The 57,671-nt window shown below is 47.5% G+C and carries 51 protein-coding genes and 2 tRNA genes; 20 read left to right on the plus strand and 33 right to left on the minus strand.

The window, feature by feature from the left end:
- Positions 1-141: 141 nt before the first annotated feature.
- From C9I98_RS14455 to C9I98_RS14470, 4 genes are all read right to left on the minus strand, one after another.
- A complete protein-coding gene (locus C9I98_RS14455) occupies positions 142-789 on the minus strand; it encodes an ATP synthase subunit B family protein (protein WP_036826765.1) in 648 nt (215 codons plus the stop codon).
- Between the two features lie 33 nt (positions 790-822).
- A complete protein-coding gene (locus C9I98_RS14460) occupies positions 823-1,260 on the minus strand; it encodes a hypothetical protein (protein ID WP_036826767.1) in 438 nt (145 codons plus the stop codon).
- Between the two features lie 438 nt (positions 1,261-1,698).
- On the minus strand, positions 1,699-3,078 hold the full coding sequence (locus tag C9I98_RS14465) for a site-specific integrase (protein WP_245907166.1): 1,380 nt from the start codon (positions 3,076-3,078) through the stop codon (positions 1,699-1,701).
- A gap of 64 nt (positions 3,079-3,142) precedes the next feature.
- Positions 3,143-3,230 (minus strand) — tRNA-Ser (locus tag C9I98_RS14470).
- 212 nt (positions 3,231-3,442) lie between these two features.
- Here C9I98_RS14470 and mscM point away from each other — a divergent pair.
- A complete protein-coding gene (gene mscM / locus C9I98_RS14475; protein ID WP_107272141.1) occupies positions 3,443-6,736 on the plus strand; it encodes a miniconductance mechanosensitive channel MscM in 3,294 nt (1,097 codons plus the stop codon).
- 84 nt (positions 6,737-6,820) lie between these two features.
- Here the strand turns inward: mscM and C9I98_RS14480 are convergent, their stop codons facing one another.
- The 6 genes from C9I98_RS14480 to C9I98_RS14510 all read right to left on the minus strand — a co-directional run bounded on the left by C9I98_RS14480 (position 6,821) and on the right by C9I98_RS14510 (position 14,582).
- Positions 6,821-7,105: a hypothetical protein gene (locus tag C9I98_RS14480; RefSeq protein WP_107272142.1), complete on the minus strand. Its 285-nt coding sequence runs from the start codon at positions 7,103-7,105 to the stop codon at positions 6,821-6,823.
- Positions 7,106-7,629: 524 nt separating this feature from the next.
- Entirely contained in the window at positions 7,630-8,079 is a 450-nt protein-coding gene (locus C9I98_RS14485) for an L-alanine exporter AlaE (RefSeq protein ID WP_107272143.1), read from the minus strand.
- A gap of 811 nt (positions 8,080-8,890) precedes the next feature.
- The gene (locus C9I98_RS14495) at positions 8,891-9,457 is read right to left on the minus strand and encodes a condensin complex protein MksE (protein ID WP_036816413.1); all 567 of its coding nucleotides are present in this window, start codon (positions 9,455-9,457) and stop codon (positions 8,891-8,893) included.
- The gene (locus C9I98_RS14500; protein ID WP_036816411.1) at positions 9,457-10,866 is read right to left on the minus strand and encodes a hypothetical protein; all 1,410 of its coding nucleotides are present in this window, start codon (positions 10,864-10,866) and stop codon (positions 9,457-9,459) included. Before C9I98_RS14500 ends, C9I98_RS14495 begins: the two co-directional genes overlap by 1 nt.
- A 1-nt stretch (position 10,867) precedes the next feature.
- Positions 10,868-13,798 carry a coiled-coil domain-containing protein gene (locus C9I98_RS14505; protein ID WP_036816409.1) on the minus strand — a complete coding sequence of 977 codons (2,931 nt, stop codon included), beginning with the start codon at positions 13,796-13,798 and terminating at the stop codon, positions 10,868-10,870.
- Entirely contained in the window at positions 13,788-14,582 is a 795-nt protein-coding gene (locus C9I98_RS14510) for a hypothetical protein (protein ID WP_036816407.1), read from the minus strand. The genes C9I98_RS14505 and C9I98_RS14510 overlap by 11 nt, the downstream gene beginning before the upstream one ends.
- A gap of 211 nt (positions 14,583-14,793) precedes the next feature.
- Here C9I98_RS14510 and C9I98_RS14515 point away from each other — a divergent pair, with 211 nt between their 5' ends.
- Positions 14,794-15,654, plus strand: a complete 861-nt coding sequence (locus C9I98_RS14515) for a helix-turn-helix transcriptional regulator (protein WP_036816405.1) — start codon at positions 14,794-14,796, stop codon at positions 15,652-15,654.
- A gap of 285 nt (positions 15,655-15,939) precedes the next feature.
- On the opposite strand, the gene C9I98_RS14520 is transcribed toward C9I98_RS14515, so the two are convergent.
- Positions 15,940-16,027: transfer RNA gene (locus C9I98_RS14520), tRNA-Ser, on the minus strand.
- A gap of 274 nt (positions 16,028-16,301) precedes the next feature.
- Between C9I98_RS14520 and C9I98_RS14525 the strand changes: the two genes are divergently transcribed.
- On the plus strand, positions 16,302-16,877 hold the full coding sequence (locus C9I98_RS14525; protein WP_036816403.1) for a UPF0149 family protein: 576 nt from the start codon (positions 16,302-16,304) through the stop codon (positions 16,875-16,877).
- A 109-nt stretch (positions 16,878-16,986) separates the two neighbouring features.
- Here C9I98_RS14525 and nadA read toward each other — a convergent pair whose 3' ends face one another.
- From nadA to aspS, 18 genes are all read right to left on the minus strand, one after another.
- A complete protein-coding gene (nadA, locus tag C9I98_RS14530; RefSeq protein ID WP_036819758.1) occupies positions 16,987-18,036 on the minus strand; it encodes a quinolinate synthase NadA in 1,050 nt (349 codons plus the stop codon).
- A gap of 151 nt (positions 18,037-18,187) precedes the next feature.
- Positions 18,188-18,934 carry a tol-pal system protein YbgF gene (gene ybgF, locus C9I98_RS14535; protein WP_036819756.1) on the minus strand — a complete coding sequence of 249 codons (747 nt, stop codon included), beginning with the start codon at positions 18,932-18,934 and terminating at the stop codon, positions 18,188-18,190.
- An 18-nt stretch (positions 18,935-18,952) separates the two neighbouring features.
- The gene (gene pal / locus C9I98_RS14540) at positions 18,953-19,483 is read right to left on the minus strand and encodes a peptidoglycan-associated lipoprotein Pal (RefSeq protein WP_036819753.1); all 531 of its coding nucleotides are present in this window, start codon (positions 19,481-19,483) and stop codon (positions 18,953-18,955) included.
- A 35-nt stretch (positions 19,484-19,518) separates the two neighbouring features.
- Positions 19,519-20,865: a Tol-Pal system beta propeller repeat protein TolB gene (gene tolB / locus C9I98_RS14545; protein WP_036819750.1), complete on the minus strand. Its 1,347-nt coding sequence runs from the start codon at positions 20,863-20,865 to the stop codon at positions 19,519-19,521.
- Positions 20,866-20,878: 13 nt separating this feature from the next.
- Positions 20,879-21,922, minus strand: coding sequence for a cell envelope integrity protein TolA (gene tolA / locus C9I98_RS14550; RefSeq protein ID WP_036819748.1), 1,044 nt, complete (start codon positions 21,920-21,922; stop codon positions 20,879-20,881).
- 15 nt (positions 21,923-21,937) lie between these two features.
- Positions 21,938-22,384 carry an ExbD/TolR family protein gene (locus C9I98_RS14555; protein ID WP_036819765.1) on the minus strand — a complete coding sequence of 149 codons (447 nt, stop codon included), beginning with the start codon at positions 22,382-22,384 and terminating at the stop codon, positions 21,938-21,940.
- A 5-nt stretch (positions 22,385-22,389) separates the two neighbouring features.
- Complete coding sequence (tolQ, locus tag C9I98_RS14560; RefSeq protein ID WP_036819746.1) at positions 22,390-23,076, minus strand: protein TolQ; 687 nt, start codon at positions 23,074-23,076, stop codon at positions 22,390-22,392.
- A complete protein-coding gene (gene ybgC, locus C9I98_RS14565) occupies positions 23,073-23,480 on the minus strand; it encodes a tol-pal system-associated acyl-CoA thioesterase (protein ID WP_036819745.1) in 408 nt (135 codons plus the stop codon). Before ybgC ends, tolQ begins: the two co-directional genes overlap by 4 nt.
- 294 nt (positions 23,481-23,774) lie before the next feature.
- Positions 23,775-24,077 carry a cyd operon protein YbgE gene (gene ybgE / locus C9I98_RS14570; protein ID WP_036822154.1) on the minus strand — a complete coding sequence of 101 codons (303 nt, stop codon included), beginning with the start codon at positions 24,075-24,077 and terminating at the stop codon, positions 23,775-23,777.
- Complete coding sequence (gene cydX / locus C9I98_RS14575) at positions 24,070-24,180, minus strand: cytochrome bd-I oxidase subunit CydX (protein WP_036822157.1); 111 nt, start codon at positions 24,178-24,180, stop codon at positions 24,070-24,072. Before cydX ends, ybgE begins: the two co-directional genes overlap by 8 nt.
- 11 nt (positions 24,181-24,191) lie before the next feature.
- Entirely contained in the window at positions 24,192-25,328 is a 1,137-nt protein-coding gene (gene cydB / locus C9I98_RS14580; RefSeq protein ID WP_036822159.1) for a cytochrome d ubiquinol oxidase subunit II, read from the minus strand.
- A gap of 17 nt (positions 25,329-25,345) precedes the next feature.
- On the minus strand, positions 25,346-26,932 hold the full coding sequence (cydA, locus tag C9I98_RS14585; protein WP_036822162.1) for a cytochrome ubiquinol oxidase subunit I: 1,587 nt from the start codon (positions 26,930-26,932) through the stop codon (positions 25,346-25,348).
- A gap of 1,015 nt (positions 26,933-27,947) precedes the next feature.
- A complete protein-coding gene (gene ruvB / locus C9I98_RS14590) occupies positions 27,948-28,964 on the minus strand; it encodes a Holliday junction branch migration DNA helicase RuvB (protein ID WP_036825045.1) in 1,017 nt (338 codons plus the stop codon).
- A gap of 12 nt (positions 28,965-28,976) precedes the next feature.
- A complete protein-coding gene (gene ruvA, locus C9I98_RS14595) occupies positions 28,977-29,600 on the minus strand; it encodes a Holliday junction branch migration protein RuvA (RefSeq protein WP_036825043.1) in 624 nt (207 codons plus the stop codon).
- 96 nt (positions 29,601-29,696) lie between these two features.
- Positions 29,697-31,148, minus strand: a complete 1,452-nt coding sequence (locus C9I98_RS14600) for a methyl-accepting chemotaxis protein (protein ID WP_107272145.1) — start codon at positions 31,146-31,148, stop codon at positions 29,697-29,699.
- Between the two features lie 159 nt (positions 31,149-31,307).
- Entirely contained in the window at positions 31,308-31,829 is a 522-nt protein-coding gene (gene ruvC, locus C9I98_RS14605) for a crossover junction endodeoxyribonuclease RuvC (protein WP_036830659.1), read from the minus strand.
- A 35-nt stretch (positions 31,830-31,864) separates the two neighbouring features.
- On the minus strand, positions 31,865-32,608 hold the full coding sequence (locus C9I98_RS14610; RefSeq protein ID WP_107272146.1) for a YebC/PmpR family DNA-binding transcriptional regulator: 744 nt from the start codon (positions 32,606-32,608) through the stop codon (positions 31,865-31,867).
- A gap of 122 nt (positions 32,609-32,730) precedes the next feature.
- Positions 32,731-34,515, minus strand: a complete 1,785-nt coding sequence (gene aspS, locus C9I98_RS14615) for an aspartate--tRNA ligase (RefSeq protein ID WP_036832176.1) — start codon at positions 34,513-34,515, stop codon at positions 32,731-32,733.
- A 312-nt stretch (positions 34,516-34,827) separates the two neighbouring features.
- Between aspS and C9I98_RS14620 the strand changes: the two genes are divergently transcribed.
- Together C9I98_RS14620 and C9I98_RS14625 are read left to right on the plus strand one after the other, a co-directional pair.
- Positions 34,828-35,097 carry a hypothetical protein gene (locus C9I98_RS14620; RefSeq protein ID WP_036832173.1) on the plus strand — a complete coding sequence of 90 codons (270 nt, stop codon included), beginning with the start codon at positions 34,828-34,830 and terminating at the stop codon, positions 35,095-35,097.
- A gap of 22 nt (positions 35,098-35,119) precedes the next feature.
- Positions 35,120-36,001, plus strand: coding sequence for a DUF72 domain-containing protein (locus tag C9I98_RS14625; RefSeq protein ID WP_036832170.1), 882 nt, complete (start codon positions 35,120-35,122; stop codon positions 35,999-36,001).
- A 77-nt stretch (positions 36,002-36,078) separates the two neighbouring features.
- On the opposite strand, the gene C9I98_RS14630 is transcribed toward C9I98_RS14625, so the two are convergent.
- Positions 36,079-37,473 (minus strand): cytochrome c peroxidase, encoded by a 1,395-nt coding sequence (locus C9I98_RS14630; protein ID WP_036832168.1) that lies wholly within the window; start codon positions 37,471-37,473, stop codon positions 36,079-36,081.
- 428 nt (positions 37,474-37,901) lie between these two features.
- On the opposite strand from C9I98_RS14630, the gene cmoA reads away from it, so the two are divergent.
- From cmoA to C9I98_RS14670, 8 genes are all read left to right on the plus strand, one after another.
- On the plus strand, positions 37,902-38,630 hold the full coding sequence (gene cmoA / locus C9I98_RS14635; RefSeq protein WP_036832165.1) for a carboxy-S-adenosyl-L-methionine synthase CmoA: 729 nt from the start codon (positions 37,902-37,904) through the stop codon (positions 38,628-38,630).
- A 15-nt stretch (positions 38,631-38,645) separates the two neighbouring features.
- Entirely contained in the window at positions 38,646-39,620 is a 975-nt protein-coding gene (gene cmoB / locus C9I98_RS14640) for a tRNA 5-methoxyuridine(34)/uridine 5-oxyacetic acid(34) synthase CmoB (RefSeq protein ID WP_036832163.1), read from the plus strand.
- 87 nt (positions 39,621-39,707) lie between these two features.
- Positions 39,708-40,472: an ATP-dependent zinc protease family protein gene (locus C9I98_RS14645; protein WP_036832161.1), complete on the plus strand. Its 765-nt coding sequence runs from the start codon at positions 39,708-39,710 to the stop codon at positions 40,470-40,472.
- A gap of 21 nt (positions 40,473-40,493) precedes the next feature.
- Complete coding sequence (locus C9I98_RS14650) at positions 40,494-41,999, plus strand: inactive transglutaminase family protein (protein ID WP_036832159.1); 1,506 nt, start codon at positions 40,494-40,496, stop codon at positions 41,997-41,999.
- Between the two features lie 3 nt (positions 42,000-42,002).
- Positions 42,003-42,977 carry an alpha-L-glutamate ligase-like protein gene (locus C9I98_RS14655; RefSeq protein WP_036832158.1) on the plus strand — a complete coding sequence of 325 codons (975 nt, stop codon included), beginning with the start codon at positions 42,003-42,005 and terminating at the stop codon, positions 42,975-42,977.
- 141 nt (positions 42,978-43,118) lie between these two features.
- Complete coding sequence (locus C9I98_RS14660) at positions 43,119-44,270, plus strand: MalY/PatB family protein (RefSeq protein WP_107272147.1); 1,152 nt, start codon at positions 43,119-43,121, stop codon at positions 44,268-44,270.
- A 112-nt stretch (positions 44,271-44,382) separates the two neighbouring features.
- Entirely contained in the window at positions 44,383-44,889 is a 507-nt protein-coding gene (locus C9I98_RS14665) for a VC2046/SO_2500 family protein (protein WP_036816815.1), read from the plus strand.
- A 368-nt stretch (positions 44,890-45,257) separates the two neighbouring features.
- Positions 45,258-45,950 (plus strand): SDR family oxidoreductase, encoded by a 693-nt coding sequence (locus C9I98_RS14670; RefSeq protein ID WP_036816813.1) that lies wholly within the window; start codon positions 45,258-45,260, stop codon positions 45,948-45,950.
- A 179-nt stretch (positions 45,951-46,129) separates the two neighbouring features.
- Here C9I98_RS14670 and adhE read toward each other — a convergent pair whose 3' ends face one another.
- Positions 46,130-48,820 carry a bifunctional acetaldehyde-CoA/alcohol dehydrogenase gene (adhE, locus tag C9I98_RS14675; protein ID WP_036816811.1) on the minus strand — a complete coding sequence of 897 codons (2,691 nt, stop codon included), beginning with the start codon at positions 48,818-48,820 and terminating at the stop codon, positions 46,130-46,132.
- 710 nt (positions 48,821-49,530) lie between these two features.
- Between adhE and C9I98_RS14680 the strand changes: the two genes are divergently transcribed.
- Both C9I98_RS14680 and C9I98_RS14685 read left to right on the plus strand, forming a co-directional pair.
- Positions 49,531-50,169, plus strand: coding sequence for a YchE family NAAT transporter (locus C9I98_RS14680; RefSeq protein ID WP_036816809.1), 639 nt, complete (start codon positions 49,531-49,533; stop codon positions 50,167-50,169).
- A gap of 145 nt (positions 50,170-50,314) precedes the next feature.
- The gene (locus C9I98_RS14685) at positions 50,315-51,133 is read left to right on the plus strand and encodes an ion transporter (protein ID WP_036816806.1); all 819 of its coding nucleotides are present in this window, start codon (positions 50,315-50,317) and stop codon (positions 51,131-51,133) included.
- 88 nt (positions 51,134-51,221) lie between these two features.
- Here C9I98_RS14685 and cysS read toward each other — a convergent pair whose 3' ends face one another.
- The gene (gene cysS, locus C9I98_RS14690) at positions 51,222-52,604 is read right to left on the minus strand and encodes a cysteine--tRNA ligase (RefSeq protein ID WP_036816804.1); all 1,383 of its coding nucleotides are present in this window, start codon (positions 52,602-52,604) and stop codon (positions 51,222-51,224) included.
- A gap of 318 nt (positions 52,605-52,922) precedes the next feature.
- On the opposite strand from cysS, the gene C9I98_RS14695 reads away from it, so the two are divergent.
- Both C9I98_RS14695 and lpxH read left to right on the plus strand, forming a co-directional pair.
- Positions 52,923-53,420 carry a peptidylprolyl isomerase gene (locus C9I98_RS14695; protein ID WP_036816801.1) on the plus strand — a complete coding sequence of 166 codons (498 nt, stop codon included), beginning with the start codon at positions 52,923-52,925 and terminating at the stop codon, positions 53,418-53,420.
- Positions 53,421-53,460: 40 nt separating this feature from the next.
- Positions 53,461-54,198, plus strand: a complete 738-nt coding sequence (lpxH, locus tag C9I98_RS14700) for a UDP-2,3-diacylglucosamine diphosphatase (protein WP_036816799.1) — start codon at positions 53,461-53,463, stop codon at positions 54,196-54,198.
- Positions 54,199-54,295: 97 nt separating this feature from the next.
- Here the strand turns inward: lpxH and C9I98_RS14705 are convergent, their stop codons facing one another.
- Positions 54,296-55,189, minus strand: coding sequence for a sulfite exporter TauE/SafE family protein (locus C9I98_RS14705; RefSeq protein WP_036816797.1), 894 nt, complete (start codon positions 55,187-55,189; stop codon positions 54,296-54,298).
- Between the two features lie 234 nt (positions 55,190-55,423).
- Here C9I98_RS14705 and C9I98_RS14710 point away from each other — a divergent pair, with 234 nt between their 5' ends.
- The 3 genes from C9I98_RS14710 (at position 55,424) to C9I98_RS14720 (ending at position 57,570) form a co-directional block, all read left to right on the plus strand.
- Positions 55,424-56,644, plus strand: a complete 1,221-nt coding sequence (locus tag C9I98_RS14710; protein ID WP_107272148.1) for an EAL and HDOD domain-containing protein — start codon at positions 55,424-55,426, stop codon at positions 56,642-56,644.
- Positions 56,645-56,647: 3 nt separating this feature from the next.
- Positions 56,648-57,175 (plus strand): YchJ family metal-binding protein, encoded by a 528-nt coding sequence (locus C9I98_RS14715; protein WP_036826298.1) that lies wholly within the window; start codon positions 56,648-56,650, stop codon positions 57,173-57,175.
- Between the two features lie 212 nt (positions 57,176-57,387).
- Positions 57,388-57,570: a hypothetical protein gene (locus C9I98_RS14720; protein WP_036826300.1), complete on the plus strand. Its 183-nt coding sequence runs from the start codon at positions 57,388-57,390 to the stop codon at positions 57,568-57,570.
- Positions 57,571-57,671: the final 101 nt, after the last annotated feature.

The following is a 57,671-nucleotide window of genomic DNA, read 5'->3' on the forward strand; positions in this document are numbered from 1 at the left end:
CCAGTTTAAGGGCTTCTGCTTTAAATTCAGGAGAATGGATAATACGTTTCTTCTTGTTTGTCATGATTCACCTCGTTAGTGATTGTACTCACTTAACTCGGTGTCCAAAACTGCTGGTGCGGATCATCTTTATTATTCCCATCACTCCCTCCATTGATACCTGTTAGAAGAAGTATTGTATTCAAAAGTAATAACTTTATAGTGCTCTACCTCATACACATCCTTATATATGTAGTCAGCTAAACATAACACCATATCTCCATACATAGGCTGCCAATGTCTTAAGCCTTTATACTGAACAGGATAGTCCTGAGCAAAGTCCTTAGCTACATGCTCACATTGACCTTTCACAGCAGCTTGCTTCCTCTCTTGCTCAGCAGCTTTTCTTTCTTGCTCTTTAGCATGAGCTACACCCTCTGGAGACTTAAGCCACTCTTCATGCTCCTTAGCCTTTCTAGCCTTTTCCTGCTCAAGAAGCTCTTGCTCTCTGGCTCTTATCTTTGCCTCATAATCCCTATCAGCCCTAGCCTCCATCAGTGCAATGCAGCTCATTACCTTCTGATTGTTTTTACATTCAGGGTATCTCTCCAGCCTCGCTTTATCTTCATCTGACCAGAACATAGTAGAGCTAAACGATGCATCTTCAGTGACCTCATGAACTACAGAGCACCCACTCATTACAGCAATACTCATCAAACCCATAAGCGTAGCTTTAAGAGGAACAGCCTTATTACTTGTTTTATTGTTTGCCTTACTGCTAATACCGTTATTACTCTCACTGCCTTTCATTTACTCATCTACCGTAATTTTGATGAAAGCTTCTTATATGATTGAAGCTTCTTGGTTTCTGTTACCCTGTACAGACTCAAAGCTACTTCTCATTAGCTGAGCCACATTAGCTTCATCCATATTCTTTAAAGCCCCATCTAATGATGTAAGCTCTTTCACATACATATGGTCTATGTACATAGCTAGGTCTTTAGCAAATGCTGGAGCTACTAACAGGTACAAGGTGTTAGCATCCTCTCCATATGGGGTCATTGGCTTAATGCCACTCCAGTCTTCCTTCCCATCAATGGAAACAATTGGAGCTAGCTCAATGACAGATACATCCTTCCCATTAGAGTCATTAGCCTCATGCACACCTAACACTCGTAACTGAGCATCCTTAGCATTGGCTGTGATAACTAGAAGGTCTGCTACTGCCTTACATAGAGCTTCTTTCATCAGAACATCTTTAAGACTTAGTGTGTTGCTCATTGCTTATTCCTCACATGTATTCATCCATTCATGCATCTAACCTATGTCGTGCTGGCACATTGAGGAGATGCTTTTCCCCCTACAACTAAGGGCTCTACGTTCAAGGAAGTCAGCCTCATTAGAGGCTTGCTTTCCTGCATCTCCTCAGCCAGCACACATAGCATTCTCATGAACATGAAGGAGCCAAAGAGAAATGAACAAAGAGCTAGGGACGTTAAAGGTCTAGGAGTCCCGTTTCCTTTGCTCACCTCCTTTTCAGGCACACACTGTATCTATGTTGTATCTATGTTGTATCTATGCTGAATAAAGCTTCCACCAAGAAGGGCAACACAAGTGACTTTAATCATTACAATGAAGTAATTACATTCGTTTTATATATCTTTTATATAGTTTCAGATGAGCCTCTTTAACCCACTGTTTAACAAACACCTAGTTAATCTACAACACCAACCCCACAGATAACTTACGAATAGCCTCAAGCTTGTTCATGTAAGTAAAGCCACTCATATACACCTTCCCTGTTGTTAGCTTACCTATGCTATGTCCCATCAATGAACCTATAAGCTCTTCACTAACTGCCTCATTGAATAGCTTTGTAATTGCATAATGTCTAAATGAGTGAAAGCTAACACCTTGAAGCTTGAGCTTCTCTCTACACAAGACACTAAACCACTTACTAGGCTTACTGTTGTATCCGTTGTCTTTGGAGTATGTTAATGAAGGAAAGAGCCTTTCATCTTTAGCTCTTTGATGGACAAGAGGCTCAAGCAAGGCTTTAAGGTCTGGAGCGACAGGTACAGTCCTTTTGCTTGAATCATTCTTAAGTGTTTTATCTTCATGATCATCATTAATATCAAGATGAGGCTGAGCAGATACAAGGTCTACATCACCTACCCTCATTTGAGCTAGCTCATTAAGGCGACAGCCTGTAAGAATAGCCATTCTAGGCAAGTAATATCTCCAGCCATTACCTACATACCCATCAGCTTTAAACTCATAAGTGAGCTTCAATAGCTCTTTGAGCTCTTTCTCAGAGAAAGCCCTCTTAGCCTTTGTAGAGGATGCTTTAGATGTAGCTCTAGCCTCATTCTTAGACAATTGAAACCATTCAGCCTCACAAGGCACTGATGCTCTATTGAAGCAGCTAGATAGCAGCCTTAGCTTCTTCTTGAGTGTTGTAGGGCTGACTGTCTTACCCTTACTCTTCACTGAGATAGACTGAGATAACTTCCACTGTTCAATATGAGCAGCCTTAATCTCATGAGTACAAATGGATGGATATAACCTTAAGAAGCTCTCCCAGCAGGCTCTATAGTCCCTTCTACTCTTGAAAGCTAGGTCTTCTAAGGCTTTATCAATATCTACAGATGAAAGGAAAACAGCCTCTTTCTTTGCAAAGACTGAGCTAACAAAGCTATTGAATGTAGCTTTAATCTGCTCAATGGACGGATTGTGGAATGAAGATATTTCTCTGTAGAGATACAGAGCATAGGAAGCAGCATGCAGACGCTGCCTTGTTCTGAGGCTAACTTTTAACTGCTTATACTTGTATGGTTTACTAGATGAAGCTAGAGGATTGTATGACGGGTTATCAACACGTACATTCCACCTAAAGGAATAGATACCGCTCTTAGAGCGCACTAAATATGTATTAGCACTATTGGCATTAGAGGAGCTTAAAGCTTGAGATGCTGGAGGAACATCTTGAAGCGGGGAATCTTCTAGAGGAGAATCTGAATGAGGTGAGTCTAAAGTAGCTAAGCTAGCTTTAGTTAACTCAGATTTATGAGGCTCAGATAGCAAAAAATTCAATGACACTGCTTGTACCTTTGTTTGTACCTTTAGGTAACAAACGACAAGAGTAAATCATTGAATTTGAAGATGGCGGTGAGGGAGGGATTCGAACCCTCGATACGTTGCCGTATACACACTTTCCAGGCGTGCTCCTTCAGCCACTCGGACACCTCACCAAATTGTTGTAGGACGCTGTGCGTCTCAACGGCGGCTAATGTAATGATTTAGCGTACTTGGGTCAAGGGCTTTTCATAAAATAAAGCGCAAGTGATGCGAATTAGATCAAACTGTTCCATTCGCCGCCAATCTTTTGTATTTATTCGCTGCTAGACTAACACCTAAGGTATCGTAAGCTATCATTTTGTATTTTGGTTATTTTTGGAGCGTTATGAGTTATTGGCTAAGACCCCTACTGGCTCTGCTTTTTCTTACCTTCAGTCTCAGTCTTCATGCTGCTGAAGAAGCGTACAGTGAGCGAGAAGCCGAGCTGACCAACAAAATAGAAGCATTGCATGCCAAGGGTAATACACCAGAAATTATCAAAGAGCTGGATACCCTACTCAAGGCCGAGAACCAGCTGGAAAAAACCCGCGATTTTGAGCAGCAAACCCAAGACTACCGCCAGTTAGTTGCGGAGTTTCCAAAGCGTACCAAAGAGCTTCAAGCGCAGATCAACTCTTTCTCGATGACGGAGTTCCCCGACTTTACCCAACTCGACCAAGAAGAGCTCAACGATGAGATCAGCCTGCAAGACAACAGCCTCAAGCAGTTGGAACAGATACGTAGTAACAGTAAAAATGAACTGCAGGTTATTGAAAAAGGCATCGACGACTTTTCTTTTAATTCAGAGCAACTGCGCAAGCAAATCCAGAAAGAAGAACAAACCCTCAAGCAGATCCAAAATCAGCCCAATACCGAGCAGCTGGCACTCATTCACCAAATCGCTCACCAATACTACGTGAGCCACTTATACCTGATTGAAGCACAGCAACTCAGTGCCGGTAATCGTCGCACGCTGGTCAAACAACATATTCGTCTTACCAACCTCGAAATTGATGCTCGGCAGGCTTATCGCAATAACCTGCAAAGGGAGTTGTCCCGCCGTCTACGCGAAGAAGCCGAAAGCTCCAGCGATGAGAATGATCGGTTCCAAAATGACGACATTAATCAGCCAGCGCAGATCAGGCAGCTAACCAATAACAACAAGCGCTACCTCAGTGCGCTTTCTTCTATTTCCACCAAAAACGAGCAAGTACAGCAACAACTGCAGAACACCTCGGAACAAATTAAGGTGGTGGAAAAAACCGCTGATGATCTCGATACCATGGCGGAGTGGTTAAAACTGAGCCCGGCATTTAGCGAAAACCTTCGTACCCGTATCAACCGGCTGCCAGCCAACCCGCCGATCACTTCGCTAGATAAAGATATTGCCCAAAACCAAATCAACAAATACGAGTACCAGCAACGCAGCGATCTTTTAAAAGAACGGGTTAACCTGCCCAGCTCGGCAGAGCTAACGCCAGAGCAGCAAAATCAAGAAAAGGCCTTAATGGAAGCCAACCTGATTTTGCTCGACAAGCTTATCGATAATACCGACACCCTGATCTACCAGCAGGCAACATTGAAAGTCTCTTATGAAAAACTTAACGGGATCTTAAATGAGCTAAAAAGCCAAGCCAGCAAACAACTGTTTTGGGCGCCTGATACCAACCCGCTGAGTGTTAACCTCATGGTGGCAACATGGGAAAAGCTCAAGTGGTTCTTCTCGCCCTTCCAGTGGGTTAGCTTTCTAAAATTTCCGAGCTCCATAGAAAAAACGCCACTCATCGTTGCCTTATCTGTTATTGGCTTGATTATTTTCGGCCTGAGCTGGTTCCGTCGCCACTGGAAGAAATACCTTGAAGAAACCAGCAAGAAAATCGGCAAAGTTACCCAGGATAAATTCCGCTTTAGCTACAACAATGTGTTTTTCTCATTTTGCCTAGCCTGGCCAATTCCTATGATTGTTGGGTTAGTGGGCCTCATTCTAAGTGCAGCATGGCAATTTCCGTTCGTACACCACTTTGGCCAAGCCTTATCAATCCCAATGTCGCTCGTTATGTACTGCTTCATGCGCGAGCTGGTTCGTGACAACGGCTTGCTCATCGGGCATTTTGGCTGGTCTTCCGATTTGGTATCACGCTCATTCCACCACTACCAGCGCCTACTTTGGATCTACCTACCCATGATGGTGATCCAGAATTTCGCCCACTTATATAGCGATATAGACGTCAATGCGACACTAGGCCGGCTTGCCTTTATTATAAGTAACATTTCGGTAAGCTACTTCCTCTGGCGTTTATGCCAAGAGAAGCTACCAATGACTTATGGCGACTTACCGGAAGGCAAGGCGCATATCGGCCACCACTTATTCTGGTGGACACTCATTCTGATCCCGCAGGGACTCAATTACACCGCGCTCAAGGGTTACCTCAGCTCATCACAATCTGTGATGGATAAACTGGAAGTGTCTGCCGTTATTGGTGTTGTCACCCTATTAATTTATTACCTGATCAAACGCCTGATGCTGATCCAAAAACGCCGCCTCGCGTTTGAGCGAGCCAAGGCAAAACGTCAGGAAATTATTGCTCAGCGTATTGCCGAGCTTGAAGAAGAGAAAGACGAGAATTACAGCAGTAGCGAAATGCAGATCGATGTCGAAGAGCCTGAAGTCGACCTCGATAAAATCAGCGCCCAATCACTGCGTCTACTACGTTCATTGCTATTGCTTATCTACCTATCGTGTTTGTCTGTTGTATGGGCTGATTTTTACCAAGCCATCTCTTACCTTGGCGACATCACGATATGGGATGTCACCAATACCATCGACGGTATCGACGAGCTAAGTTCGATCTCTTTGAAAAATGTGCTGCTGGCCTTCCTGGCATTCTGGCTAACCATGATCCTCGCCCGAGACTTACCCGGTGCGATGGAACTCCTGATCCTACAACATTTGGCCCTGTCACCCGGTACCGGCTACGCCATTACCTCTTTGACTCGCTATGTCGCCATCTTCTTGGGGATTATTATTGGCTCAGGCTTAATTGGCTTCGATTGGTCAAAAATGCAATGGCTGGTCGCCGCATTGGGTGTTGGCTTGGGCTTTGGCCTACAAGAAATTTTCGCCAACTTCATTTCCGGCCTGATCATCTTGTTTGAAAAGCCAATTCGAATTGGTGATACCGTGACAATCCGCAACCTCACGGGTGTGATTGCTAAAATTCAAACCCGCGCCACCACCATTGTCGATTGGGATAGAAAAGAAGTTATCGTGCCAAACAAGGCTTTTGTGACTGAGCAGTTCATTAACTGGTCGCTATCGGACCCGATCACCCGGGTAACCCTATCGATCAGCGTCAAGTATGTTGCAGACAGCGAGCTGGTCACCAAGCTGCTGTTTGAAGCCGCCGATGAATGTGAGCTGGTGCTCGACAATCCGGCGCCGGAGGTTTTCTTCCTTACCCTGACAGCAGACAGCCAGAATTTTGAAGTACGCGCCTATGCGGCAGAGACCGCACATCGACTAACGCTGACCCATGATCTCCACCAGCGCATTAAGCAAAAGTTTAACCACCATGGTATTGAAATTGCCCATCCGCAATTAGAGATCCAAATGAAGCGACGCCAGCGTGCTCCTCGCTAGTTCGCCACTGACTATGCGACAAAAACGACAAAGCCCTCAATGATGAGGGCTTTGCTAAATCTTGGTTCAGAACGGTCTTAGTTGTTACTTTTTCACTCGCTCTTCAGCCATCTTATTTTGCATTTGGATGTAGCTACCCAAATGCATCGACGCTGGCTTGCCACGTAAAATATAAGGCAGCTCAGTTTGAGTACGGGCATGGCTGACCGGGCGTAGGCGCACATAAATCGTACCTAATAAGTTTTTTGCTAACGCTTGGCACATACGATCGACCCATGAAAAAAAGCGACCGAAAACACCAATTTTGATCCACAAAACAAACTGGCTTAAAGCAAACATTGTTGCCACTGTCCAATGTACTTCTATCATTTTTCTTTCCTTTCAGGTTTCTCGTCTGCGCGAGTTGGTTGACTGACTGAACAAGAAGAAATATGCCAATAAAAGTATGTAGATTAAACCGACGCCTGTAACTGAATTTAACGTAAGCTTAATGCTTCCACCGCACAAAACTCATTTATGAAATCAAAGATCCACCATTTGAAAAAAGAAAAAGCACATACAAATTAATAACATGCATTTTTTAACTTGCTCGCAAGCCATTGTTATAGCGAAAAAAGACAAAACCTGCAGCATAATCAACTAAACAACCATTCAACAACTCTGAGTCGAAGCTAAACAGGCAACCAATAAACAGTAATTATTAGTTATAAACAAACATCACAATAAGATATGAGAAGTTACAAACAGTCATAGATTGAATTTTCTGTTAAACCTTATTTTCATGCCTTTTCAGCGCTATACCATGCAATTTTCTGCATTTTAGATGCAAAAAGCCCCAGCTAAGTTAATAGCTGGGGCCAAGTAGTATTCGACTGCTAACGCTGTTATTAGTGTTACGCCTGCTGGTAGTAGCCCGGTACGCGGAACATACGGCGGCACATTTCAAGGAACTGACCGTAAACAACACCTAGCGCACCTGAAACAACGGCGTTACTGGCAACTGCTGTCATGATCTGGTCAACATCTGCCCCCACCACAAACAAGATTGCCGCATATACTGGTGACTGGAACATAACATAAGCAACCATATCTGAAGCTGCTTTCATCCAGCCATTGCCAGAAAGACGCATACCCTGTCGGATCACCAAATCACGGAAGACACCGTAAGGCCATGCAATAGCAATATTCACTGGAATAGACAGCGTACGCGAAGCCAATGACTGCTCAAATGTCATACCCGAAACGAATATTTCTATCATCATGCCTGTAATAAAACTAAAAATTACCATTGCAAAAGTGTCAGCAGCAGCACTTCTTACGTTAAATTGCCCTTTAACAGACATTACGCGACCTCAATATTCAGTAAATAAAACCATATAAATTAAATTGTTTAGCCTGATTAACTACATTAATCATGACCAAGCAGTTGATGCGCGTATTAAAACAGAGTTTTTGCAGAATTACCCACCAAATATCCAATTTGTTTGTAAGTTTACCACTATTTTGAAGCCAGACCTTGGCATGATCCGCTACGCTGGCACCCTTGACGTGCTACAAAAGCATTTTGTCGAATTAAAGCAGCCAAAACCACACCTAAACTTCATGTATAGCAGGGTTAAAACCAGAGTTAAGCTTTATTTTTAAACATCAGGTATGAGATTAGCCAGATAACCCAAGCAAATTACAGTTTCATTTCAGCCTACTAAGACTGAGTGAACACTCATTTAAACAGTTTAAAATCAACAATTTAAATAGATAAAAACTCAGAAAATAGGAAGAAGACAGAAAACAAGGCTAACGAGCAAAACAAAAAGGTGGATTTGCCATAAATAACACAGGAAATGTGTATATTTTATCAATCACGAAAAGAATGGTTGATGCAGGCTGCCAAATGAACAATAAAATTCCATAGCGACATATTCATGCAGATAAAAGATCAGACAGGATAATCGAGGCAATCTTTAGGCAGGAAGATAAGAAGATAAGAAGATAAGAAGATAAGAAGACTAACAACTAAATAGCAAAAAACCGCCCATTAGGCGGTTTTTCTTAATATGGCAGTGAGGGAGAGACACCACGACTGTCTCGACTTTCAGTTTATAAACCATTAATAACTTTGGGCCGACTTATACTCATCGGTAGCTACAAACTCAACTACTCTTGCTCTTGTGAGTACTTTTCAACATGTAGATTAAGGAAATGCATACCTGCTGAGCTCAAAATGTAATGCTTATCACCGCATTGATAGAGAAAGTTTCTGTCTGCGAGGTAGTTTAAGGCTTTATCCCAAGTTTCTATTCCAAGTGCTTGACGGATATCATCATAAATCGTTTGCTCTGCAATTTCTTCCAGTGCCTTACGACCGAGGCCAATGACTGGCGTCATTAAATCATCGAGGTCATACCCTTTGTCTACCCAATAGCGGGCGATAATTAACAACATTGCCTGAATTTTGGTGGCATTAGTGTCGGCGTCTTCTTCAGCTTCACTTCGGCTAATATAGAAGAACTCCCCCTCGACATTGAAATTAAGCGTGTAACCTATATGAAGGTAGAGTTGAGTAAAGTGCTCAAGATTGTTGTAAAGCTCGGTATAGAGTGGACTCTCTAGAAAACTCTGCTGATAAAGGTCATAAACCTGTTTGGTGATCACCTTGCCATTGACGAAGGTGGCGTATATCTGCTGGCTTTTCGGCATGTTGATTTGAGAAAAGGGGCTCATTACTGAATTACTCGCTCTGTTCGAATTTTACGGTATAAATAAATATTGTCGCCCAGGGAGAGTCGCTGACGAAAGTTGGTCATTTTGAGTGTATGTCCATCAAGCATTGCCTCACTTCGCAATATGAAGTTAAGACCTTCCAATAGGTCAACAAAGTGATAGTCAGAGAAGTAATCTTTAAGGCGACGATGTAGTGAGAGAGTGAGATCTTGATACTCCGCCATTTTCATATTTTTAACTAGCTCAAAGATTTGCTCTGCGCGCGCGAGCCTCTGCTCGGTGGAATCATCTTTTACGCTGACTAAATCCACATAACGGCTCTGCTCTAGCAAACTCCTATCCACAACTCGCGCTTCAATATCACTGACTACGTTGTTTAGGTAGGCTTCTGAACTACTGATACGCAGCACTTTGGGCCTAGCTTGCTGCATTAATCCCATAAAGCTTCCATTATCACGAGCAAATTGCCCATCAATCTGGCTGCGCTTGAGATTTTGTTTTGTGGCATCTAATGCATTCACTAACTCACTAAATGCACCTTCAATTGCATTAAACTGTTGAAGGCGTTTTTTGGAACGCGCCAAAAACTGATCCACCGATTGAGAAACATTGCTGATCTGTTTGTGAAAGCTGTTAAAACTCACCTCATACCTTAGCATCGCATTAGCCCGATGATGGTCTTGATGGAGGTCGAACTGACTGCGTAAGCTTTGCAGACATTCAAACAAGTTCGGGCCATCTTTCAAACGGCTTTTTTCATCCAAAAACTGCCTAGTTGGCAATATGTGGCGAGACAGCAGTAAAGATATTTTTTCTATCGACTCTTGCTGAAGAGCAGAAAACACTTGTGGATTATGAGACTTAGCGGCAAGTTCACTCGCATCGCAGAGCTCTTGGTTGATGGTCTGCATTTTGACCAAGTTCAGGCGGATGCTGTTAAGCAGTTCACTCAATTGATGAAATAGCTCGTCAATCAACTCCTTGAAATCTAGGTCACTATCGCTATACAGCATCGAACCCGATTGGAGCTTTTCTAGGAGTATACGTATACCCCCGAGCTGGATCTTAAGTGCAACATCGGTAAGGTCTTGAAATAGACTGCGATCAAACAGACGGAATACCCCTATCACCGCTCGATCAAAGATCAAGCGACTCTCGCCCCCGAACTCATCTTTATCCACCAAAATATGGGAAGCTAATAAGTTGTCTGTAGAAAAGGCAGTACGTAATTGTTTCTGCTTCTCTTTGCTTTGACCCTGTATGTAACGGTGTAATCTAGAGATAAAGGACGCTTCTCTTACATATGGCTCACCGCTCTCATCCATGGTACGGATCACATCTCTCATGATGGTGTGATGTTCAAGCATGATGGCAAACGTAGGGATGGTTAGAAGTCGTTGATCACTCATATTACTCTCCAAACATATCGAGCTGCTCTCTATCCAGCGTACTTCCTTTTGTCACAAAGCTTTCTGGCATGCCAGTAAAAGCAATGTTTCTTGCCTTGCTATAAGGTGTTGCTGTACGCATGGCATCTAATCGAAAATGCTGCCCAAACTTGAAGATAATCTCACTAGATGCAGAGTTAGTCGATGCGCTTAATACTCTAAATCCTGCTTGTTTCATATTGGGCAACAGCCAATCAAATTGAGAGCTATCAACCGAAGCACCTTCGTCAATAACCAACGGAAACTGAGTAGAACAAGCGCTGTTTCTCAATCTACCAAGTAAAATTTCAACCAGTTTGATGTTGATAAGCATAATGGTCGAAGTAGATTGTGACTTACTCTCCCAACCTTCTTGTCCCTGCTTTTTCACTCTATATGAAATACCAGATACTACCTGCTCCATCGTTAACAATGCGGCTCTGCCTTCTGGGAAGAATTTTTTGCTAAAGGCCTTAAGACGCTCAATAAATTGTTCGGAGGCTTTTTGATCAGAATGCGTATCAAAAAACTCGATTTCATTCACCAAGTCATCAAACCTGGCTTCCACTTTGATTTTGGCCTCGACCTCCGACAAATCATTAATCACTAATCCCTCAAACGCACGATTAATACTTTGCTCAAATTGGCGAACCATTTCTCGATTGTTTTTTAGCTCATTGATAATGGCGTGAACAGAGTGCTTATGTTCAATAAAGTGTTTGCGCAGAATATCAAACTCCTCATCTAAGCCTTGATAGCGCGTTTGAAGCTGGTGAAATGCATGTTCTAGAAGTTCATCATCTAGGTGAGACAGCATCAACTTATCGTCATTTTCTAGCACTTGTTCTCTAACGAAATCTTGAAGCCTCTCTGTAACATCTGTCTTTGCTTGACGCTTACTGTTTAAACTCTCAATTCGCTTGTGCAATGTTTCTTCCGACAAGTCCACTGTTTGGGCGGGTAAAACTGAAAAATCACTTACTGGCAGATGATGCGCCTGAAGTTCCGCTTTGACCCTAACGCTGCATCTGGTTAATTTTTCTATCTGTCCTTTATTCTCATTTAGTTTGACAGTTAGCGCGTCAAACAATTGCTTCTCTTGTGCCCACAGATCATTTTGTGCATCTAACTGTTTTTGCAAAGATTGACTCGTTTGTTCGGCCTGATCTAGTTGCTTGTTGGCATCTCTAAGCTGCTCTGTATTGTTTGTATATGCTTGTAGCAAGTTTATTTCATTTACAGTACGTTTAATTTCTGTTTTCAGCGCCGTAATTTCTTTAATTCGTTCAATACGGGATTGACTACCCATCACACTGAGTTCTGCGACTCGCTTGCGTTTTTGCTCTAAGGTCTCTTGTACTTTAGATAACCTCGTTTGATCGGACTCTCGATTTGTGGGTTGGATAAACTCTAACGTTAAGTCCCAAAGTGCGTAGTGCTGTTGTTTTTCTTCTAATAAATCGGTAATTGACTCAATTGCCTGCCGCTCTGATGAGGATAATACTCTTGCAGGGTTTGACTCCGCCAACTCCTCATTAATCGCTGCTAACTTCATCCAAACACTTTCGGGTAACTGGTTAAACAGCTTGTATTGTTGAGCGTTAACCGAGGCTTGATAGCGAGCTTCCGTCTCGTTAAGGTTGGAAATTTCCTGTTTGAGCGTTTCCAGTTCAGTTTGTAGAGCTTCTGCATCCTCCTTTAATCTTAACGCTTCCTTTCTATCATCTAGGTGTTCACGGTGGCCTAAAATAATGTCGTCTATTGTGTCACTTTCATCGTACATATTGATGATAAGATCCGTTTTTTCAACGACCTCATTGAGTTTTTTTTGTTGATGAGACAGTACGTTTATTTCACCTTTCAGTGTCTTTTGTTTATCCGTGATACCATCACACGCTTTCTTCGCCGAGTTAACTTTTCCTTTCTGTAAAGTTAACTGTTTCTCTTCTTGCTCAAGGATTTGCTTTTCTTGTGTGATTCGACTGTCAAGCATCATGGCATACTGCATCAACGCATCTTCAGCATTTTTATTGCTCATTAATTGTTGATGACTAAGGGCAAGCTTTTCATACTGAGGCCTTAGGCTTTCAATCTTTTTGAGTATTAGCTCGCGGCGTGACAACATCTCGTTATGATTAATAAAGGCATCAATATCGAAATTAAGCTCGTCTTTACGTTCTTTTTTTCTGGACTCAATGATGTTGGCAACGGCTAAACGAACCGTATCCGAGCCTGTTTTCATATCGAATAACAAACGAACGAGCGCACGAAAGGCATCAACATCTGCATCTTTAGTTGAATTGAGAGGAAACAAGCAAAAACGCATCGCATCGATATCGAGCAGTTGATTAGCGTAAATAGTCTCTCTAATTGCAGAGGAACGTACCAATGGTTTGAAATGCTTATCATGACTCTTAAGATAAGCCTGCACTTTACTGAGAGATAGATCATTGACTCGTCCACCAATTCCATCATCTCCAGTATTGTCATCCCAAAAAAGGTGGCGTATTTGCTCATATCTTAGAGAGGTAAACAGGCGGCGATAATCGAGTTTTTCTGAACTACCGCGATAAAGTATCTGACAGTGAGGGATAGGTCCGCCTAAATAGTTATCGCACTCTAAAATCAAAAAGCTGGTGCTGCTCGGAAAGTAGTGTTCAAAACACTCATCATTAGAGTAAAAGTTGCCTTCTTTATCTGAAAAGCCGAACTTGTTTTTCGAGTCTTTGAAGTTTTCTTCTGGTAATAAAAATAATCGAATCGCATTGAGGATCGACGTTTTACCAATATTCCCGCCACCAATAAGAATCCCCCCTTCTCGCAAGTCTATTTCTGCAATCGCAACGCCCGCAGAATCAACGGCAACCAAGCGCGATATACTGATCGAAAGGTTATCTATTGCATTATTTAGCATCGGAGGAATCCTGTTGTATTTCGGGTAGAAAAGCTTCTTGCTCTAGGAACAAGCGCGTTTGGTTCATAAGTTCAGCTTCTGAGTTTAAGCCAAGATCTCTAGCTAGCTCTATCGCCTTAGCCAAGTGAGCACCACTTTTAGGTTTGAGTTTAAATTTGCTACTGAATAAGTCCCAATCTACTGGAGCCAGCCATTCACATGTAGGAAAAACATTTTTGAGCGTTTTGTAAGTTGTTAGCCCACCTAATTCAACGTCTTGTGCACAATAAATTTCATCATAAGTAGATAGAAATGGCCTGTTCAGGTAATGGCATATTTGATTACCGGAACTAAAAATGATGTCTGAACTTTCAGCTAATAATGAATGGCCAATTAACTCTAAAAACTCTTGATATCGATAGAAATTCTCAACATTTTCTATAAGAACTGCCCGCTTACCAATGAGTTTTCCTTGCGTTTTGTAACCATTAACATCAGATACAACCACAAAAGGAACCTGTGATTTTGTAGTGCTGTTCAAAACTAATACATGAGCGAAATTACTTGGAAAATCATGCGAACGTCCCAAGTGTGATGCCCCTACTCTATCGTTTACCTCTGGCCCAAAAAGCGAGCTATGTCGCTCTGCATCAAGTATCTTCATTTGATGACCACCTCGTACACGAATCGCGCTATAGATTTTTCGCCATTCATTCATGTCAGAGAATGGTAAGCACTTGATAAAGCGATCTAGGTTGATCGAGTCTCCCTGCGAAATCTTGGTGAGATATTGATTAAGTTTCATTTCACTAAGTCCAAATTAATCAGATGGATAACATTACATACTCCATGAATTCAATATCTATACTTCGGGCGAATCGACTATTTTTGAGAGTATGTTCACTTGAATCTTTACACTGTTGACTAATATATGCCCCCAGAATAATATGACGTCATTGACGACAGGTAAATACTGATTACATATACACGTAGCATAATTAGACAGGATTCAAACTATGAGTAAATGGCCCGTTAGGTGGGATCTGCTTTTTCGATACAGAATGATTGAAATTATTGCGCTATGGGAAGGGCGATTAACCACAAACCATCTGATTAAAAGTTTTGGTATTGGTAGACAACAAGCATCGAAAGATATTAACACTTATCTTGCAGAGATTGCCCCTGGTAACCTTGTCTATGACAAACAGTTAAAAGGCTACAAACCCAGTGATAGCTTTATCCCACAACTAACGTCAGGTCATGCTGATGAATATTTGCACATTCTTTCAAGACGTGAAGATATGACCATCACATTTGAAGATCTCGATATGGGATTTGACAACACAACCATAGTCCGACCAATCGCACGTAACATCGCACCTGAAATACTTCGCCCTCTCGTCCAAGCCATCAGGGAAAAAAAACGTGTCGACATAAGCTACACATCGATTAAAGATGGCGTCGAAGTTGAGCGAATTATTTCTCCACACACCCTTGTTTGTACGCCATTACGTTGGCACGTTCGTGCCTATTGCGAGCACTCTAAAGGCTATCGAGACTTTGTGTTGAGTCGAATAAGAGGTATTCCAAGCCTTGAAGGTAAGAAAGTGATGGGAAAAGAGCACGATGACTTATGGAATACTTCACTCACTATCGAGTTGATACCAGACCCAAGATTAACCGATACTCAGGCCGCTATCGTTGCCCATGACTACGATATGGAAAAAGGCATCCTCTCTATACCAGTTAACGCAGCTTTGATCCGATATGTTCTGGACGCTTATAACATCGATATTAGTGTCCTGGATCTAAACCCGAAAAGTCAGCAGATTATTGTGAAGAATTTTGAAGAGCTGAAGCCATATTTGTTTTTCTAGGTTGACATGAATAGTTCAAAAGGTTTCCTGCAAACCATTCTTAGAACACACCAGGTATGTACTGACATTGCACTCAGCATCAACACAAAATGACAAGAAAGCTAGTTGGGGTAGGGACATTTCAGCTAAAGAGTTTCCAGCTAGAGTTGCTGGTGGAACATCTGATGAAGATGTTAAACATGAAGGTTTTGAAACCTGATAAGCAAAAAATTCAATGACACCACTTGTACCTTTGTTTGTATCTTTAGGTAACAAACGACAAGAGTTAATCATTGAATTTGAAGATGGCGGTGAGGGAGGGATTCGAACCCTCGATACGTTGCCGTATACACACTTTCCAGGCGTGCTCCTTCAGCCACTCGGACACCTCACCAAATTGTGTGTTGAAACAGGTAATTTCAACAAGGCGGCTAATATAAGGCGCTACCGCAATTCAGTCAATAGAAATCAGGCTGTTTCCTATCAAGTGCTCAATTTTTACCACCCTTTCCAACCCAAACGGCTGATAACACTATAAATGGCTAAGAATATTCATCAGTTTGGTATAACACCGACAATACCAGCCTGTTACAATAGCAACATATTTCCACTGCAATAATCCGCAATGTGCCATTATTGAGTGATCCTGTTTATTTAGAGAGAGCCTTATGTCTTCATCTTTACGTGAGCTGCTAAACAACCCACAGCTAGCCGATCAGTTACTTTCTGAAGCCCAGACCCGTGGTTTTGTTGTTGCTATGGCGGCAGCACCCCATTTGATCAATCCAACCGAGTGGCTGGCATTTCTATGGGGCGGTGAAGAAAACTCGCCATTTGCTAGCCAGGAAGAGCTAGAAGCCTATGCCAATGAAATCGTGAACCTTTGGAACGAAAGCCGTGAAGCGTTGCTATCGGGTATATGGCAGTGGCCTGAAGGCTGCGCACTGGACGATAAAGAACTGGTGACCGCTAAAACGCGCGAGTTCTCTGAAGGCTTGCTTCAGGGCTGGCAGCTGGCACGCGACGACTGGGAAACAGTGATGCCTGAAGATAGCGAAGACAATGCCCTGCTTGGCGGTGTGCTATTGTGCTTCAGCTTGCTATACGATCCAGAAAACGCGATGGAAGCCCTTTCTCAAGAAGGTGCTGACGGCTTAGCGCAGTTCGAAGAGATCTTTGCGTCTGTGCCGAATATGCTAAGCGGCCTAACACTGCGTGCCTACTCTCTGGTTGAAGGCGCCTAAGCCAACAGCGAGCAAGCCGGTATATGCTTTACCGGAAACCGAATAGCAAAAGGCGACCATCATGATGGTCGCCGTTTCTTATGCTGCTATTAAGCGCTTAGCTTTGGAATTACTTCGTCGCTTGTAGTGTTGCCGCGAAATCTAGCATGCGGTTCAGCGGGATCAGTGACTTCTCGCGCAAGGCTTCATCAACGAAGATCTCATGCTGCTCGCCACCTTCTCGCAAGCCCTGCTCGATGGCTTTCAGGCCGTTCATCGCCATCCAAGGGCAATGGGCACAGCTGCGACAGGTTGCACCGGCACCGGCGGTTGGTGCTTCAATCAATTCTTTGCCCGGTACCATCTGCTGCATCTTAAAGAAGATGCCCTTATCGGTTGCCACAATAAGTTGCTGGTTAGGCAGTTCTTTCGCTGCTTTAATCAGCTGGCTGGTAGAGCCGACTGCATCAGCCAAGGCAACCACGCTGGCTGGTGATTCAGGGTGAACCAAGATAGCCGCATCCGGGTAGACATGCTTCATGTCGCGCAGCGCTTTGGCCGAAAACTCGTCATGAACAACACACTCACCTTGCCACAATAGCATTTCTGCGCCAGTTTGCTTCTGGATATAAGAGCCTAGATGGCGGTCAGGGCCCCAGATTATATCCTTACCCTCGGTTTCAAGGTGCTCAACAATCTCAAGCGCAATGCTAGATGTCACCACCCAGTCAGCCCGTGCTTTAACTGCCGCAGAGGTATTGGCATAGACCACAACAATGTGATCAGGGTGAGCATCACAAAACTCGGTAAACTTATCGGCCGGGCAGCCAAGATCAAGCGAACACTCCGCTTCGAGCGTCGGCATCAATACGCGCTTTTCAGGGGTTAAGATTTTTGCTGACTCCCCCATGAAGCGAACACCGCAGATCACCAGCGTTTGTGCTGGGTGCTGGTTACCAAACTTCGCCATTTCCAGCGAGTCACCGACAAAACCACCGGTCTCTTCTGCAAGAGCCTGAATTTCAGGGTCGGTGTAGTAGTGGGCAACAAGCACTGCGTTCTTTTCCTCTAGCAATGCTTTGATCTTTGCCTTGTACGCTTGCTGTTCGTCGACAGTCAAAGGTGCTGGCTTAGGTGGAAACGGGTAAACCATTTCTGAAGGGTCAAATGTTAGGCTCATGGCTCGATTGCTCTGTGTGCTGTCCTTATAACAATCCGGGCATTATACACTGCAATCAAACCAAGATACACGGGATCAAAAAAGGCCAGCAAGCTGGCCTTTTGTCTATCAAGTTAAAACCTCAGTGCTTCAAGCTATTAGCGCTGAGCTCTTAAAGGTTTTTAAGGTTGTTTTCCGCCTGGCGTGCGCTTGTTGAACCCGGGTAGCTAGAAATAACATCTTGGTAGTATTTCTTCGCTTCATCGGCTTTCTTGCTGCGCTCGGCAATGATGCCCAGCTTCAGCAATGCATCTGCTCGCTTGTTGGAATCCTTGAAGCTTGCAACCGCATTAAACTGCTCGCCTGCTTCAGACAACTGGCTTTGGGTGAAATAAAGCTGTCCTAACCAGTAGTGAGCATTCGGCTTATAAGCGGATTCTGGATAAGTGGTAAGGAAGCCTTTGAATGCCGCAATGGCCCCAGTGTAATCTTTCTCTTTCAAGATCAGGTTCACTGCCGACTCGTATGCTTCATTCTCGCTGACATTACCGGTATAGGTTTCAGTGGACTTGCTCTCTTCCGCTGGTTTCTCGGCAGCCTTTGCCGGCGCCTGACGGCTAAGTGCATCCACCTCGCGGTAAAGCTCTCGCTGACGCTCAAGCATCTGACTCAAGTCATAGCTGTTGCGCTCGACAATGCCTCGAAGTTCATCCATTTCGGTTGCCAGCTGATCCAGTTGCCGCTGCATATCCAGCTGCACCTGGTTGCGAGCCTCAATCATCCTTTCCAGACGTTCTAGGCTATCGCCCTGCGCACTGCTACCACTTAACTCAGTAACAGGAGCAGGTGCGGCGACCACCTGGGTCGCCGCACCAACCAGCAACGTTAATGCGAGACAACGCATTTTGTTACTGTTCATAATGTTAACCTTTATGGCTTAGTATACTAGAACCGAACGACGGTTCTTAGCGTAGTCAGCTTCAGTGTGGCCAAGCACTAGTGGCTTCTCTTCACCGTAGCTAACAATTGAGATTTGGCTTGAAGATACGCCTAGCGCCTGTAGGTACTTAGCAACTGCGTTTGCACGACGCTCGCCTAGTGCGATGTTGTACTCTGGCGTACCGCGCTCATCAGCGTGGCCTTCAACGATAACTTTAACATCGCTGTTGTCACGTAGGTACTCAGCGTGCGCTGTTAGCATGTCCTGGTAGTCAGGCTGGATTTCAGCGTTATCAAACTTGAAGTAAACAGTTTGCTCTTGACGTAGCTCCTGGTTACGGATTTCTTGCTCAGAAAGCGCAGCAGAACCAGACTCAACAGGTGTTGCAACTGTAGTTTGCTCAGTAGTGGTACCTGTGTTGGTTTCAGAAGCTGCAGAGCTATCCGTGCTTTCGCTTGAGCTACATGCCGCTAGAGTGAACATTGGCAGCGCAATTGCCAGTCCCTTTAGTACTTTATTCAGTTGCATTATTTTTTTCCTTTTTTATATCTAAATGCTCGAATTTACAGGAAAGGTCCCCAAGAAGGTGCCCTTACCCGACCGTTCGTTGCAGGTAATCGTGCTTTAAAACGCCCGTCGATCGACACCAAAGACAGCTCATTGGATTTATTATTCACTGAGCTATAAATCACCATACCGCCGTTTGGCGCAATGCTTGGCGACTCGTCCAAGAATGTCTTCGTTAAAATCTGTACCGCGCCGGTCTTCAGGTCTTGCTTCGCAATGTTGTAGCCAGCATCAGACTTATGAACCATCACCAGGAATCGTCCATCCGGTGTCAATTGTCCGCCGAGGTTCTGACTTCCCTGCCACGTCAGGCGCTGAGTCGAACCGTCAGCTAAATTTACTCGATATATCTGTGGTTTACCACCTCTGTCTGAGGTAAAGATCATCGACTCGCCGCTTGGATCCCAAAATGCCTCAGTATTGTTCGAACGACCGCGGGTGATCTGGGTCAGCTTTTTAGTTTCAAGATCTTTAATGTAGATATGCAAGCTGCCGCTCTTAGACAACACCATCGCCAATTTCTTGCCATCTGGCGAGAAGCGCGGGTTACCGTTGTGACGCGGGTAAGAGGCAATCATCTCACGGGTACCTTTATAGATATCCATGATAAACAGCTGAGCTTGTTGGTTTTCGAAGCTTACGTAAGCCAGCTTGCTACCGTCAGGCGACCAAGATGGAGACATTAGCGGTTGCTGCGACTTCAATACCAGACGCTCGTTGAAGCCGTCGTAGTCGGCCACGCGTAGCTGGTATGGGTATTTCGCCTTGTCATCAATAACCACGTAGGCGATACGAGTCAGGAAGGCACCCTTCTCGCCCGTCAGCTTCTCGTACACCACATCGGAGATACGGTGCGCATACTGGCGCAAGCGGTTTTCTTTCACCGTCGCACGGTTGTTGATAAGCAAATGATCTTTCGTCAGTACCAGCTCGCCATCGGTGAGGCCGCGGCTTTCACCGCTAGTTAACTGGCCGCGCACCACATCAACCAGTTGGTAGTGGATAACATAATTGCCCTCGGCATTGAGGCTGACTTTACCCGTTACCAGGGCATCAACACCCAAAGAGGTCCAAGCGTTGTAATCCACTTGCTCTTCGCTGTACGGGGTTTGTGGCATCTTGCTGGTTGCCACCGGCGAGAATTTACCACTACGGCGTAAGTCCGAGGCGATCACCGCCGAAATATCGGTTGGCATACTACCCTCGCCTTCCCACTGGAAAGGCACCACACCGATAGGTCGAGCAGAGTCGACACCTTCAGTGATCACCAGCTCTAGTTCTGCTTGTGCAACTTGGCTAAAACTCAGAAGAGCAATACACAAGCCCATTAACCAACGTTTCATAAAAACTCCTTTATCATTGTGGGCTTACAATCAGCCTGATACCGCGCAACCTTTCAATAACGGCAGGATCTTCTGGCATCGGGAATTGGCTCACTTTTACCACCGCCGCTTTCGCTGCGCGGCATAAGCTTCTATCGCCACCTTCTTCGGAGGCATCGAGCACCAACCCATTGGCTGATAAACGCATTCGGATCACACACTCCCTGCCGATAAAGCTCTGCTCTACCAGTAGGTTTTGTTGGATCATCTGAGTATAGATAGCACCATAGCGCTGCGTTTCGTCAGCGATAAACTGACCTCTCGCACCACCACGTTGTTCTGTTTCGGCTTCAAGCCCGGCAAACATGTCGCTCAGGGCCGCTTCTTGCTGGCGCTGAACTTCACGCGCTTCTGCGGCCTTGCGCTCCGCTTCTTGGCGGGCAGCTTCGGCTACTCTCGCCTCTTCTTCCGCTTTTTTCTTCGCCGCTATTTGTGCCTGACGCTCTTGTTCGGCACGCTTCGCTTCGGCTTCCGCCTGACGCTTGGCTTCTTCTGCCTTGCGCTGCTCGGCGATCTGGCGTTGACGCTCAGCTTCGGCCTTACGGGCAGCCTCTTGCTTAGCCTGACGCTCCGCTTCTGCTTTAGCCGCTTGTTCACGGGCAACACGCGCTGCCTCATCGGCTTTGCGCTTCTCTTCCGCGGCTTTGGCACGCTCTGCGGCTACACGCTTACGCTCTTGCTCGGCTTCGCGCGCTTCTTTCTCCGCCTTGAGCTTATCTGCCTTTAGCTGGCGCAAGCGTTGCTCTTCTGCCTGGCGCTGCTTCTCAAGCGCTTCGGCTTGTTGCTCCAAGCGACGGAGACGATCTTGCTCAGCTTGCTTGGCTGCTTCGCGCTGTTCGCGAATACGCTGCGCTTGCTGGTTCACCAAATTTGGATCAACCACCACCGCCTTAATCGTATTGCCCGCAGGCTTCGGCTCATTCATGGCGAAATCCGTTCCCCATAACAGTGCTGCGACCAATAAACCGTGTAATACCAACGAGATAATGATTGCAGTACTGTAATTATTATTTTTCATCCTGTACCGCCTTAATTACTGCTCCAAAGGCTCTGTCATCAAACCTACCGAGTCGACACCTGCCTGGTTCAATGCATCCAGGGTTTCGATAATAAACGAGTATGGTGCACGGGCATCACCGCCAACCAACACGGCAGAGCTCGGGTTCAATTGCAGCTCGGCACGCACACGGGTTAGCAGCTCGTTCAGCCCCAAGCCGCGAACCATGTCTTGGTTATCGACACTCAGGCCAAGGTGGCCGTCTTGGCTCACCTCAACGATGATAGGCGCACGTTCGTTATTATCCCCTGCCAACTCTGCGGCTGTTTTCGCCGTCGTTGTGGCCGGTAGATCAACATCCACCCCTTGGGTAATAAACGGTGCAGTTGCCATAAAAATAATCAGCAGTACAAACATGACATCAATGTAGGGCACCACATTGATCTCAGCCGTCATCTTGCGCTTCTTAGGTTGATAAGCCATACCCATTACTCCTGGTTAGAAGCGAACGCCTGACGGTGCAAAATGCTTGAGAACTCTTCCATAAAGGTGGCGTAGCTGTGCTCAAGCTTAGATACCTGGTTAGTTAGCTTGTTGTAGAACATCACCGCTGGGATCGCAGCAAATAGGCCCATTGCCGTTGCCACCAAGGCTTCTGCAATGCCCGGTGCAACCATCTGCAAGGTCGCTTGCTTAACAGCACCCAGCGCAATAAAGGCGTGCATAATACCCCATACCGTACCGAACAGGCCGATATAAGGCGAGATTGAGCCAACCGTCGCCAGGAAAGGTAGGTTGGTTTCCATTTCTTCTACTTCACGTGACAAAGCCACACGCATCGCACGGCCAGTGCCTTCCATTACCGCTTCCGGCGCCTTGCCGTTATTGCGGTGCAGGCGGGCAAACTCTTTAAAGCCCGCGTGGAAGATTTGTTCGGTACCAGTCAGGCTATCTTTGCGCGCTTCCACTTCTTGGTATAGCTGCGACAGGTCAACACCCGACCAAAAGCGGTCTTCAAAACGCTCAGCCTTGCCTCTGGCGTATGACAGAACTTGCGAGCGCTTAATGATCATCGCCCATGAAATGACGGACATAGCAAGTAGAATTAACATCACGATCTTCACCAGCAGGCTCGCCTGCAAGAACAGATCTAAAATCGAAAGTTCAGCTGTCACTTAGATATCTCCGACATAATTTTTTCTGGGATCTTGATAGGTTTGAGGGTATCAGGATGCACACAGGCTACCGTAATCAGTGCCTTGCACAAGATCTGCCCCTCATTGTTAACTAAAACCTGACAGAACTCGATAGCCACACGGCGTGAGTTATTCACCCATGTTCTTACGGTTAACTGATCGTCAAGTTGGGCACCTTTGAGGTAGTCAATATCAATGTGACGAACAACAAAACTGGCCTTTTCGGTAAATAAGTCGTTTAGACTGACACCGAGGCTTCTAAAGAGTTCCGTTCTTGCTCGTTCAAAAAACTTAATGTAGTTAGCATGGTATACCAGCCCACCGACATCAGTATCTTCGTAATAAACCGTGATTGGCCATTCAAAGGCATTGTCTTCGGTCATGATTTCCTACACTGAATTAACTGCCTGCTTTTCTAGATATTCAAGCGGCACCGACTATAAGTCGCTTACTATACCTAACTTAGCTAGCACATTGGAATTGCCCTGTGACTAACACTTACAAATGATTCATTTTTTTGACGTATGTGTCACTGGATTTTTATTATAGCGCGCCCACTATACGCATAATTGATGACGGTTTGCTGAAATTTCGTGCAAACAAAAAACCGCCCAGAGCAGTCATGCTCTGGGCGGTTGGGTATTTATCTCAGCGTAATTTGCTGATGTCTTAGTCAATTAACCAAGACGGAGCCACATGATATAAAGCAATATTGGCAACGACAGATATGGCGTGAAAAACACTTGCCAGTACCAGCGGCGCGGAACAAAACCGACACCGAACACCATTGCCGCGCAGGTTGCCCATATCATGGCTGGCGAGATCACAGGTCCAAATCCGCCAATCGCCTGAGCAAAGAGTGTGGGTTCCCAAATCACCAGCCCTGCCGTTGCCAAGGATAATACCAAGGCCAACAAGCGAAGTAGCGTAACGTCTACGAGCTGGTGAACACGCTTCACCCAGTGATTGAGATTACTCACTGGTCTCTTTGTCCATGTTTTCTGTTGCTTCAAGCCACAGCGCGTTGATGATACCGAATGAGCAAGCAAGCAGCACACCCAGGATCCAAGCGAAATACCACATAGTTTCTCTCCTTAGTACAGTGAGTTCTTGTTTTCTTCGATATATTTGGTATCAAGGCGACCAAACATCTTGTAGTAACACCATGAAGTGTACGCCAGAATAATTGGCACCATCACAGCAGCTACACCGGTCATGATGTTCAGGGTCAGCTCAGACGACGTCGCATCCCACATAGTCAGGCTATGTGCAGGGATCAGGCTCGAAGGCATCACGAACGGGAATAGCGCGAAGCCAGCCGTTAGGATGACACCCGCCATCGTCAAGCTCGACGCGATAAACGCAAACGCACCGCTATTTGCACGAGAAGCCAATACCGTAAAGATAGGCATTACCACAGCCAGTGCAGGAGCAATCCACAACAGTGGGTAAGCATCAAAGTTATTGAACAGCGCACCAGACTCGCGGATAACCTCTTTGGTTAGCGGGTTTGAAGGCGCGTTAGTTACGATTTCAGACGTGATCACATAACCTTCAATGCTCTGTGCCCAGAAGCCAGCAATTGCAAAACATACCGCCGTTGCTGCTGCCGTGAACATTGCCACGCGGCGTGCACGCTCACGGATAGCGTCGGTGGTTTTCATCTGCAAGTATGCAGCACCTTGGGTCGTGATCATCAGGATGCTCACGATACCGCACAGTAGTGCAAACGGATTAAGCAGGCCGAAGAACGAACCCTTGTAAGTTGGGATCAATAGTTCGCTTAGCTCGAACGGTACACCTTGCAGTAGGTTACCGAATGCCACACCGAAGATCACAGGCGGTACGAAGCTACCCACAAAGATGGCTTTGTCCCATGCTTCACGCCATTTTGGATCTTCAATTTTCGAACGGTAGTCGAAGCCAATTGGGCGCAGCCATAGTGCAGCCAAGGTCACGATCATCGCGAAGTAGAAGCCTGAGAACGCAGTCGCGTACACCAATGGCCATGCTGCAAACAGCGCACCACCAGCGGTGATCAACCAAACCTGGTTACCGTCCCAGTGTGGGGCGATAGAGTTAATCATTACACGGCGCTCGTTGTCTGTCTTGCCAATTACGCGAGACAGTACACCGACACCCATATCAAAACCATCTGTGACGGCAAAGCCGATGCAAAGCACACCGATCAGTACCCACCAGATGAATCGCAATACTTCATATTCAAACATTGCTTAAATCTCCCTGATTACGCTTCAACCTGACGCGATACCACATTCTGTGGTGCATCATTCGTTTCAAAGTGGTAGCGGCCAGTTTTCAGGCTGCTTGGACCTAGACGTGCAAACTTCAGCATCAGGTATACTTCTGCAATCAAGAACACGGTGTAAAGTGCAATAATTGCTAGCAAAGAAGTAATGATTTGAGAGGCTTCAAGATTAGAGGCCGCCATCGATACCGGTAGGATTTCACCTACAGCCCATGGCTGACGTCCGTACTCGGCAACGAACCAACCTGCTTCAACCGCAATCCAAGGCAGAGGCATACCGTAAAGCGCAGCTTTCAGTACCCACTTCTTCTCGGTGATCTTGTGACGGCAAGATTGGATGAATGCCGCACCAATGATACCCAGCATGATGAAACCACAAGCAACCATGATACGGAAGCTCCAGAACAGCGGCCAAACAGTAGGGATTGAGTCATCAGCAGCTTTTGCAATGTCTTCGTCTGTTGCGTCAACCACGTTTTCGGTATAAGGCTTAAGCAGGAAGCCGTAACCCAAGTCGTGCTTAACTTCGTCAAACGCAGCAATGTTTTCAGGGGTGTTCTCACCGTTACGAAGTTTTTCAAGCAAGCCGTAAGCAACCATACCGTTACGGATACGGACTTCGTGCTCGTCTTTCAGGTCACGTAGACCTGTTACTTCTGTGTCGAAAGAACGGGTGGCGATAATACCCATCACGTAAGGGATCTTGATCGCGTAGTCGGTTTCCATCGTTTCCTGGTTAGGCACACCAAACAGGGTGAAGGCCGCAGGCGCTTCTTCTGTATGCCATTCCGCTTCGATAGCCGCTAGCTTGGTTTTCTGTACATCACCTAGCTCATAGCCAGATTCGTCACCAAGCACGATAACAGAAAGAATAGATGCCATACCGAATGCCGCTGCAATCGCGAAAGAGCGACGTGCAAATGGGATATCGCGGCCTTTCAGTAGGTAGTATGAACTGATACCTAGAACGAACATCGCACCGGTTACATAGCCAGACGCAACAGTGTGAACGAATTTCACCTGCGCTACCGGGTTAAGTACCACTTCAGCGAAGCTCACCATTTCCATACGCATGGTTTCGAAATTGAACTCTGCACCTACAGGGTTCTGCATCCAACCATTCGCCACCAGAATCCACAGCGCCGAGAAGTTTGAACCAAGAGCAACTAGCCAAGTAACAGCAAGGTGCTGACGCTTGGATAGACGATCCCAGCCGAAGAAGAACAGGCCAACTAGGGTAGATTCAAGGAAGAAAGCGATAAGTGCTTCGATTGCCAGCGGCGCACCGAAAATATCACCTACGTAGTGGGAGTAGTAAGACCAGTTCGTACCAAACTGGAACTCCATGGTAAGACCCGTGGAAACACCAAGGGCGAAGTTGATGGCGAAAAGCTTACCCCAGAACTTGGTCATGTCCTTGTAGATTTGCTTTCCGGTCATTACGTATACAGACTCCATGATGGCAAGCAGGAATGCCATACCAAGAGTCAATGGGACGAACAAAAAGTGATACATCGCAGTTAATGCGAACTGTAACCGCGATAGTTCGACGATATCAGTGAACATTGAGAACTCCTTTTTTCGCCAGGCTGAATGGCGACAGTACTACAACACAGTGTACCGATGATTGGGCTTAGCAAAACGTAGCCAACGAAACCGCAATTTTTCACCTTCCTGGTTACCATTTTTGGGATAAAAAAATGGCATCCTTGATATGTTGCGATCCTGTACCAAATTAGTTAATTTGTTGTTAAGCTACAGCTAATAAAGTCATTGCTAATATTACTGACATTCCCCGTTTTGCTCAATGAATTTATCTCACAATTTGCTTTGATAAATATCAATAAACACTGCTCATTTTTTGTCCGACCGCATTTTGCTTGATTTGGATCAAACAAAACCTCAGCCCAAAGCAAGCTAAATAGAGGCTGATAAATTCAAGGTTTATCACAACCTCAACCGCCACATTCATTGCTTTTCATATTCTGTTTTAAAACGTCATAAGCGCGGTTCTATTACGTTAGAAAAACGGAACTAGCATCACGTGACGACTATCGCACCGCCCCCTTACCAGCGCCACTAACCCCTGTTTTTATAAGCCTGAACCCAATTCAAGCCACCAATTATCAATAAGAAAAACTAATCTGAAATCACGATTAAAATCTCTTTCGCCTTTATGCTAAATATCTATAATCAGCGGCAGAAACAGATTAAGTCGCTCAGACAGTAAAAGTGATGTTTTTGGCGAAAGGTATGCTGTTTCCCCACAGAGAATTTTGGAAAGTGAGGACAACTTTATGCGTCATTTTATTGAAAAACTAATTGCTGTTTACCAACCAAGTTTTAGCGAAATGTTCAAAAATCACGGCTAAATTACGCTGGTTTTATAAGCACGCTTTTACTTTGACCATGTTCAGCCAGGGTTAAGCAAAGGCAAATCACAGCTCGAAATGTCATAAAAATGTAAACCGGACACCCACTTTCGGATTAAATTGGCAACCAAAATCGAGAACAAAAAAAAGCGAGGCTAACCAGCCTCGCTTTTTATTACATTTTATATACACCTATTGATGCTTTTTACCTACTTCGCTTCGGGGATATCCAGCCCGAAATGCAGGTAAGCGCGGTGGGTTGCGATGCGCCCGCGAGGCGTACGCTGCAGATAGCCTTGCTGGATCAAATAAGGCTCCAGCACATCTTCAATGGTGTCTTTCTCTTCACCAATAGCCGCGGCAAGGTTATCCAGGCCAACAGGGCCACCCATGAACTTGTCGATAATCGCCATCAGCAACTTACGATCCATATAATCAAAGCCACTGCTATCTACATCGAGCATATCCAAAGCCCGGCTGGCAATATCGGGGCAAATGTGACCATTGCCCTTCACCTCGGCAAAGTCCCTTACACGGCGTAGCAAGCGGTTGGCAATACGCGGCGTGCCACGGGCACGCATCGCGACTTCCATCGCCCCTTCAGGCTCCATCGACAAGCTCAGGCAGTTGGCACTGCGCTGAACAATGTCCTTAAGATCGTCCACCTTGTAGTACTCCAAGCGCTGGGTAATACCAAAGCGATCGCGCAGTGGCGACGTTAGCGAGCCTGCTCGGGTGGTCGCGCCAATGAGTGTGAAAGGCGGCAAATCAATTTTGATCGATCGGGCAGCAGGCCCTTCACCGATCATGATATCGAGTTGGTAGTCTTCCATCGCCGGATACAGCACCTCTTCCACTTGCGGGCTTAGGCGGTGGATCTCATCGATAAACAAAACATCATTTTCTTCGAGGTTGGTCAGCAACGCAGCCAAATCACCGGCCTTTTCAAGCACTGGGCCCGAAGTCGTACGGATACTAACCCCCATTTCATTGGCAACGATATTGGCCAAGGTGGTTTTACCCAACCCCGGCGGGCCGAAAATCAACAGGTGATCCAAGGCTTCATCGCGCAGCTTCGCCGCCTTGATGAAGATTTCCATTTGATCACGCACGTGATCTTGCCCCTGGTAATCTTCAAGCAGCTTAGGTCGGATCGCGCGATCGATAATATCTTCTTCGCGGCTTGTCGGATAATCGCTGGCAACCAGGCGATCGGCTTCAATCATGAGTACCTACCTTTACACCATAGAACGCAGTGCATCGCGGATGATCGCTTCGCTGGTCATATCAGGCTGGACAACTTGTGCCACAACTTTAGAAGCCTGCTGCGGCTTGTAGCCCAGCGCAATCAGTGCACTGACCGCTTCGTCTTCGGCACGTGCCACCGACGCCGTATCTTGAACCGGCGCACTCGATGCCGCGGTATCCAGCGCAGGCGTGAACAAATCGCCTTCGCCCCAGCCTTTCAAGCGATCTTTCATTTCGACCACAAGGCGCTCGGCGGTCTTCTTACCGACACCTGGAATTTTAACCAGCGTGGTAATATCTTCGTTTTCGACACTCAGCACAAACTGACTCGCGGTCATGGCCGATAGGATAGCCAAGCCCAACTTGGGGCCAACACCATTGGCCTTGATCACTTCGCGAAACAGCTCGCGCTCGCTCTTTTTGTTGAAGCCATAAAGCAGCTGGGCATCTTCGCGCACCACGAAATGAGTCGAGATCACTGCTTCCTGGCCAACTTCCGGCAATTCATAAAAACAGCTCATTGGCATCTGAACTTCATAGCCGATGCCACCGACTTCAATCAGTACTTCCGGCGGTTGTTTTTCGATTATGGTTCCACGTAGTCGGCCTATCACAGCAACATCTCTTTATTGATTCACAAAATAGGCTCTAGGATAGTAAAGAGCTGGATGTATATCCAGCTCTTTTTCACCTTCTGCACCGTATTGTGATTAGTGGTTCCCGACCGTGCTATTGAGGCTCATGGCGACGGCTTTTAGGTTCTCCACCTGTTTTGCCAGCTCCGCTCCCTGCTGGGCAACGGAATCTGATACTTGGCTTGTTTCGACCACGCCATTAGCCACCGCGCTGCTGGCTGAGTTCAACTCTTTGAGTGCCTCGACCTGATGGCCAACCGTACCGGCCAAGTGGGCAACATCATTGGACACATTACTCACCTGCTCGATGATACCGGATAGCTCTGTGGCCGTTGCATCAATAACCCGCTGGCCTTGTTCAACTTCTTGCCGGCTCTTGTCCAATAAGGCACGGATTTCGATAGCCGACTGATTACTCTTTGCCGACAGCTCCCTGACTTGATCCGCCACGACGGCAAAGCCTCGTCCTTGCTCCCCTGCCCTTGCCGCCTCAATCGCCGCATTCAACGCCAGTAGGTTGGTTTGCTCGGCTACCGAGGTGATCAAATCGGCCACTGACATGATCTCTGCATTACTACTGAGGATCTGGGCAATGGCCTCGGTCGAGGCATGAAGCGATGCCGAGCTCGCTTCGGCCTGGCGGTGAATCGTCCCGCTTCTGGTTTTTAACTCACAGACGAACTTATCCGATTCGTTGATACCCGCAGTCAGCTGCTTCACTTGCTGGTCCATTTGCTCGGCAGCACTGGCCTGGGAATCGCAATTTAAGTTCAAGCCATTTACCTGCTCATGCAAGGTATGCGACTGTTGCTCCAAGCTCAAAGCGGCTTGGTTAAGGCGATCGGCATTCTCCCCTGCTTGCCCGAGGATCAAGCCAAGCTGCTTTTCCCCTTCGCTGGCTTTTTCCGCTATCGCCTGGCTGGTTTGCCTTGCCGTTTCTGCTGCCAAAATAGCAGCTTGCCGTTGGCGAACGGTGTAGGCCTGAGCAATGCCAATCACGATCAATGGCAGCATAATGCCCGACCAAACCTCGATGTGTTCAGCAGCATTTGATAGTTCAATCTGGGGAAATGCATATCCCGATAACGATTGCTGGATCATCCATGCCGACGCGGCAACCACCACAACCGTCCACACGCCGGCCATCACCACCCTTGCCGCCAAGAAAAAGGCCACAACGAGCAACGGCATCCAAAATGCTTGGCTCGATGCAACCACACCGCCACTTTGGTACACGATATTAAAGGCGTGGGTGACCATACCGAGGAAACCAAGGTTCAAGGCGATTTCCGGCGCACGGAATACCCGGAGCACCACCACGGCCAATAGCTCACAGCTGATAAGAATGATTGAAGTCGTCACCAACAGGTTGTGCTCATGGTTCGACCATTTGATTAGGCTATAAAGCCCGACAAAGAATGAAAGCAAGGTGAAGAAAAGAAGGGTGTCTACATAACGGGTGTCTTCAGCTTGCCAATCATTTGTAGAAGGCAAGAACAAGCCCCGCCATATTGCCAATGGGGTCATGTAATATGTTCCTTATATTTTAGTTGTATGACCTCCGACCAATATATGTCACGTAACAATAGGTTAACAATCAAAAAAAGCAGCCAATGGCTGCTTTATGATCTAAATCGCATTCTGAGAAGGTGAACAGTAGTTATCTAACACACTGTTATTTCAGGCTTAACGATAGCGCCCTCTGCGAGCACCACGCGCTTGACCCGCCATTGCCACCAGCGTTTTATGGGTATGGGCATGACAAATGGCCACCGCCAATGCATCGGCGGCATCAGCCTGTGGTTTGCCCGGTAATTTCAGTACCGAACGCACCATATGTTGTACCTGTGCCTTGTCAGCACCACCGGTTCCCACCACGGCCTGCTTGATAAGACGGGCGGCGTATTCATTAACGGGCAAGTCGGCATTCACCGCTGCTACAATCGCACTGCCGCGCGCTTGGCCAAGCTTAAGTGCCGAGCTGGCGTTCTTGCCCATGAAGACTTCTTCGATGGCAAACACGTCCGGCTGGAACTGGGTGATCACTTCCGACACGCCCGCATAGATCTGCTTGAGGCGCCCCGGAATATCCTCGACCGAGGTTCGAATGCAACCGCTGCCGAGGTATTCAAGGTGACGCCCGACTTGGCGTATCACACCGTATCCGGTGATCCGCGAGCCGGGGTCAATCCCTAGAATGACTGACATTCAGCCATGCTCCTTTCTGTCTGGCTAGCAAGCACTTACAGCTGTGCTGCCACTTCGTCGGAAATATCACCGTTGTGGTAAACTTCCTGTACGTCGTCCAGATCTTCCAGTGCGTCAATCAGGCGAAGTAGCTTAGGTGCAGTGTCTGCATCCAAGTCGGCCTTGGTTGAAGGCACTAGGGTCACTTCCGCGTTTTGCGCTTCGAAGCCAGCACCGTCCAGTGCATCTTTCACTGGGCCGAAATCTGCAGGCGTTGTGTAAACGTCGATAGAACCATCGTCGTTGGTTTCTACGTCGTCAGCACCGCCTTCCAGCGCCGCTTCCATTACCGCATCTTCGTCTAGGCCTGCCGGGTAAGAAATCACACCTTTCTTATCGAACAAGTAGTTTACGCTACCATCGGTACCTAGGTTGCCGCCTGCCTTAGAGAAAGCATGACGTACGCCAGAAACTGTGCGGTTACGGTTATCAGTCATACACTCAACCATTACCGCGGTGCCGCCTGGGCCGTAACCTTCGTAGATCACGGTTTCCATGTTCTCTTCACCTTCGCCACCAGCACCACGGCTCACGGCGCGGTTCACGGTGTCACGGGTCATGTTGTTTGACAATGCTTTATCAATAGCGGCACGCAGGCGTGGGTTGTTATCAGGCTCGCCGCCGCCTTCTTTCGCTGCTACCACTATTTCGCGGATCAACTTAGTGAAGATTTTACCGCGCTTCGCATCCTGTGCGGCTTTACGGTGTTTGATATTGGCAAATTTACTATGACCAGCCATTTCATTCTCCGGATTCTATTGAGCCTCTCGCTCAACGTTTCACAAAATTAAAAAGGGATACAGTTTATAGAGGCTATAAACAAAGACTGGCCTTTCGGCCAGTCTGTAGACAGTGCGGAGTCTTATTCTTGCTCTGCGTTGTCTTTCTGCGCTGCTGTCACCGCAATGGCTAGTTCTTCTAGCGCTGCTGGGTTAGCCAGGCTTGGTGCGTCTGTTAGCAGACAAGAGGCTGCGGTTGTTTTAGGGAACGCGATAACATCACGGATGTTCTCGGTACCACATAGCAGCATAACCAAACGGTCTAGACCAAATGCTAGGCCAGCGTGTGGCGGAGTACCAAACTTCAATGCGTCTAGTAGGAAGCCGAACTTCGCTTTTTGCTCTTCCGCTTCGATACCCAGAATGCTGAATACCGCAGACTGCATCTCAGCATTGTGGATACGAACAGAACCACCGCCCACTTCGTAGCCGTTGATAACCATATCGTATGCATTTGAGTTTGCCGTCGCAGGGTTAGCCGCTAGCTCTTCTGGGCTCACACCCAGTGGCGATGTGAATGGGTGGTGCATCGCGTGAAGGTTGCCTTCGTCGTCTTCCTCGAACATTGGGAAGTCAACAACCCATAGCGGTGCCCAAGCATTGGTGTCGGTTAGCTCTAGATCAGTACCTAGTTTCAGACGAAGTGCGCCCATTGCTTCTTCAACAACACGCTTCTTGTCTGCGCCGAATAGGATGATATCGCCAGATTCAGCCTGAGTGCGGTCTAGCAGCTGTGCTACCACTTCTTCGTTCAGGAATTTAGCAACCGGAGACTGAACACCTTCGAAGCCTGCTTCGCGGTCGTTCACCTTCATCCATGCCAAGCCTTTCGCACCGTAGATGCCAACGAACTTGGTGTACTCGTCGATCTGCTTACGGGTTAGCTTCGCACCACCCGGTACGCGGATCACGGCAACACGGCCTTTCTCGTCGTTTGCCGGGCCAGAGAATACCTTGAAGTCAACATCTTTCAGGATGTCTGCAACATCAACAAGCTCTAGCGGGTTACGTAGGTCTGGCTTATCAGAGCCAAAGCGACGCATCGCTTCTGCGAATGGCATGATTGGGAAAGTACCTAGGTCAACGTCTAGCAGCTCTTTCCACATTTCATTGATCATGCGCTCTGTCACTTCGCGAACTTGCTCAGCAGACATGAACGAGGTTTCGATATCGATCTGGGTGAATTCCGGCTGACGGTCAGCACGTAGGTCTTCGTCACGGAAACACTTAACGATCTGGTAGTAACGATCGAAGCCAGACATCATCAGCAGCTGCTTAAATAGCTGTGGAGATTGCGGCAACGCGTAGAAGCTACCTTTGTGAACACGGCTTGGTACTAGGTAGTCACGTGCACCTTCCGGTGTCGCTTTGGTCAGTACTGGCGTTTCGATATCTAGGAAGTCGTTAGTATCTAGGAAACGACGAACAAAGCTAGACGCTTTCGCACGTAGCTTGATACGGTCGCTCATTTCCGGGCGACGTAGGTCTAGGTAGCGGTACTTTAGGCGCTGCTCTTCAGAGTTGTTCTGGTTGAAGTCTAGCGGTAGCACGTCTGAGCGGTTGATGATTTCCAGGCCAGTAGCCAAAATTTCAACTTCACCCGTTGCCATGTCTTTGTTGACTTGGCTTTCTGGACGAACACGTACTTCACCAGTTAGACGGATACAGAATTCGTTGCGCAGTTGGTTGGCGACTTCGAATACATCTTTCATATCCGGATCAACAACTACCTGAACAATACCTTCGCGATCTCGCATATCGATAAAGATAAGACCGCCTAAATCACGACGACGATTAACCCAGCCGCATAACTCTACTGTTTGCCCTGCTAGGGACTTGTTCAGGTGACCACAATATTGGGTGCGCATATGAAATTCCCGATCTGTTTACTAACTTTCCTAAGTACACGGCAGGCTAGCAAGCTCAAACCATGCACCAACTGAATCCTTCCCGGCCAAATTGATTAAACTTCACCCAAAATGGCGAGTTAACGGTTGCCGAGAGACAAAAATAACGAGGTATTATATACCCAACTACGCTTAACATGAACCTTGCATCTCTAAGTTAGCGACTTGGTCTCATCTAAAGTCGATAGCAACGACTAACAAACATTGACCAGGCGCAAACAAAGTTTGCACAATGGTGCCAGCCCGCCCCTACCACAAGTCAAGGATCGCCCCATGAATGAGCCTGTTTCAATCGAGCAGCTTGATAAAAAAATCAAAAAGCAAAAGTTAGGCTTTATGATCAACCTTTGCTGCGTTTTGCTGCTCGCAATGTTAACGGTGTTACGTTATTTCAGTGCTGACGATAGTTGGTGGATCACGGGTATTGCTTTCGTTTTCTGTACCGCCGCCCTTAAATCGAATCACAAATTCTGGCAAAAAACCGTTAACCTGAAGCAAGATAGGATTGCCGCTAGCAAAAAACAGTCGCGGCGTAACGGATAAAAATAGAACTGGTAATAGAACAATGACAATACCCGTAACCCGTCCAGTTTTACTTGGCCTGACCATGTGGTCCCATAACCACTGGCAACAGAGCCTCTATGGCCGAGGCTGTAAGTCGGGAGACCGATTGGCAAAATACGCCGAGGTTTTCCACACTGTCGAGGGCAATACCACCTTCTACGCCACGCCTGCATTGCAAACCACAACCAAGTGGCGCGATGCCACCCCCGACGATTTCATCTTTACCTTTAAGCTACCGCAGGCCATTACCCACCAGCACCAACTGCTGCACTGTGAGCAGCTGCTCACTGACTTTTTCTCGGTAATGGCACCGGTCGAGCACAAGGTCGGGCTATGGAAAATCCAGCTTCCCGCCCAGTTTGGGCCAAATGGCCTTGCCGCCTTGGAAAAATTCTTGCGCAAATTGCCCAAGCACTTCCCGGTGGGGGTTGAGGTCCGGCATCCGGCTTTCTTTGCCAAGGGCGAAGACGAAAAAGCGCTCAACCGCCTGTTAATCGAGCACGGGGCCAATCGCATTATCATGGATAGCCGCCCGGTGTTTGCCGCGCCGCCCACCACGCCAGCGGTGATTGACGCCCACCAGAAAAAGCCCCATGTACCGGTGCATGCCATTGCCACCGCCGCCACCCCGATGATCCGCTTTATCGGCCACCCCGACGAAGCCGAAAACGATGCGTTCTTTGCCAACTGGCTGATCCGCCTCCCCCGGTGGCTGGCTGAGGGCAAGCAACCCATGCTGTTCATCCATACCCCGGACAACAACCACGCCCCGGAATTAGCAGTACGGCTTTATCGCCAACTGCAACAGCACATTCCCGATACCGCCCTGCCGGATGTGGCGTTGCCCAAACCAGAGGACAGCGGGCAATTTCAACTGATTTAAATGTGCGAGCGATTTTGATGGGGCATACTAAAACGCCCCACCATTTCTGGCAGGGCGCTGGATATAGAAGGTTATGCTTATTGCAAAATCTGGCCGTTATATTCCCCCGTTAGGGTTTCCAGGTAAGCCGTGATCTTGGTAATTTCCGTCTCGCTAAGTTTGACGCCCACTTGGTAGTAAGCCATCTTATCGACAGCCTCTTCCAAAGTCTCGACGCTACCATCGTGGAAGTATGGTGCCGTTAGCGCAATATTACGCAACGTCGGAACTTTGAAACGATGCTTGTCACCATCATCGCCGGTCACGTTGTAGCGGCCAAAATCAACCTCGGTCACATTGCCGCGATCAGCAAAATAGTCGTGTTTCAGACCCATGACCTCAAAGCCCTGCCCACCCAATGCTTCGCCAACGTGGCAGGTTGAACATTTATATTGCTTGAACAACTCATAGCCCTTTTGCTCGGTGGCATTCAGCGCCGTCTGATCGCCACGCACAAACTGATCGAAGCGGCTATTTGGGGTCACCAAGGTTTTCTCAAACTCCGCAATCGCGTCGGTTATGGTTTGCTCGGTAATACCTTCTTCGTAGATCGCCGCAAATTTTGCCACCATCGTCGGATCATCTAACAATTTATCCGAAATTTGGTGCCAAGATTCAGACGCCATTTCCAGCGGGTTTAGTGGTGGCCCACCCGCTTGTTCCTGCAGATCGGCGGCTCGGCCATCCCAAAACTGGTGAGTATTAAATACCGAGTTAAATACCGTTGGTGCATTAATTGGTCCAATCGCATCGTTGACCCCCAGCGAGGTTGGCAAGCGATCCACACCGCCTGTTTCCAACGAGTGGCAGCTCGCGCATGATACGGTGTCATCACCCGATAGGCGGGTATCATGGAACAGCGCATCACCCAACGCGACCTTCGCTTCGTCTACCTTAAATACGGTACGAATAGGCTGCACCGCATCGTATTTAAACTCGTCGGTAATATTCACTTGGTCATGGTGGCGTAACCGCTCTTGTCGTACCCACTTCGCCAATGTATCTGTCTCTGCTGCCGACAGCTTCGAACGCCAGTGCATCGAAAGGTACAAGGCAGGAGGCATGCTACCGTCTTCCAATACCGATTCCAGCTTGGCTAGCTCCAACTCTGAAACCAATTCACCCGCACGAACCTGTGCCATCATCGACTCGATATTGAAATGGCGCATCCCCACTTCGATATCCTTGTCCATCAACTGCTTGGCCACCGGCAACTTGCCATAAAATGGCATGTCGCTATCACTGGTATGGCAGTATGAGCAACCATTATTGTTCAAGATGGCAAAGGCTTTAGATGATAGCTCCCCAACCGATTCGCCTTGTTTGTCCTGGGCACGGCTTTCGCTTAATTGCTGATCAAAGTTGTCGACGATAGCGACGGTCGCAAGGTATGCGGCTACCCCTACTCCAACTGCAAGCTTTAGTTTTTTCATTTTTGCTTTCCCCTAATTATCTGGGGGCAAACTAATGAGCTTGCTATTTAGTATCCAATTGAAAAAAGTGGATGCTTTCATAGAAGAAAACGATAAAACAATTAGTTAACAGGAAACACTGAGTAAAACACTACAAGCTAAAGGGGTTTTCGCAACTGTTAATCAACCAGTCACATAGACACAACATATATTTTGTTACAACTCATCAACGCCCGCCGCCCAACACTCATCAACAATGTGCCACAGCACTGCTACCTGGTAGTAAAATCTATAAAGACAAATGGCCGCAATTTCTCTACAATACGCGACCTTTCAGGGGTGAAGGATCGCCTTAGGTTTCAGATATTCAACCAAGTGCTTTTGCACCGTTAACTATCAACCCGATACGTTGGATCCCAGTTCTTTATACAGTTAAGAGGTTCGTGGAAATGGCAGGTCACGACAATATTTTTGCCGCACCCATCGAAAAACTTGGTGACTTTACGTTTGACGCCCGCGTCGCTGAAGTCTTTCCAGATATGATCCAGCGCTCTGTGCCGGGTTATAGCAATATTATTTCCGCGATTGGGATGCTTGCCGAGCGCTTCGCCAAACCACACTCTAAGATCTACGATCTTGGCTGCTCCCTGGGTGCCGCGACCCTATCGATGCGTCGCCATATCAACCAAGAAGGCTGCGAAATTATTGCGGTCGACAATTCTGCCGCGATGGTTGAGCGCTGCCGCCTTCATATCGATGCTTACCGTTCGGATACCCCGGTATCTGTTGTCGAAGCCGATATTCGCGATATCGAAATCAACGATGCGTCGGTGGTGGTACTGAACTTCACCCTTCAGTTTCTTGCGCCAGAAGATCGCCAAACACTGCTAGAAAAAATCTACGCGGGATTGCGCCCAGGCGGCATTCTTATCCTGTCTGAAAAATACATTTTTGACGACGAGCGCTCGAACGAGCTGCTCATCGACTTGCACCACGACTTCAAGCGAGCCAATGGCTACAGCGAGCTGGAAATCAGCCAAAAACGCAGTGCCATTGAAAATGTCATGCGCCCGGATAGCATCGAGACCCACAAGCAGCGCTTTGCCAAGATTGGCTTTAGCAGCTCGGAAGTGTGGTTCCAATGCTTCAACTTCGGCTCAATGTTCGCGATTAAATAAGGTTACCTGTTGTTTATGTTTAGTTTTTCTGAATTTTACCAGCTACTTGCCCAGCACGAGACGCTTCGCCCATGGCTAAATACATTGCCAAAGCAGCTTAGCGACTGGGAAGACAAAGCACACGGTGACATGGGTCGCTGGATGCGCGCGCTGAAAAAGTTTCCAACAGACAAGCCAGATATTATTGATATCAAAAACGAAGTCAGTGTTCGCAACGAGAACGCCATTGCCGACGGTGAGCAGAAGCGCTTGGAGAGCTTGCTGCGCCTGCTACACCCATGGCGCAAGGGTCCGTACAATATGCACGGTATCCACATCGACACCGAGTGGCGCTCTGACTGGAAATGGGATCGCGTACTGCCGCACATTTCCCCGCTGAAAGGCCGCACGGTATTGGACGTTGGCTGTGGCAACGGCTACCACATGTGGCGCATGCTGGGTGAGGAAGCCAAGCTAACCGTTGGTATCGACCCATCTAACCTCTTTTTGATCCAGTTCGAAGCCATTAAGCGCCTAATGGGTCAAGATGATCGCGCTTTCTTGCTACCGCTGGGTATTGAAGATCTGCCAGAACTGAAGGCTTTCGATACCGTATTCAGCATGGGCGTGCTATATCACCGCCGTTCGCCGCTTGATCACATCATCCAGCTTAAGAACCAGCTTCGCAAAGATGGCGAGGTCATTCTGGAAACCTTGGTGATTGATGGTGACGAGAACGCAGTATTGGTGCCAACCCACCGCTACGCGCAAATGCACAATGTCTACTTCTTCCCGTCTGCCAAGGCACTTAAGGTATGGATGGAGAAATGTGGCTTTGTAGACGTGAAAATCGTTGACGAGTGTGTCACCAGCATCAATGAGCAACGCTCAACGGAATGGATGACTAACAATTCATTGCCGGAATATTTGGACCCGAATGATCCGAGCAAAACTATCGAAGGATACCCTGCACCTAAGCGTGCGGTGCTAATTGCAAGAAATCCTGACTAAGTACTGACAAGGGGATGCTGTTCGCATCCCTTTTTCTCAGATAAAATACCGCCGACTAAAGAAAAATAATTCCTTTTGGGAGATATAATGCTTCGCCGCTGCTTGCCAATTATTACTCTGGCTATCCTTTCAGGTTGTACCCTTACACAGCCACAAGACCAAGAAAAAACCATGTTGGCCATCAATACGATGGAAGACCGTGTAAATTTCCAACTTGCCACTATGATTACTCAAATAGATGCGCAAAATGAACATATTGCAAACTTGGAAAAAGAGCTATCATCAATATCAAAGGAAATGTCTGCTAATCAGAGCAACACTTTGCTAATGCAGCCACTTCACGTTGAGGAAGAAGAGCCAATTGTTGCCGCTGACGTTGAAGTCGATACCCGTGTTGCCCACGGCAAAGTGATTCTCGGCGAAGAAGAATGGGTCTGGATTGACTCAATGGCGACATTCTTTAAGGCGCGTATCGATACTGGTGCAACAACCTCGTCACTGAGTGCCACCGATATTCAAATTTTCGAGCGTGATGGTAAAGAATGGGCAAGATTCAATTTAAACCACACTTCTGATGAAGCACCTGAAAAAGCTGATATTGTAGAAGCGCCAGTGATTCGCTGGGTGAAGATCCGCCAGGCCAATTCTAGTGAAGCAGTTCGCCGTCCAGTTATCGAAGCATGGGTAAAATTGGGACAGCTGCATGAAAAAGCACAATTTACTTTGGCAGATCGCACTCAAATGACCTATCCAGTATTACTAGGTCGTGAATTTTTCAAAGACATCGCCCTTGTCGATGTAGGCAAAAAATTCGTTCAAGGAATGAATGAACAACAAGTACAAAAAAACTAATAACAATTTGATGAGGATGTCATGACGTCAAGAATCCCGTTTTATTTTTTAATCACCCTACTTGTTATTGCAGGGGCTGCGCTAAGCATGTACCGCCATGACATCTACGGTGTGCCTTGGACACCGGGTGAAGAGCGTGCCATGTGGGAACTCGAGGCCCGTATCGAGTTTGATGCTATCGGTGACCCTGTAAAAGTATCGATGGCAGCGCCTGAGACTCAACAGGGCTTTACCCAGATCGACGAAACCACCTCCTCTCCGGGCTACGGCGTCGCGCTTATCGATACCGACAAGGGCCGCCGTGCCGAATGGTCTATCCGTGAGGCCAACGGCAAGCAGATCCTTTACTACAAGACCCAAATGCTGGTTGATGATCAGGCAAGCTTCAAGTATGAGCCCCCGAAAGGCGATACTGTCGCGGTTAGCCTAGACAACCCTCAGCAAACCGCCGCAACAGCCCTGCTCGATCAGGCTCGAAGCCTATCATCGGACAACACCACGCTCACCCGTGAGTTGATCAAGCAATTTAACGACCGCAACAACCAGAATGCGTCTTTGCTACTGAACAACCTTAGCCGTGAACAAGCCATTATCAACCTACTATCGCTAGAGAAAATCCACGCCCGTATCGTAGGTGGCTTGCAGCTGGAAGATGGTCGTCGTCGCCAGAGCATCACGCCAATGGCCGAGGTGTGGGATGGCGAAGTATGGCAATTGTTCGACCTACAAACAGGTCAAGAAGGCAAACCGGATAACATCCTGCTTTGGAACCAGCAAGGTCACTCATTGCTTGACGTGATCGGCGGTCGCAACTCTAACATCAGCTTCTCGATCATTGCCCAGGACATTACGCCGCAGCAGGCAACCCGCGAGAAGGTACAGGCTGAAGATCTACTGAACTTCTCAATCCACAGCCTACCGGTTGAAGAACAGGCCATGTTCAAAACCATCATGCTGGTACCGATTGGCGCACTGATTGTGGTCTTCCTGCGTATTATCATTGGTCTTAAAACCTCCGGTACCTTCATGCCGGTACTGATTGCCGTGGCCTTCGTACAAACACAGCTGATCACCGGTATTCTCGGCTTCTTGCTGATTGTCGGCACTGGTTTGGTGATCCGAAGTTACCTGTCGAAACTGAACTTGCTGCTGGTAGCGAGGATATCGGCGGTTATCATCACGGTTATCATGATTATCTCGGTATTCACCGTTGTCGCGTTCAAGATCGGACTTGTTGAAGGCCTTACCATCACCTTCTTCCCGATGATCATCTTGTCATGGACCATCGAGCGTATGTCGATCCTATGGGAAGAGGAAGGGGCGAAAGAAGTCTTCATCCAAGGTGGTGGCTCGCTGCTAACCGCAGTCTTTGTATACATTGCAATGACCAACCCTATGGTTCGTCACCTAACGTTCAACTTCATTGGTATCCAGCTAATTATCTTGGCATTGATCCTGATGCTAGGTAACTACACAGGCTACCGCCTAAGTGAGCTACGCCGCTTCAAGCCATTAGCGGAGGACTAAGCTATGTCGCTACTGTCACAGTTTACTTCTCCCTTCAAGCTACGTGAGCGTGGCATCATGGGGATGAACCAGCGTAACCACAGCTACATTGGTCGCTACAACGACCGTAGCCTGTACCCGCTGGTTGATGACAAGCTAAAGACCAAGCTCATTGCCAAGCAAGCTGGTGCCACCGTCCCTGAGCTGATCGGTGTTATCGACAGCCAGGTGTACGTGAAGCGCGTACACGATATGGTTAAAGACTGGCCGGGCTTTGTTATCAAGCCAGCCCAGGGCTCTGGTGGTAAAGGGATTCTGGTGATTATCCGCCATAAAGACGGTATCTATGTGAAACCGTCTGGCGCAGAAATCAACAAGCAAGATGTCGAACGCCACATTACCAATACCCTTGCGGGGCTTTTCTCGCTGGGTGGTAAGAACGATGTTGCGATGGTCGAAAACCTGATCCAGTTTGATGACGTATTTGACGGCTTTAGTTACGAAGGGGTGCCAGATGTGCGCGTCATCGTCTTCAAGGGCTACCCTGTAATGGCAATGATGCGTTGTTCAACCGCAGCTTCCGACGGCAAGGCCAACCTCCACCAAGGGGCTGTCGGCGTCGGTATCGATATCGCCAGCGGCAAGGCTATCCGTGCTGTCCAGTTTGACCAGCCAGTGGAACGCCACCCGGATACCGACCGTTTGCTCAGCGAGCTGGCTGTACCCAACTGGCACAAACTGCTTACCCTGGCTTCCAGCGCATGGGAGATGACGGGACTTGGCTACATGGGCACAGACATGGTGCTTGATAAGGTCTACGGCCCGATGGTACTTGAACTCAACGCCCGCCCTGGCCTTGCCATCCAGACCGCTAATGGTGCCGGTTTGCTGCCACGCCTACAGCACATTGAAAACTTGGGTGTACATGCCAAGCCGCCGACACCGGAAGAGCGTGTCGCCTATGCTGCCGAGCAGTTTGGTGTTAAATCGCAGTTCTAGCGAGTCGCACAGAACCTATAGCTTATGCCTACGACGAAGCCCCAGCCTTGTGCTGGGGCTTTTGCTTGGTGACACTACTAACATCATTAAGTGATAATTTGAGTATAAAATAGCCATATCGTTTTCAGCCAAGGACATACCATGCCAGGACACGCACCGCATCCGCTCTTTGACCAGCCGGTCGACCGTACTGCCAGCAACAGCATCAAATGGAACAAGTACAAGGGCCAAGATATCCTGCCGATGTGGGTGGCAGACAGCGACTTCAAGGTACCGCAGGCAATCACCCAAGCACTCCACCAGCATGTAGATCATGGTGTGTTTGGCTATGGCTGCGCGCCACAGTCGCTCACCCAGTTGCTGGTTGAACGAATGGCAAGCTTGTACCAGTGGCATATTGAGCCTGAATGGATCGTCTACCTGCCGGGACTAGTGTGCGGGATAAACCTTGCGGTACGCTCACAAACCACACCTGAGCAAGGGGTGCTTTGCCCAACCCCAATTTACCCACCGTTTAAGTCATCGGTAAAACTGGCCAAGCGTGAGCTCTCCCTATTGCCGGTGACGCTCAAGCAGCAACGCTGGCTAATGTCACTCGATGACAGTGCCGTCACGCCAAATTCGAGATTGCTGTTGTTTTGCAACCCGCTCAATCCGGGGGGAACCGTCTACAGCAGAGAGGAACTCGAAGCCGTGGCGCAATATGCCGACCAGCATGACTTGATTGTCTGCTCCGATGAAATCCATTGTGATTTGATTTTGGATCCCCAGCGCCGCCATATTCCATTTGCTAGCCTGAGCCAAGCGGCAGAGCAACGCGCTATTACCCTCATCGCCCCAAGCAAAACCTTCAACATAGCCGGTTTGGGTGCCTCAGTGGCCATCATCCCCAACCCGCACATTCGCCGCCAGTTCATCAAAGAAAAGGCCGGGATCGTACCCGAAGTCAACGTACTGGCTTATACCGCAGCTGAAGCCGCCTATGCCCACGGGCAAGCGTGGCTGGATGAGCAACTGCATTTTCTACGCGGGCACAAAGCCAAGCTTGAGCAAGCCATTAATGCAATGCCGTACCTGACCCTCCACCCTATAGAAGGGACATATTTGGCTTGGATTGATGCATCTGAGCTGCCTGTACCATCGCCGTTCAAGTTCTTTGAGCGAGCCGGCGTCGGGCTGTCACCGGGGGCTGATTTCGGCAATGCGAAGTTCGTTCGCTTAAACTTCGCCTGCCGTACCGAGCTCCTCGATGAGGCGCTGCGCAGAATGGAACAAGCCATCGCGGCGTTATAACCTCATAAATTCTCAAAATATCAGTATTTTTCGCTAAAGAAATTCACTGCCGCACCGATATATAACTTAGTCACTCAATGAAGTGATATTGAATAGGTTTCGGTGCGGATAAATGCAAATCCATACATTAGACAAAGCACAGTTAATCAACGAGGTACAGTTAGGTACCCACCTCAACCATGCGGTTGAAGGTGGACGTCGCGCTGACTTCGGCTTGATGCTGGCGATGTTATCGCCCGACCACCTTGAGACCACACCTGTTGATGCCCTGCCCAAACCAGGCAAAACAGAGCCTGAACTCCGGGCGTACTTCGAATTGCAAGATCCGCAACCGCTGACAACCTCAGAGCACTGCTACGATAATGGCGCCCGCCAAGCACAGGCTTTTCACGACAGCGGCTTGGCCGATGTGCGCTTGCTGCAGGGTTTACAACCAACGGCGCTGACGTTTCCGCCACAGGGGACCAAAGGCATGCCAGAAGAGTTGTACCATAACCTTTCTGGCCATGAACGCCGGATCTTGCCGCCGAAAGAAGATGCGACAATCCAAGCCTCGCCGCAAGATCTGTATTTGTCATTGGTGCAAGCCAAGCGCTTCGCGGAAATGTACCAAAGCTAAGTATCCGCTTTGACGCTTCACAACAACCAATAGCGCCTAAATTACCCGGCAGCTGGCCCCTTCCCTAGCGCCAAGTTAACCGCAAAATACTACTTGCAACTATTGTTATACCAATTGCATATAAATATTACCGTTATCACATTATTGCTCATTTCGTGACCACCTTCATAGCTTTGCTATTCGGAGCGCGCACAACGATCACAGTTCACTAACATTTATTAACACACAGCAGCACTTTGGGCGCTTTTTCACAGTTATATTGCTGATAAAGGCTTAATGTCAGGTTAATTATTTGTAAGCAGGTTGAAACAGGACTAGCACAAAATATTCCACTAAAGCTAGCTTCAACCACCGAGATAGGAAGAGTTATGAATATTGCTCAATCAGTCATACTCGTTACTGCAGCTGGTAGCCCGCTAGGCAAAGCAATTTCCATGCATTTTGCCTCTTTGGGCGCAAAACTGGCGCTGGTCGATGTACGCCAATTCGAATTACAACAAACACTGAAGGCTTGCCAAGCGATTGGCGGTCACTGCCAGTCTTATCTCATTGCCGATCAGTCTGAGCCTTCTATCGCCACCATGATCGGTAATGTCCACCAGCATTATGGGCAAATTGATGTACTGGTTAACTGCTGGCTAGGCTCGGAGCTGCCCTCTTTGCTTAGCCCCACAGCTGTCGATCAGTTCAGCCGCTCGATGGCAGAAGAAGCCACCTCCTTCTTCACCTTCGGCAAGCAAACAGCCAATTATATGCGAGAGCATGAGTGCCACGGGGTGATCATCAATCTCGCGATCAACGATGGTGATGGGCAAAATACGATTAATTCAGGTTCGAAAGCGATGGTATCTGGCTTGACCCAAAGCTGGGCCAAAGAATTGGCTGAATTTAATATTCGAGTCGGCGGCGTGGTACCATTGACCATCAACTGCCCGTACCAAACGCAGCAATGCAGTAATGTAATCAGCCTACCCATGCAATATGAAATTGTCAGAAGTGCCGAATATATTGTCGCCAATGATTACTTCAATGGCCGGATGATAGAAGCCGAAGTGGGTTAATTTCCCTGGCTTCCCAAATACTGCGACCAAAATAAAACGAGCGCTTTTCGCGCTCGTTTTGTTTTATACCAACCCCATCGATTGCCTAGCACTCTTATCTAAACAACAGAGACAAAAAAGCCCGCCAAAATGGCGGGCTAAAATTTTTCACGTTTTAAGTGCGCTAGCTAAAACAATGATTATGCTTCAGCTTTTTCTTTTTTCGCTTTAGCAGCAGGCTTGTCTTCAGACTTCTTGATTACAGAAGTACCTTCGAAAGTTTCGCCTTCAACGTATGCTTTACCGTAGTAAGACGCTGTTAGCACCTCTTTCAGCTCGCTGATTAGAGGGTAGCGTGGGTTAGCACCTGTACACTGGTCATCGAACGCTTCAACAGATAGCTCGTCTAGTTTCGCTAGGAAGTCTGCTTCTGGAACACCCGCAGCCTGGATAGACATTGGGATTTCTAGGTTAGTCTTCAGCTCGTCTAGCCATGCTAGTAGACGCTCGATCTTCTGAGCAGTACGGTCACCTTCCTGGCTCAGGCCTAGGTGGTCAGCAACTTCAGCGTAACGACGACGTGCCTGTGGACGGTCGTACTGAGAGAATGCAGTCTGCTTAGTTGGGTTGTCGTTAGCGTTGTAGCGAACAACGTTAGAGATTAGTAGTGCGTTCGCCAAGCCGTGTGGTAGGTGGAACTCAGCACCAATCTTGTGCGCCATTGAGTGACACACACCTAGGAAGGCGTTCGCAAACGCGATACCCGCGATAGTTGCAGCGTTGTGTACTTTCTCACGTGCGATTGGGTCGTTAGCACCGTTCGCGTAGCTTGAAGGTAGGTACTCTTTTAGCATCTTAAGTGCTTGTAGAGCCTGGCCGTCAGAGTATTCGTTCGCTAGAACAGATACGTAAGCTTCTAGTGCGTGAGTTACCGCATCGTAACCACCGAAAGCAGTTAGCGACTTAGGCATGTTCATTACTAGGTTCGCATCAACGATAGCCATTTGTGGCGTTAGCTCGTAGTCAGCTAGTGGGTACTTAGCACCAGTCTTGTCGTCAGTAACAACCGCAAATGGTGTAACTTCAGAACCTGTACCAGACGTTGTGGTGATACATACAAGCTCAGCTTTCTTACCCATTTTAGGGAACTTGTAGATACGCTTACGGATATCCATAAAGCGCATTGCTAGTTCTTCGAAGTGCGTTTCTGGGTGCTCGTACATTACCCACATGATTTTCGCAGCATCCATTGGTGAACCACCACCAAGCGCTAGAATCACGTCTGGCTGGAAGCTCTTCATCGCTTCTGCACCTTTCTCAACAACGGTCAGCGTTGGATCCGCTTCTACGTCGAAGAAAGTCTGTACTTCCATGCCCTGCTGCTTAAGAAGGCTAACTACTTCATCAGCGTAACCGTTGTTGAATAGGAAACGGTCAGTCACAAGGAATGCACGCTTCTTGCCTTCTAGGTCGCTAAGTGCGATTGGAAGGCTACCACGACGGAAGTAGATTGATTTAGGTAGTTTGTGCCACAACATATTTTCAGCTCGCTTCGCTACTGTCTTCTTGTTGATAAGGTGCTTAGGACCCACGTTCTCAGAGATAGAGTTACCACCCCAAGAACCACAACCAAGAGTTAGAGAAGGTGCTACGTTGAAGTTGTAAAGGTCACCGATACCACCGTGAGTAGTCGGGATGTTTACAAGGATACGTGCTGTTTTCAGCTTGTCACCGAAGTACTTGATACGGTCTTGGTTAACATCTTGGTTAGTGTATAGACCAGATGTGTGGCCGATACCGCCGATCTCAACCATAGTTACCGCCTGATCAACAGCGTCTTCGAAGTTATCAGCGCGGAATAGACCCAGAGTTGGAGACAGTTTCTCGTGAGCGAATGCGTCGTCGTAAGACACTTTGCCAAGACCTTCACCAACCAATACTTTCGTGTCAGCTGGTACTTTAACACCTGCCATCTCAGCGATAGCTGGAGCTGGCTGGCCCACGATTTTCGCGTTTAGCGCGCCGTCGATAAGCAGTACTTTACGTACTTTGTCAGCTTCTGCTTTGCTTAGAACGTAAGCTTTGTGAGTTGCGAAACGCTCTTTCACTTCGTCGTATACTGAATCAACAACGATTGCAGCCTGCTCAGAAGCACATACTACGCCGTTATCGAATGTCTTAGACATTAGGATAGAAGCAACAGCACGCTTAACGTCAGCCGTTTCGTCGATAACAACAGGAACGTTACCTGCACCTACACCGATAGCTGGCTTACCAGAAGAGTATGCCGCTTTAACCATGCCTGGACCACCAGTTGCAAGGATAAGGTTGATGTCATCGTGCTTCATCAGTGCGTTAGATAGCTCTACAGATGGCTGGTCGATCCAACCGATAATGTCTTTTGGCGCACCCGCAGCGATAGCAGCATCAAGTACTAGCTTAGCAGCGTCGTTGGTAGAGTTTTTAGCACGTGGGTGTGGCGAGAAGATGATCGCGTTACGTGTTTTAAGCGAGATAAGAGATTTGAAGATTGCAGTAGATGTTGGGTTAGTTGTCGGTACGATACCGCAAATGATACCTACTGGCTCTGCGATAGTCATGGTGCCGAACTCGTCGTTCTCATCCAAAATACCGCAAGTTTTTTCGTCTTTGTATTTGTTGTAGATAAATTCTGAAGCGAAGTGGTTTTTAATAACCTTATCTTCAACAATACCCATACCAGATTCAGCAACAGCTTGTTGAGCTAGAGGAATACGTGCATTGTTTGCTGCAAGAGAAGCCGCACGGAAGATTTTGTCTACTTGCTCCTGAGAGTAAGTTGCAAACTCTTTCTGAGCCGCTTTAACGCGTGCAATCATTGCATCTAGTTCAGCCATATTTGTTACAGGCATAGTTAACTCCTAACTTAATATTGAAAACTTTTTAGTAAGGATACGTCTTACATCCTTGGGGTTATCACTGCATCTTGCTCACAAACCGATAACACACATTCTTAGTAAATCGCTTTCAAAACTGATTATATTATTTCACAGTGTGAAAAAAATTGATTTAGATCACTTGTAACCATTTAGGATTACACTTTGTCAAAATTTGATCTCAATCATGCAAAATCAGCAACTTATCAGGGCGTTTTGCGAGCCAACAGGTTGAAAAACGCACAAGCCCTTGTTTTTGCAGTATCAGGTTGCTTTTTATATTACGTAATAATTCTACATAAACGATCATATTGATGGTCAAATGTGATCGGTATCACGTTATCATTTGTTTGCGTTACAGCACGTGTGTCAATCTTGTAGCACCAATAATACCCATAAAGGGTAAGCGAAATTTCACTCACTTTACAGCCGGGTAACAACATATTCATAAATAACTTTAAATAACGGCCGATATAACTATTTTTAATTGGTACAAAACATAACTTTGGCTTAAAGTAGCGCCGATCAACAATTCATCACTTTATTCTTCGAAAGAGAGTTCAACGGATCGACACGCCTTTCGCCTGCCAATCTCCGCGAACACTTCGGAATCGTTTGCCTATACTGATGGGTGTTGAGTAGCGAAGCCCGCTTCCTTGTATTAATTCCAAACCAGAATACTAAGAATGCAAACACTCGAACTTGCTATTTTTCTTCAATTTTTTGTCGGCCTGATCGCGGCCGTCAACCCAATCGGTATCATGCCTATTTTCGTTTCTCTTACCGGCCACATGAGCCCAGAGGAGCGTAACAAAACGGCCTATACCGCTAACATCGCCGTTGCGGTGATTCTAACGGTATCGCTACTTGCCGGTCAGATGCTGCTTGATATGTTCAGTATCTCTCTCGACTCGTTCCGCGTGGCCGGTGGTTTGCTGCTGTTGACCATCGCCTTCTCGATGATGAGTGGTAAGTTGGGTGAAGATAAACAGAACAAGCAGGAAAAATCAGAGTCGGTAAGCCGAGAGCAGATTGGCGTCGTACCACTGGCCATGCCATTGATGGCCGGCCCGGGTGCCATCAGTTCAACCATTGTTTACGGCTCTCGCTACCCTGACATGCCGAGCACCCTAGGTATCGCGGCAACCATTGTCATCTTTGCATTCAGTTGTTGGCTGCTGTTTCGAGCCGCGCCTATCATCGTACGCGTGCTTGGACAAACCGGTATCAACGTCATCACCCGTATTATGGGTCTGATCCTTGCCGCGCTGGGCATCGAGTTCATTGCCAACGGCTTGCGCGCACTGTTCCCGGGTTTGGCATAACACCGGGCCATTATCGAAATAAAGAGAGACACTTTGCTGTCTCTCTCATTTTTTAAACTTCCTGCCTGCCAACCCACATTCTCCCCGCTTTACTGCTTCAGTTAGGTATATCCTTTAAATATCATCCACTAAGCAGCAAGGTTGTATGGTTACCCTCAATCGGCGCCAGCGGTGCTACCAAATCATTTTCGGCACTCAAACCAAGGCAGGACAGCGGTTCGATATTGCACTGATTGTCGCCATCCTGTGCTCTGAGCTCATACTGATCCTGTCATCGATTTACAGTGTCGAAAGGGAGTACTCACGCGCACTAAACACCCTTGAATGGGTATTCACCCTACTTTTTACCGTCGAGTATATTTTGCGCCTGTACTGCTCACCCAAGCCCTGGGCCTATGCCCGCAGCTTTTACGGTGTTATCGACCTTATCGCGGTACTGCCTAGCTACCTCGCCTTCCTCTTTCCCGGCTCGAACTACCTTCTCGTCGTCCGCTTGATCAGGGTGATGCGGATTTTTCGGATCCTTAAACTGGCGCGCTTCCTCAAAGATTCCAATATCTTGCTTCGCTCCCTGTTAATGGCCCAGCGCAAGATATTAGTTTTTTTCAGTACCGTTGCTATTTTGGTTACCGTGCTTGGCTCGTTGCTCTATATCATCGAAGGGCCGGAGAATGGGTTCACCAGTATTCCCACCAGCATATACTGGGCCATTGTGACCATTACTACCGTGGGCTACGGTGACATCGTACCGCAAACCGACATCGGCAAGGCACTCGCCTCGTTTACCATGCTACTTGGCTATTCCATTTTGGCTGTCCCCACCGGCATTATCACCGCCGAACTGAGCCAAGAAATGAAAACCCAGCGTGAACTGATCCGCTGCATCAACTGCTCGACCAGCGGCCATGAAGAAGACTCGAACTACTGCCGCAAATGTGGCGCCGAGTTACCGGGCAAGATATAGGCCGAAGAGTTCGGCCCAGTGATAAGTACCAGGCATAAAAAACCGGAGCGCGATGCTCCGGTTTCTATATTTAACTAAGGCTTGATGCTTACTTACGGCGCCAAGTGGTGCCTTGCGGGCCATCTTCAAGGATGATGCCCATTGCCATTAGCTTGTCACGCGCTTCATCGGCTGCGCCCCAGTCTTTGGCTGCACGCGCATCAAGACGCTGCTGGATCAATGATTCGATTTCTGCAACATCGTCGTCTTCGCCTGCACCGCCCTGTAGGAAAGCTTCAGGCTCTTGCGCCAATAGACCCAGCACGTCAGCCAACTCACGCATGCGCGCACCCAATGCAGATGCCGCAGCAAGATCTTCACCTTTCAGGCGGTTGATTTCACGCGCCATGTCAAATAGCACAGAGTAGGCTTCAGGCGTGTTGAAGTCATCATCCATCGACGCTTTAAAGCGAGCAACGAACTCATCACCGCCGCCGGCTTCAACAGAGGCGTCAAGGCCGCGAAGTGAAGTGTATAGACGCTCAAGCGCTGAACGTGCCTGCTTCAGGTTATCTTCGCTGTAGTTCAATTGGCTACGGTAGTGGCCAGACATCAGGAAGTAACGCACAGTTTCCGCATCGAAGTGGCCAAGTACATCACGGATAGTGAAGAAGTTACCCAAAGACTTGGACATTTTTTCGCGGTCAACCATTACCATGCCGCTGTGCATCCAAGTATTCACATACTTAGAGCCAGTTGCACAGCATGACTGAGCGATTTCGTTCTCATGGTGTGGGAACTGCAAATCAGAACCACCGCCGTGGATATCGAAGTGATCACCCAAGATAGCCGAGTTCATTGCAGAACACTCGATGTGCCAGCCCGGACGGCCTGCACCCCATGGTGATTCCCAAGTAGGCTCACCCGGCTTAGACATTTTCCACAGTACGAAATCAAGCGGGCTACGCTTAGCCGTTTCGATATCAACGCGAGCACCGGCTTGTAGTTGCTCAAGGTCTTGCTTGGAAAGCTTGCCGTATTCGTCGAACTTGCTTACTTCAAACATCACGTCGCCGTTGTCGGCAACGTAAGCAAAGCCGCGCTCGATCAGACGCTCACACATTGCAATGATTTCAGCGATGTAGCCTGTCGCACGAGGTTCGATATCTGGACGCTTCATGCCTAGGGCATCAAAGTCGTTGTGCATCTCACCGATCAGGCGCTCAGTTAGCGAATCACAGCTCTCGCCGTTTTCTGCCGCACGCTTGATGATCTTGTCATCGATATCTGTGATGTTACGGACGAAAGTTAAGTCGTAACCCGAGTAGCGCAGGTAACGCGAAACCACGTCGAACGACACGAAAGTACGACCGTGACCGATGTGACATAAATCGTAGATGGTAACCCCACAGACGTACATGCCTACTTTACCAGGCTGGATGGGTTTGAATTCCTCTTTCTGTCTTGTGAGTGAGTTATAGATCTTCAACATGTCTCTTAGATACTCATTTTTGGGGTTACGGTATAAGGCTGTAATTACACCTTTATTGGCAAGCTAAGGCAAGGAAAAATACCGTTCTGACGGTAGATGACCGTGTAAAGTATATCGCCCAGCGTTAATTTTGCTCACCGCCTTGAGCCAAGGCGATTCATGCGAACTACACATCCTTCATCTATAGTTAGGCAAAAGGCTAAGTTTTCACCTATTTAAGCCTGAGATCGCTATCCGCTCCGGTTAATATTGACGCCCATACCGAGTAAGATAGAATCCAATGTTTAAAGCAATATACATCCATTAAAGGACAATCTCATGGTAACGCTTCACACTACTTTTGGTGACATCAAAATTCAGCTAAACACAGAAAAAGCGCCTGAAACGTGTGCAAACTTCCTGCAATACTGCCGTGACGGTTTTTACAACGGTACGCTTTTCCACCGTGTAATTGACGGCTTCATGATTCAGGGCGGCGGTATGGCGTCTGGCATGGAAGAAAAAGAAACGCGCGCACCAATCAAAAACGAAGCAAGCAACGGCCTAAGCAACAAAGTGGGTACGTTGGCAATGGCTCGCACAATGGAACCGCATTCTGCAAGCTCTCAGTTCTTCATCAACGTTAACGACAACAAATTCCTAGACTTCAAATCAGAGACACCTGATGGTTGGGGCTACTGTGTATTTGCTGAAGTTGTTGAAGGCATGGACGTAGTAAACAAGATCAAGGGCGTATCGACAGGCAACTGGGGCTACGTTCACCAAGACGTACCTGTTGAAGAAGTTGTAATCAACAGCGTAACAATCGAAGAGTAATTCTTCACAAAGGGTGGCCGCTGTGTCACCCTTTCCTCCTATGACGACACTTTTTATTTCAGATCTGCACCTAAGTGCCGACCGCCCCGATATTACCGCTTGCTTCCTTCGCTTCATGCAACAGGAAACCCAAGGTATCGATGCCCTGTATGTCCTCGGTGATTTATTCGAAATGTGGATCGGCGACGATGATGACTCCCCATTCCACCAGCAGATCAAGCACGCTTTCAAGCACGTTACCGACAGCGGTGTACCCTGCTATTTCATCCACGGTAACCGTGACTTTTTGATCGGCAAGCGCTTTAGCAGAGAAACCGGCGTAACCCTGCTTCCCGAACACAGCATTGTCGATCTCTACGGCAAGCCAACCCTAATTTTGCACGGCGACACCCTGTGTACCCTCGACGAGGGATACCAGCGCTACCGGAAAAAAGTGCATAACCGCTTTATCCAATGGCTTTTCTTCCGCCTGCCCCTGCGCTACCGCCAGCAGATTGGCGACAAGATGCGCAGCAACAGCAGCGAAACCAACCAAAAGAAGAGCCAGCAAATCATGGATGTCACCGCCTCGGAAGTTGAGCGCGTAATGGCCGAAAGCCATGTGCAGCAGATGATCCACGGCCATACCCACCGCCCGGATATCCACCGTATTGAAGTGGCAGGCCAACCGGCAGAGCGGATAGTATTGGGCGATTGGTATGATCACGGCTCGGTACTGGTCTACCGCCCCGAAGGCTACCAATTAGAAACAAGGGATTTCCAGTCAGATTGCCAATAGCAATTAACACGCCGCCAATACTCTGCGCTAAATCGTAACGGCTCCATAAAACGAAAAAAGGTACGCCATGCGTACCTTTTTCATTTTCATTATTTGGCTAGGATTCCGCTAGCGGTTGCGCTGCCACAACACGCTCTTTGTGCCAGGAGCGATACATGGTCAGTGAGGTATAGAGCACCACCCCGATCACCAGCCAAACCAATAGGTGCATATCTAACGATTTCACTAAATAGGCGGCAATCACAACCCCGATAGGGCCCGTGATAGCGACAACGAGCGCCGCTCGGCTATTAATCCGGTTCATGCGAATAAAGCCCCCTGCCGAGAAGAAACTCAGAAAGGCGCAAGAGCACATCATGATAGGGAATGCCGCCAGTGGGTGCATACCCAGCAAATACACCAAGGTCATGCAAGGTGCATACAGGCCAATACCCACTGTCATTAACGCACCAAATAGGAAATTACCGACAATCGCGACAGCCAGTTTCCAGCCGGATAGGCCAAGCTCCATTCCCCCTAGCGGGAACCATTTAAGCTGGCCTGCCAGCATTAGGCTAGCAACGACTAACAACGCAACCGCCATCACGATCCGGATCAGCTGGCGATCCCAACTTGATACCAAGCGTGCGCCAGCTGTTGCGCCCAAGCATGCAGCAATAACCATGCTTACCATGGTTGTGGGGTCCACATCCACTGCAGTCAAGAAAATCAACGACTGGACCACGGTTGCCAACACTGCCTGACAATTCAATGTCCCGGGAAGCAACTTATCATCAACAAGCTTAAATTGTTTATAGCCCGCCGTCTTGATGGCAAAGCTACCGACACCCAAGGTATCGCAAAAGTTGGCGAAGCCGCCGATGAGGCCAATTGGGAGGATTTTGGTTTGCGCTTCCTGCGTTCGGTTTTTACCCCATGCCATTAATAGCATGATGATAAAAATACCAGCACCTACAAGCAATCCCGCTTGTATGACTGTAAATACCGCCATGGAACTTATATAAATTTAACGAACAAACTAGCATTATTCATTAATTAGAAATATATTTCTTTGCTCTAAATCAGATGTGGTCGCTATGTCTATAATAGCGGCTAGCCTGAGGTATAAGTAACGCTGTTTATATGTGCAAAGATCTGTAATACTAATACCAGCTATTTAGGCATATATTTATACTAATAATCTTTACATCTTTTTATAATTTAACCGTCAATTTGACCCTTTTTCATGAAATCATATCTTGCTCGCCAACCTGTGATGAACAGGGACAAGGAAACAATCGGCTACGAATTGCTGTTTCGGGATGGACCCAATAACGCCTTTCCTAATGTTGCCGATGAAGAAGCTACCCACCGCTTGCTAGCGGACAACTTCCTGTCTTCGAGTACCACGGATGTTACTGCAGGAAAGAAAGCTTTCGTGAATTTTCCGTACGCCAGCCTTATTGGTCGTACCCCGCTGCTATTTAAAAAGCAGTGTTTTATCGTGGAAATTTTAGAAACCTGCGAGCCAACCGACGAGTTGCTTGAGGCAATCATCGAGCTCAACCGCAAGGGTTATACCTTGGCGCTTGATGACTTTGTTCCCTCACCGCAGTGGAGCCGCTTCTTGCCCTACGTACATATCGTGAAGTTTGATATTCGCGTAACGCCGGTAGAAAAAGCGGCATTCTTTATTCAGCACTATAAAAACAGCAAACTCATTTTCCTGGCTGAAAAAGTTGAAACTCAAGAAGAATTCCAACAATGCCATGATGCCGGCTTCCACCTATTCCAAGGCTATTTCTTTAGCAAGCCTGAAATCGTTCGCCGTAAAGCCCTTTCGCCGTCGGCATTAACCACATTAAGGTTATATAAAGAGATCAGCCAAACCGAGGTGGATTTCAACAGCATCGAAGCCATTGTCGCCACCGATCTTTCGCTGTCCTATAAGTTGCTGCGTCATGTCAACAACATGACCTATACCCGTGCAAAGCCGATTTCATCGTTCAAGCAAGCTTTGGTCTACTTGGGCGAAGAAAAGCTCCGTCGATTTATCACCTTTGTTGCCACCTCCCATGCAACAGCAGATAAGCCGGCCTCGCTGTATCACCTCTCGATTCAACGAGCACGTTTTTGCGAGCGTTTATCCCAGCAATTGTCGCCAAAGCTAGACAGCAACCAGGCCTTCCTCACCGGCTTGTTTTCGCTGCTCGATTCCATTTTGGATCAACCCATCGAAGTGCTGATCGATCAACTGCCGCTTGAAGAAGCCATACGCAATGCGCTGATTTTTCAGCAAGGTAAACTTGGCTGCCTACTGCAATTGACCATCGCCTACGACAAAGCTGACTGGCAAACCATCAAGAAGATCAGCCAATCGCTCAAACTGGATGAATCTATCATTGCGGATCTGTATCTGGAGTCCTTAAAATGGGCGGCAACTTTTGAGCGAACGGTAACTAAGTAAACCATGTCAAACAACGCCAATTTCTGCCCATGCGGTAGCAAACGCCCTTTAGCTGAATGCTGCGCACCAATCCACCAAAACCCAGCTAACGCACAACACCCAGAGCAACTGATGCGCTCTCGTTACAGTGCCCATGTTCTCGGGTTGGTTAACTACGTGGTTGCCACCTACCACCCTAGTTGCGAAGCCGAGCAACACCGCGAGGCTATCGCGGACTCAGTCAACAGCGAATGGCTTGGCCTTGAAGTGCTCAATAGTGACATTGCCGAATCAGGGGAAGGGTTTGTCGAATTCAAGGCCTACTACCGCGATGGGAAGGACGAGTACTGCCTGCAAGAGCGCTCACGTTTTCTGCGTGAAGAGCATAATGGCCAACTGCAGTGGTTCTATATCGATGGTGAATACCCACAACAGCAAGAACAGGACGTCGAGCCTGAGGCTAAGCCAGCGCCGGCCGTCAGCGACAAAGTGGGACGCAATGACCCTTGCCCTTGTGGTAGCGGCAAAAAATTCAAAAAATGCTGCGGCTAGGCTTCATTAGCTGATAAATGCCATTAAGCAAGACAACAAAACGCACCTTACCAACGCAAGTGGTAAGGTGTTTTTGTATCTACCCCAGAACTTCGACCACCATCTCAAAAACACCCAACAAGCACAAAATTTATTCAACTTTTTCGCTTCATTGCCGACTAAAAAATAAACGACTTTATTCTGAGACGATTCTGAGACTAAGAGGCAATGACATGATAAACCCAAATAACAATCTGCCGTTGTCGGCTCAAAAGCAGCTGAAAAAGGTGACCCAGTCATCGCTCATCAGCGAGCGTAAGCAAAAAGTTGAAGCCAAAGAAGAGCCTGAAAGCGAAGAACCAAAGCAACAGTCAAAAAAGCGCCCGCCGAAGGGGCTGCTCGATATTTATGTATAACGGCCGATACTAGCTTATGCGCTTTATTGGCTAAGAGCACTGTAAGCCTAGTAATTTCACTTAACATTCGATGTTAAGCATTTGTTGTACATAGTTTTTCC

Source organism: Photobacterium sanctipauli (assembly GCF_003026495.1).
Taxonomy (GTDB): Bacteria; Pseudomonadota; Gammaproteobacteria; order Enterobacterales; family Vibrionaceae; genus Photobacterium; species Photobacterium sanctipauli.

Excerpts from the sequence above, each read along its gene's own strand:
- ruvC (WP_036830659.1), bottom strand. The coding sequence starts at position 31,829 with ATGTCAGTCATTCTAGGGATTGACCCCGGCTCGCGGATCACCGGATAC.
- C9I98_RS14525 (WP_036816403.1), top strand. The coding sequence starts at position 16,302 with ATGTCTTCATCTTTACGTGAGCTGCTAAACAACCCACAGCTAGCCGAT.
- C9I98_RS14485 (WP_107272143.1), bottom strand. The coding sequence starts at position 8,079 with ATGTCTGTTAAAGGGCAATTTAACGTAAGAAGTGCTGCTGCTGACACT.
- cmoA (WP_036832165.1), top strand. The coding sequence starts at position 37,902 with ATGGCAGGTCACGACAATATTTTTGCCGCACCCATCGAAAAACTTGGT.
- C9I98_RS14705 (WP_036816797.1), bottom strand. The coding sequence starts at position 55,189 with ATGGCGGTATTTACAGTCATACAAGCGGGATTGCTTGTAGGTGCTGGT.
- C9I98_RS14500 (WP_036816411.1), bottom strand. The coding sequence starts at position 10,866 with ATGAGTGATCAACGACTTCTAACCATCCCTACGTTTGCCATCATGCTT.
- C9I98_RS14660 (WP_107272147.1), top strand. The coding sequence starts at position 43,119 with ATGCCAGGACACGCACCGCATCCGCTCTTTGACCAGCCGGTCGACCGT.
- mscM (WP_107272141.1), top strand. The coding sequence starts at position 3,443 with ATGAGTTATTGGCTAAGACCCCTACTGGCTCTGCTTTTTCTTACCTTC.
- lpxH (WP_036816799.1), top strand. The coding sequence starts at position 53,461 with ATGACGACACTTTTTATTTCAGATCTGCACCTAAGTGCCGACCGCCCC.
- C9I98_RS14695 (WP_036816801.1), top strand. The coding sequence starts at position 52,923 with ATGGTAACGCTTCACACTACTTTTGGTGACATCAAAATTCAGCTAAAC.
- C9I98_RS14655 (WP_036832158.1), top strand. The coding sequence starts at position 42,003 with ATGTCGCTACTGTCACAGTTTACTTCTCCCTTCAAGCTACGTGAGCGT.
- nadA (WP_036819758.1), bottom strand. The coding sequence starts at position 18,036 with ATGAGCCTAACATTTGACCCTTCAGAAATGGTTTACCCGTTTCCACCT.
- C9I98_RS14650 (WP_036832159.1), top strand. The coding sequence starts at position 40,494 with ATGACGTCAAGAATCCCGTTTTATTTTTTAATCACCCTACTTGTTATT.
- C9I98_RS14710 (WP_107272148.1), top strand. The coding sequence starts at position 55,424 with ATGAAATCATATCTTGCTCGCCAACCTGTGATGAACAGGGACAAGGAA.
- C9I98_RS14510 (WP_036816407.1), bottom strand. The coding sequence starts at position 14,582 with ATGAAACTTAATCAATATCTCACCAAGATTTCGCAGGGAGACTCGATC.
- C9I98_RS14460 (WP_036826767.1), bottom strand. The coding sequence starts at position 1,260 with ATGAGCAACACACTAAGTCTTAAAGATGTTCTGATGAAAGAAGCTCTA.
- C9I98_RS14645 (WP_036832161.1), top strand. The coding sequence starts at position 39,708 with ATGCTTCGCCGCTGCTTGCCAATTATTACTCTGGCTATCCTTTCAGGT.
- C9I98_RS14480 (WP_107272142.1), bottom strand. The coding sequence starts at position 7,105 with ATGATAGAAGTACATTGGACAGTGGCAACAATGTTTGCTTTAAGCCAG.
- C9I98_RS14600 (WP_107272145.1), bottom strand. The coding sequence starts at position 31,148 with ATGACCCCATTGGCAATATGGCGGGGCTTGTTCTTGCCTTCTACAAAT.
- C9I98_RS14625 (WP_036832170.1), top strand. The coding sequence starts at position 35,120 with ATGACAATACCCGTAACCCGTCCAGTTTTACTTGGCCTGACCATGTGG.
- C9I98_RS14670 (WP_036816813.1), top strand. The coding sequence starts at position 45,258 with ATGAATATTGCTCAATCAGTCATACTCGTTACTGCAGCTGGTAGCCCG.
- C9I98_RS14610 (WP_107272146.1), bottom strand. The coding sequence starts at position 32,608 with ATGGCTGGTCATAGTAAATTTGCCAATATCAAACACCGTAAAGCCGCA.
- cydB (WP_036822159.1), bottom strand. The coding sequence starts at position 25,328 with ATGTTTGAATATGAAGTATTGCGATTCATCTGGTGGGTACTGATCGGT.
- C9I98_RS14720 (WP_036826300.1), top strand. The coding sequence starts at position 57,388 with ATGATAAACCCAAATAACAATCTGCCGTTGTCGGCTCAAAAGCAGCTG.
- tolB (WP_036819750.1), bottom strand. The coding sequence starts at position 20,865 with ATGAAACGTTGGTTAATGGGCTTGTGTATTGCTCTTCTGAGTTTTAGC.
- ruvB (WP_036825045.1), bottom strand. The coding sequence starts at position 28,964 with ATGATTGAAGCCGATCGCCTGGTTGCCAGCGATTATCCGACAAGCCGC.
- C9I98_RS14455 (WP_036826765.1), bottom strand. The coding sequence starts at position 789 with ATGAAAGGCAGTGAGAGTAATAACGGTATTAGCAGTAAGGCAAACAAT.
- cmoB (WP_036832163.1), top strand. The coding sequence starts at position 38,646 with ATGTTTAGTTTTTCTGAATTTTACCAGCTACTTGCCCAGCACGAGACG.
- C9I98_RS14665 (WP_036816815.1), top strand. The coding sequence starts at position 44,383 with ATGCAAATCCATACATTAGACAAAGCACAGTTAATCAACGAGGTACAG.
- aspS (WP_036832176.1), bottom strand. The coding sequence starts at position 34,515 with ATGCGCACCCAATATTGTGGTCACCTGAACAAGTCCCTAGCAGGGCAA.
- C9I98_RS14620 (WP_036832173.1), top strand. The coding sequence starts at position 34,828 with ATGAATGAGCCTGTTTCAATCGAGCAGCTTGATAAAAAAATCAAAAAG.
- C9I98_RS14505 (WP_036816409.1), bottom strand. The coding sequence starts at position 13,798 with ATGCTAAATAATGCAATAGATAACCTTTCGATCAGTATATCGCGCTTG.
- C9I98_RS14495 (WP_036816413.1), bottom strand. The coding sequence starts at position 9,457 with ATGAGCCCCTTTTCTCAAATCAACATGCCGAAAAGCCAGCAGATATAC.
- C9I98_RS14630 (WP_036832168.1), bottom strand. The coding sequence starts at position 37,473 with ATGAAAAAACTAAAGCTTGCAGTTGGAGTAGGGGTAGCCGCATACCTT.
- ybgC (WP_036819745.1), bottom strand. The coding sequence starts at position 23,480 with ATGACCGAAGACAATGCCTTTGAATGGCCAATCACGGTTTATTACGAA.
- C9I98_RS14715 (WP_036826298.1), top strand. The coding sequence starts at position 56,648 with ATGTCAAACAACGCCAATTTCTGCCCATGCGGTAGCAAACGCCCTTTA.
- cydX (WP_036822157.1), bottom strand. The coding sequence starts at position 24,180 with ATGTGGTATTTCGCTTGGATCCTGGGTGTGCTGCTTGCTTGCTCATTC.
- cysS (WP_036816804.1), bottom strand. The coding sequence starts at position 52,604 with ATGTTGAAGATCTATAACTCACTCACAAGACAGAAAGAGGAATTCAAA.
- cydA (WP_036822162.1), bottom strand. The coding sequence starts at position 26,932 with ATGTTCACTGATATCGTCGAACTATCGCGGTTACAGTTCGCATTAACT.
- ybgF (WP_036819756.1), bottom strand. The coding sequence starts at position 18,934 with ATGAACAGTAACAAAATGCGTTGTCTCGCATTAACGTTGCTGGTTGGT.
- C9I98_RS14680 (WP_036816809.1), top strand. The coding sequence starts at position 49,531 with ATGCAAACACTCGAACTTGCTATTTTTCTTCAATTTTTTGTCGGCCTG.
- C9I98_RS14685 (WP_036816806.1), top strand. The coding sequence starts at position 50,315 with ATGGTTACCCTCAATCGGCGCCAGCGGTGCTACCAAATCATTTTCGGC.
- adhE (WP_036816811.1), bottom strand. The coding sequence starts at position 48,820 with ATGCCTGTAACAAATATGGCTGAACTAGATGCAATGATTGCACGCGTT.
- C9I98_RS14515 (WP_036816405.1), top strand. The coding sequence starts at position 14,794 with ATGAGTAAATGGCCCGTTAGGTGGGATCTGCTTTTTCGATACAGAATG.
- pal (WP_036819753.1), bottom strand. The coding sequence starts at position 19,483 with ATGCAACTGAATAAAGTACTAAAGGGACTGGCAATTGCGCTGCCAATG.
- C9I98_RS14555 (WP_036819765.1), bottom strand. The coding sequence starts at position 22,384 with ATGGCTTATCAACCTAAGAAGCGCAAGATGACGGCTGAGATCAATGTG.
- tolA (WP_036819748.1), bottom strand. The coding sequence starts at position 21,922 with ATGAAAAATAATAATTACAGTACTGCAATCATTATCTCGTTGGTATTA.